Source organism: Arthrobacter sp. B2I5 (genome assembly GCF_030816735.1).
Lineage (GTDB): Bacteria > Actinomycetota > Actinomycetes > Actinomycetales > Micrococcaceae > Arthrobacter.
This window is the reverse complement of record NZ_JAUSYF010000001.1, coordinates 676,684-730,921: the sequence shown is the minus strand read 5'-3', so window position 1 is coordinate 730,921 and position 54,238 is coordinate 676,684. Positions and strand designations below refer to the sequence as shown.

The window sequence follows — 54,238 nt, the reverse complement described above, 5'->3', positions numbered from 1 at the left end:
CCATCGCGTAGCGCGGGATATCCTCCAGCAGGCTGGGACCGAGTAAGAGATTCACCGGAGGGTTGGCGAGCGCGAGCCGAGGCCCAAGACGCCCACGTTTTGTTGCCCACCATTCAAGGATAGGCTTATGTGCACATCTACGCACATTTGCACTTGGAGGGGTTCAGGCATGCTCTCAGTTCTTCGGGATACCACCTACCGGCGGTTGTTTGCCGCGCAGGTCGTGGCGCTGCTGGGTACGGGGCTGCTGACCGTGGCACTGGGGTTGCTGGCGTTCGACCTGGCCGGGAAGGATGCCGGGGCGGTCCTGGGCACCGCCCTGACCATCAAGATGTTCGCGTACGTCGGTTTCGCCCCGGTGATCAACGCCGTCGTGGCACGGCTGCCCAAGAAGCCGGTGCTGATCGGCTCAGACCTGATCCGGGCAGGGATGGCGCTGTGTCTGCCGTTCATCACCGAGACCTGGCAGATCTACGTGGTGATCTTCCTGCTGCAATCGGCTTCGGCCACGTTCACGCCCGCATTCCAGTCCCTGATCCCGGCGGTTCTCAAGGACGAGAAGGACTACACCCGGGCACTTTCCCTCTCCCGCCTGGCCTACGACATGGAAGCGCTGGTCAGCCCGGCCCTCGCCGCACTGCTGCTGACCGTCCTCAGCTACAACAACCTGTTCCTCGGAACAGTGGGCGGCTTCCTGTTCTCGGCGCTGATGGTGGTTATGACGGTCCTGCCGGCCACCGCCCCCGTCCAGCAGGGCGGGGCGTCCTCGCTCTGGCACCGCACCACCCTGGGCACCCGGATCTTCTGGCGGAACCGGAAGCTGCGCTCCTTGCTTGCGTTGAACCTGGTGGTCTCGGCCCCCACCGCGCTGGTGCTGGTGAACAGCGTGGTGGTGGTGAGGCAGATCCTCCACCGACCGGACGCTGACCTGGCCCTGGCACTTGCCTGCTTCGGCGTCGGGTCCATGGCGGTGGCCCTGTCCGCGCCGCGGATCCTGGAACGGCTGGGCGACCGGACGGTGATGCTCACCGGTGCCGCCGTGGTCCCGGTGGCCCTGGCCGGGGCTGCCGTGCTGCTGTTCCTGCCCGCCGGGGACTCGACGTGGTGGTGGCTGCTGGTGCTGTGGTTCGTGCTCGGCGCCGGCAACTCCACCATCCTGACCCCCTCCGCACGGCTGCTGCGGGAAGCGTCCACCGAGGAAACCCGGCCCTACGTTTTCACCGCCCAGTTCTCCCTCTCGCACGCCTGCTATATCATCAGCTACCCAGTGGCCGGCATCGCCGGGGCCGCGGCCGGTTTGGGCCCGGCTTCGCTGGCGCTGCTGATTCTTGCAATGATAGGAACGGCAGGAGCTTTCCTGTCATGGCCACGGCACACCGACCGGACGGCCGCACCGACCGAGAGCAGGGAGCAAGGGGATGGGCAGCGAACCACAGCACGCCACCAGCCCCGCGCCTGACGCGCCTTCGCTGGTCCACCAGGTAGCTCCAGGACCCCAGCTGCTGGAAACAGCCGCCGGGACCCTGCGGATGCTGGCCGAACCCACCCGGCTGCACCTGCTGTGGCAGCTCGCTGACGGGCCCAAGTCCGTTACCGAACTGGCGCAGGCCTCCACCGTGCCCCGGACCGTGGTCAGCCAGCACCTGGCCAAGCTGCGGCTCAGCGGCCTGGTGGATACCCACAGGAACGGCCGGCACATCATCTACTCCCTTCACGACGGGCACCTGGTCCGCCTGATCCGGGAAACGATCAACCACGCAGACCACCGCCTCACCGGCGAACCCACCCACGACTAACCCCTTATCCCAGACGCGCCAACAGCAGGAAGGCAGGACGATGCCCACACAGGCACCCCTGACCCTGCCGCGCGCCCTCACCGTCACCGGCCTGATCCTGGGAATCGCGGCTGCCGCGCACACCGCAGCCGGCGGGCTCCTGCCGGCTCCATCCGTGCTTGCGGTGCTGGCCGTCCTGGTCCTGCTCCCGGTCACGGTCCTGGCCCGGCGGCGGCTGGGTCCGGGCTCCATCACCGCGGCGCTGACTCTTGGGCAAGTGGCCCTGCATGAGGCGTTCAACACCCTTCCCCAAACCGCCGAACACTGCATGTCAGCAGGCATCGCAGCCTACGGACACCATCAAGCCCAAGCCATTCCGGGGTGCGCAACAGCAGGGACCGGGCTCGCGGCCCTGAACGTCCCGGCGCTCCCCGAACCGGCCATGACAGGGGCCCACATCCTCGCGGTGGCGCTCACCGCCCTGCTGCTTGCCCGCGGGGAATCGGCGCTGTGGCGGATGCTGGCCTGGTTCGCGCCTCTCGCCGTGACCCTGCGCGTCAAGGTCCTGCCGCTGTGGGTTCCCCCGGCGGTGCCCAGGGTTTCATTCATCCCGCGGCTGCACCCGTGCCTGCGGGTTCCTGCCCTCCGCGGCCCGCCGGTTTGCGCCCAGGGACTGCCGGCCTCCGCCACCCTGTGATGCCGCGGTCCCAACCGCTGCCAGTCATCCAGTCTTTCTTTGCCTGACCGCACCACGCCGGTGCTTCAGGCTGTCCCGAAAGGACACCCAGCACGTGAAATCTTCATTCCGCCGCGCCCGCACCGCCGGCGCCTTGGCCGCCCTCCTTGCCCTGTCCGCCGTTGCCGGCACGGCCCCGGCGCAGGCACACGATGCGCTTGCCTCGAGCAGCCCCGCCAACGGGCAAACCATCACCACCAACCCCGGCAAGGTCTCCATCACCCTGAGCAACGCCCCGGACACCCGGCTGCCGGGATCGAACACCATCAAGGTCACCGCCCCCGACGGACATGTGGTCAGCGCCGGCGAGCCCACCGTGGATGGCAACACCCTCAGCACGGACGCGGACATCGACCATCCCGGCAAGCACACCGTGGAATGGCGGGCGGTCTCGGCCGACGGGCATCCGATTGACGGGACCTTCAGCTTCACCTACACCCCTGAAGAAGCAGGCGCTTCGGAAGGAACCGGACACTCTGAAGGAGCCGGGACCCACCAGGAATCGTCGGCTCCCGCCACGGCGCCGGCAGCTGCTGCCGCAACGACACCGGCGCCGGAAACCCAGGCCGCAACACCCGCGTCCGCACAAAGCGCCGGCAATGCCGGACTGTTCATCGGGCTTGGAGCCGTCCTGCTGGTCCTCGTGGCCGTGGGCGCCTACCTGATCGGCCGCCGTACGAAAGCGGCAGCAAGCAAGACCGACTAGACATACAGAACCGCGGGGCCCGTCCGGAGCGTTAGCTTCCGGACGGGCCTTTGATGGTTCCCGGTCAAGACGCCCGGGCCGTGCCGGCGATCCAGGCGGCATCTATGCACGCCATATCGCCGGTGCAACACTGCATTGATGAACATACGTGAGTGGTGGCCTCTGATCCCTGCGGAAACACGCGGCTGGCTCATGGCCCACAACGGCGAACCGCTGCCGCCGCATGTCATCGCCGACATCAAGGCTGCTACCGGCGGAACGGCCGATGCTGATTGGGCTGTCCAGACATTGGATGGTCCCCAGCTGTCCGACGAGGACGTCGATTGGATCGAGGCTGTCGCCAACGATGAAGAGCCGACCACCGGCTGACAATTTTGCCGTGAGCAGCCGGGGCCAACTCCGGCCTATTCCGTGCCGGCCACCCCGCTGCGGCGTTCCAGGAGCAGGGTGTCCTGCCAGTGGCCTGCCTTGGGGCCATGGCTGATCCTGGCAATCCGTTCCCTGGTTCCCACCACCCGGAAACCCAGGCGCTGGTGCAGGGCAAGACTCGCCGTGTTCTCCGGGAAGATGCTGGACTGGATGGTCCAGATCCCTGCGGCTTCGGTGGAGTCGATCAGGGCGCTCAGGAGGAGCCGCCCCACGCCCCGTCCGTGCGTTTCCGGCGCAACGTAGATGGAGTGCTCCACGACGCCCCGGTAAACCTCCCGGGACGACACGGACGACACCGCGGCCCACCCCAACACCCTGCCCGCGTCCTCGGCGACGATCAGCCGGTGCCCGGGCAGCCGGCCGCCGTCGAACGCCTCCCAGGTAGGCGGCTCACTCTCGAAGGTGGCCTCCCCCGTGGCAATGCCCGCGGCGTAAATGGCGTGGACCGCATCCCAGTCCTCAGGGCGCATGGGGCGGATGGCGACGGGCTTTTGCATGGTCCCATTATGGTGCGACGGCGGCGCACCCTCCGGCCGCCCACAACGGTGGGGGGCGTAAAGAATCCGTCATTAAAACACCCCTGTCGCCCCGGCTGCGCCGTCACGGTCCTTTGATGGAGGCATACAGAGGTGTGTTAAGGCAGGGAGCGCAGATGCGATGGGATGAGCTGCCCGAGGACCGGGGCAGGGTCAAGTTCGCCGCGGCGGCCGGGGCGGTGGAGGGCTACGGCGGCCGTGGGCTGAACGGCCGGGCCCTGCATCCGGCCGCCGGTTATCTCTTCCCGGACGAGGACGGCGAGGGGTGGTGGGTCATTTTCCAGCCCTTGCCGTCACCCGGTCCACCCGGGCACAAAGTCCCCGGGGACGTCCTCGCCTGCAACGATTCCGTCGGTGACGTGGTGCATGTAGTGGTGCTGGCCGCGGGCGTTTGGGAGGACGACGCCGAGGCCGCCTTCCGCGCGCACCTCCCGTCGAGCCTCGCGGAGGCCGCCCGCGTTGCAGCCTCGGTTGCGCAGGTGGCGGGACGGGAGCACAGGGACCGGCCGACGCCGGAACCTCCCGTCAGCCCACGTGGACCCAGGGACGCTGGCTGACATCCGGCACGGCCTCGCGCAGCACCTCCCTGGTCACGGGTGCGATTTCGCCCTCGCCCAGGAACAGGAACCGGACGAGGTTGGTGATGGGGTTGCCCTCGGTCCAGCGGAAGTAGATGTGCGGCATCAGCCCGGTGACGTCCCTGATGTGCAGCAGCACCGAGGCGATGGTGTTGGGGACCACCGGCCCGTGGACTTCGAGGATGTGGTAGCCGTGGCGGGTCACCCCATTGACGTACAGTTCGGTTTCGAAGTCCGAGGAGTCGTCCACGACGACCTCGAGGAACAGGGCGTCACCGGCCAGCGGGAGGTGGCTGACCTCGATGGCTGATTCGAGTTTGTCCCGGTACGCCTCCGGCGACAGCCGCAGGGGCTCGTGCGCGATGATGGTGATGGGCCCGTCGAGGGTGCTGGACATGAACTCCAGGGCCTGCTGGTCCAGGTGCACCCGGGTGGCGTGCAGTTCAAAGGAACGCCGGACCCTGGACAGCAGTGAGATGACGATAATGCCCAGGATGAACACGGCGGCAATCCGGATGCCTTCCGGGCGTTCGAAGATGTTGGCCACCGTGGTGTAGGCGAACACCACCGAGATGGCGCCGAAACCCAGCGTGAGGTTCCGCTGCCCGCGCCGGCGCGCCGACAGCGTGACGGCCACGGCCGCGGAGGTCATCAGCACCAGGACGCCGGTGGCATACGCACCGCCCTGGGCGTCGACGTCGGCCTTGAAAATGAAGGTGATCAGGAAGCCGATCAGCGTGAAGACGAGCACCAGGGGCCGGACGGCCTTGGCCCAGGCCGGAGCCATGCCGTAGCGCGGCAGGTACCGGGGAACCAGGTTCAGCAGGCCGGCCATGGCAGACGCGCCGGCGAACCAGAGGATGCCGATGGTGCTGATGTCATAGACGCTGCCGAACCCTACGCCGAGATATTCGTGCGCCAGGTAGGCCAGGGCACGGCCGTTCGCCTGGCCGCCGGGCTGGAATTCCTGCTCCGGAATGAGGACAACGGTGATGAAGCTGGTGGTCAGCAGGAAGACGCTCATGATCACCGCGGCGGTGGTGAGCATGCGCCGCGCACCCCGGATGCGGCCCGCATGGTTTTCTTCCGTATCATCCGCCGCTCCCCGTACCTGCGGCATCACGGCGACGCCGGTTTCGAACCCCGACAGGCCCAGCGCCAGTTTGGGGAACACCAGCAGCGCGATGGCCACGGCCATCAACGGGTTTCCATGGGATACCCATAAGTTGGTCCACCAGTCCCCCATGGCCGCGGGGTGTGTGAGGACCTGGGCGAGGGTGACAACCACCACCACAGCGTTCAGGCCCAGGTAGAGGACCACCAGGACCACGGCGACGCCGATGGCTTCCTTGAATCCGCGCAGGAACACCGCAGCCAGAAGGGCCAGCAGGAAAAGCGTGACGGGGACGTTCTGGTTCTGAAGCCAGCCGGGAGCGACAGGATTGCCGATCAGGTGGGCGGTGGCGTCGGCTGCCGAGAGGGTCATGGTGATCATGAAGTCGGTGGCTGCGAACCCCAGGAGGACCAGCACCAGGAGCTTGCCTCCCCAGCGGGGCAGCAGCCGCTCAAGCATGGCAATGGAGCCTTCACCGCGGGGGCTTTCACCGGCGACCCTCCGGTACACGGGCAGGGCGCCCAAAAGGGTCACCGCCACCAGCACCAGGGTGGCCAGCGGGGAGATGACGCCGGCCGCCAGCGCCGCGATGGCCGGCTGGTATCCGAGGGTGGAGAAGTAGTCCACGCCGGTGAGGCACATGACCTGCCACCAGGAATGCTTCTTCTCATGCTGCGTGGGGACGCCTCCGGGGCCTTGGTGGGCACCCTTGCTGTCCTGCAGCCCAAACAGCAGCCAGTCCTGGAGCGCCCTCCTGCCGTGCGGATGGGGCGCGGAAGGATCCGCCGGGGGCCTGCTCAACGTGGTCATCTCTGCCTTTCCGTGCTGCCCGATGCAGCGCGACCATTGCGAAGCTAGCACCGGCGGAAACGGCTGGCGGGCGGGCAGGGGATTTTTTGATGAATCCTTTACGGCGTATTTACGACGGCGGCGCGGGCCTGCCCCGGCACGTCACGGTTCGAACCGGTACCCCATGCCCGCTTCCGTCAGCAGGTGCCGCGGCCGGGCCGGATCAGCCTCCAGTTTGCGGCGCAGTTGGCCCATGTAAACGCGCAGGTAGTGGGTCTCGGTGTCGTAGCCGGGACCCCATACCTTCCGGAGCATCTGCTGCTGCGTGATGAGCCGTCCGGGATTGCGGACCAGCAGTTCCAGGATGGCCCACTCGCGCGGGGTGAGGCGGACCTGTTCCCCCGCACGGGTCACCTTCCGCTTCGCCAGGTCCACCTCGAAATCCCCCACGTCCACCGCAGCCGGATTGTCCGCCGCCTCCGCTGTCCCGGCCCGCCGTCCGGCGACCCGCAGCCGCGCCAGGAGTTCGTCCAGGCCGAACGGTTTGGTCACGTAGTCATCCGCGCCGGCGTCCAGGGCCCGGACTTTGTCCACGGATCCGTGCCGTGCTGACAGCACGATGATGGGCATGCTGCTGGTGCGGCGGATCCTGGTGATCACGTCCAGGCCGTTGATGTCCGGCAGGCCCAGGTCCAGCACCATGGCGTCCGGGTGGCCGGCCTCCGCGTACGTCAGCGCGGTCATCCCGTCCAGGGCAGTGAGCACCCGGTAGCCCTCCGCTTCCAGGTTGACCTGGAGGGCGCGCAGGAGCTGCGGCTCATCGTCAACAATCAGTACGGTCCTCACGAGGTGCTGGTGCCTGCTTTCCCGGGAACGTTCGCCACAGCCGGTCCTGCCGAAAGGGGCAGGCGGATAATTACCGTCAATCCTCCGCCGGGGGTGGGCTCCGCCAGCAGCTGGCCGCCCATGGCCTCCGTGAAGCCTTTCGCGACGGCGAGGCCAAGCCCCATGCCGAGGCCAACCGGCGCGTCATCGAGGCGCTGGAAAGGCTGGAACATGCCCTCGACGGCGGCAGCGGGCACACCCTGCCCGTGATCGACGATGTGCAGCTCGCCGAAGGGGGTGCCGACGTCGTCCGCTGCGTGGGATCCGCCCGTGACACCCACGATGGCAACATCGGACGATGGCGCGTACTTCAGCGCGTTTTCAACGATATTGGCGATAACCCGCTCCAGCATCCCCAGATCGGCGTCCACCGCGGGAATATTGGGGGCCAGGTCAACCCGGACGCGGTCCGCCGGGAGGCCGCGCAGGGCGTCTTCGATCGCGTCATCCCACATGACCGGGGCGGTCAGCGGCGCCGCCGAACCGCTGGAGATCCGGGACATGTCCAGGAGGTTGGAGATCAGCGCGTCCAGGCGTTCAGTGTAGGACTCGATGGTTTCGAGCATCTCGGCCTGCACCTCTGCCGGCAGCCTCCGGCCTTGCCGCCGGAGCGCCGTTACGGCCAGCTTTATCCCCGCCAGCGGGGTGCGCAGGTCATGGCTGACGGCACGCAGGATGGCGGTGCGGACGCTGTTGCCCTCGGCCAGTTTTGCGGTGCTCTGCAGAGTCCGCTGAAGGGCATGGCGTTGGCGCAGCAGCAGCAGATGCGCCCCGTGGGCGGCCAGGAGGAGCCGGTCACCGGCCGTGAGGGTCCGCCCCGAGAGGACCAGCGCGGTCCCGGCATCGGGCAGTTCCACGCTGTCGGTCAAGGCTGCAGCATCCGGGGAGGGAGGCGGAGAGTCACCCGAAAAGGCTTGAAGCGCCCATGCAGCTTCCCCGTTCCCGGATGTAGTGAAGAGCCCCGCGGACCGGACCTGGAAGGTCTCCCGGACCTTGTCCATGAACGCGGCGACGGTGTCGTCGGCGAGCAGGGCATCATGGGCGAGGTCAGCGAGGGTGGCGGCTTCCGCGCGTGCACGTGCCGCCTCCCGGGCGCGCCTGGCTGACAGGCCCACCACGAGTGACACAGCCACAGCCGCGCTCAGGAAGACCAACAGTGCGAAGACGTTCTGGGGGTCGCTGATGTTGAATGTTCCCACCGGGTCCGTCTGGAAGTAGTTGAGCAGCAGCGAGTCCAGGACGGCTGCGAGCACTGCGGGCCACAGGCCGCCGATGAACGCCACCGCCATCACCCCGGTCAGATGGACCAGCGCATGCGTGGCCAGGTTCAGCTCCGGGCTGACGGACAGCATCGCTGTCAGCAGGACCGGAAGGAGTACGGCCAGGACGAAACCGGCCGCGGTGCGCCTGCGGCTGAGCGCGGCGTGCGCCGGCCCCGGCAACCCGGGGCCACCCTGCTGATGGGACACGATGTGCACGTCCACATCACCGGAACCCCGGACCACTTTTGCGCCTGTACCGGTGCCAAAAACCCGGCTCCAAAGCCGTCCGGGCGAGGTACCGATGACGATTTGCGTGGCGTTGACGCTCCGGGCAAATTCCAGGAGTGATGCTGCAGTTTCCTCGCCGGACACCGTGTGGGAGGTTCCGCCGAGGTCGGCAACGAGCTGCCGCTGCGCGTCCAGCAAGCGGCCCGGCCCTGCGCTGCGCCCCTCGGCCCGCCGCACATGGACAGCCAACAGGTCCCCGCCGCGGACACCGGACAGGATGCGGGACGCCCGCCGGATGAGCAGTTCACCTTCCGGGCCCCCGCTGAGTCCCACGACGATCCGCTCACGGGCGGGCCAGGTGGCGGTGATGCCTTGGCTGGCCCGATAATCCGCCAGGCCTTCATCCACCCGGCCTGCCAGCCAGATCAAGGCGATCTCTCGGAGGGCAATGAGGTTGCCCAGGCGGTAGCCGCCGGCCAGGGCGGCATCGATCCTGTCCTTCGGGAACACTTTCCCGTCGGCAACCCTCTGGCGCAGGAGTTCCGGTGATATGTCCACCAGCTCGATATGGTCTGCACGCCGCACCACGGCGTCCGGGACCGACGCCTCCCCCGGCTCGTCAGTGATGGCGGCGACAACATCCTTCAGCGAGGCCACGTGCTGCACGGTAAGGGTGGTGAGCACATCGGTCCCGGCGGCCAGAAGCTCCTCGATGTCCTGCCAACGGCGTTCGTTGCTGCTGCCTTCGGTGTTGACGTGTGCGTAGTCGTCGACGACGGCCACGTCCGGTTTCCGGGCCAGGACGGCCTCAACGTCGAGCCCGGGCACCTCCGTTCCGTGGGATGCCTGTGGCAGCCGCGGCGCCACGACGTCGAGCCCGTCAAGAAGCTGCCTGGTTTCCTGCCTGCCGTGGTCCGCTGCGATGCCGACGGCGACGTCCCTGCCGCAGCCCGCAAGGCGGTGCGCTTCACGCAGCATGGAGTACGTGGTGCCGGCCCCAGCCGCCGCACCCAGGAAAATCCGAAGCGTTCCCCGTGCCATATCCACAGTCTTATCCCCTCCGGCCGCGCGGACCAACTCGGTGCGTGCACCGGCCCAGCGGCAGGGCTACGATAAGTCCACCGCGGCCCGAACGTGGTGGGCCACGGTGAGCAGAGCGGCACACCGAAAGGAAACCCGGCACCATGGCAGACTCCCCCAACCCCATCCAGGTCCAGAAGTTCCTGGGTGGCATCGACTACCCCGCGAAGCGTGAGGACCTGCTGTCCCGTGCCAAGGACTCCGGGGCTGACAGCAACGTGATCCAGGCCCTCGAGGCACTCCCGGACCGGGAATATGACAGCCCGACGGCGGTAAGTTCAGCGATTTCGGACAGCAGCTCGTAGGCGGGTTCACAGGGCCCCGCTTCCGGCAGCCCCGCTAAGCTGGCGGCATGCCCGCCTTTTCCGCCCTGTTGCCCACCATCGTGGCCGTCGCCATCCTGGCGGCACTCACGGTGGGCATCCTCCGGGCGGCGCGGACGCCGTCGTACCTCTCCCCTGCCCTGGCCATCCTCCGCGGGGCGGCCCAGCTCGCTGCCATCAGCCTGGTGCTGGGCGGCGTCATCAGCAGCCCGCTCTGGGTGGCGGCGGCCCTGCTGGTCATGTTCAGCGTCGCTTCCGTGACGGCAACGCGGCGGCTCACCTGGTCCTGGCGGCGCTTTGCCCTGGTGGCCGCGACCATGGCCGCGGGCATCCTGGTGACCCTCGCGGTCGTCTTTGGAACGGGTGCCATCGAGTTCGCGCCGCGGTACCTGCTGGCCGTGGGCGGCATCGTGATCGGCAACTCGATGACCATCGCCACCCTGGCCGGCCGCCGCTTCTTTGAAGCCGTGGTGGAGCAGTGGGACCAGGTGGAGGGCTGGCTGGCGCTGGGCGCATCGCCGCGGCAGGCAACCCTGATCCAGGCCCGGCAGGCCGTTCATTCGGCCCTGATCCCGTCCACCGACCAGACCAAGACCACCGGGCTGGTCACCCTTCCCGGCGCGTTCGTGGGCGCGATCTTCGGCGGTGCCTCACCCCTGGAGGCCGGCCGGTTCCAGGTGGTGGTGCTGGCCTCGATCATGGCGGCCGGGTCCATCACCGCCGTCGCGCTGATCCGCTCGCTGGGCAATGTGAAGGTGCGGCCCGCGCCGCTGTAGGGGCCGGCAGGCGTGGGACCTTCAGCCCTAGCCCGGCCGGGTGTACTGGGGGAAGGTCGAAGTGGCTCCCCGGGTCTTGAAACGGCCCATCCTTATGCCACCCCCGCATGCCATGAACTCCCGCCGGATCACCCCAGCCACAGACCCCGCCGCGACTCACCCACGGGAACCCGGGCCGCGGCGCCGCGGTGTTGCCTGGAAGACAGCCCTGGCACTCCTGGCCGCCGTCGTGCTTCTCCTTCCCGTCATGCTGCTGCCGCTCACCACCGGAGTGCCGGTCTTCGCTTGGCTGCCCCTGCTCCTCGTGGGGCTGGCAGCCATGGTGTGGCTGGTGGTCCGGCGCCGGAAACCGCACGCACAGCTGGCCGGCGTGGGCGTCCTGGCACTCGTGGCCGCAGCGGCCGTGGTTGCGTCCCAGATCCTGTCCGGCACCCCGCCGATCACCGGTTCCGATGGCCAGCCCGTGCCGGGCAGCATCGCAGGCGCGGAGAAAGTGGAGCTGAACGGCAGCGAGCAGTGGATCCTGGTGCGGGGCCAGGATCCATCCAACCCTGTGCTGTTGAACCTGGGGATGGGCGGCCCAGGCGGCGGCGGCTTCTTCAACGCCCAGGAGTTCAGGCAGCTGGAGGACACGTTCACCGTGGTCAGCTGGGACGAGCCCGGCACCGGGAAGTGATACGGTTCGGTACCGGCCAAAGACCTCACCAAGGAACGGTACGTGAAGGACGCCGTTGCCCTCACCAACCTGCTGCGGGAGCGCTTCAAGCAGGAGAAGATCTTCATTTACGGCGTTTCATGGTCCAGCATCATCGGCCTCTGGCTGGTCCAGGAGCACCCGGAGCTGTACCACGCTTTCGCCAGCAGCGGCCAGATGGTGAACACCACAGAGAACGACCGCATGGGCTACGGGTTGGCGCTTCAGCACCTCGAGGAACAGGGCGATAAGGGGCGCGCCGAGGAACTCCGGCGGAATGGCCCTCCGCCCTACCGCGGCGACAACGTGGCGTCCCCCTACGTCGCCTTCCTGGACGTGCTGAACGAGATGATGGGATCGATGCGATTCTCGGTGGCCGTGCCGCTCATCCCGTTCTTCGTCCCCGAGTACGGCTACATCGACAAGGTCAACCACACGCGCGGGGTGATCGAATCATTCAACGCCGTCTACCCGCAACTCGAAAACCTCGACTCCCGTCAACAGGCCCTGGAGCTGGACGTTCCTGTCTACTTCTTCGTAGGCCGGAACGACATCAATGCCATGGCGTCACTGGTGGAGGACTACTACAACTCGCTCTCGGCACGGGACAAGAAACTGATTTGGCTGGAGGGAGGGCACGGGCTGGGCAGCGCCGAGAACCAGGACGTCTTTTTCGACGTGATGCGCAACCAGGTGCGGTTGCTCGCCGGATAACGTGAAGCTGCGGGCCGGGCCGGCATTGACCACACGGCGGGGCGTTCCGCGGTGGTACCGTGGCCGCTATGCACCTGAAGGCTTACCAGCGCGGCACCCCAACGCCACGCCGGAAGATTAAGCCGAGCCCGCCGTCAAGCGTCCGCAACGCCACGAACGACGCCGGCACCTGGCTGCGCGCCCTGCCACACCTGGTGCGCCGCGCAGCGCCCCGCCACCCCGCACAGCTGATTGTCCTGGGTTTCGCACTGGCCATCGCAGTAGGAACGGCACTGCTGATGCTGCCGGCGGCCAAGGCCGGAGCCGGCGCCGCTTCCTTCCTGGAAGCCCTGTTCACGGCCACCTCGGCGGTATGCGTCACCGGGCTGATCACTGTGGACACGCCCGTATTCTGGACCGGATTCGGGCAAGCCGTCATCCTTGTCCTGATCCAGATAGGCGGCTTTGGCGTGATGTCCTTCGGCACGCTCCTGGGTGTGTTCGCGGCAAGACGGCTGGGTCTGCGCTCACGGATGCTGGCGGCCGCCGAAACCAAAAGCGTGGGCTTCGGCGACGTCCGCCGCGTCCTGCTGGGCGTCTTCCTGATTACCCTCACCGTGGAGGGAACCCTGGCCGGGATCCTCACCCTGCGGTTCCTGGCGGGGTACGGCTATCCTCCCGGTGAGGCCATCTGGCACGGGGTTTTCCATGCGGTCTCCGCCTTCAACAATGCCGGATTTGCGCTCTACTCGGACAACCTCATGGGTTTCGCCCGCGACCCGTGGGTCCTCCTGCCCATCGCTGCCGGCGTGATCATTGGAGGCCTTGGCTTCCCCGTGCTGTTTGAGCTGCGGCGGCAGTACCGCCGGCCCGTCTTCTGGAGCATGAACACCAAACTGGTGCTGGTGGGCACGGCCCTGCTCCTGGCGCTCGGCACGGCCTTCCTGACGGCAGTCGAATGGACCAACAGCGCGGCCTTTGACGGACTGGCTCCCGGCGAACGGCTCCTGAACGGCTTCTTCCAGTCGGTCGTTACCCGCACCGCCGGCTTCAACACCGTGGACATCGGCCAGATGCACCCGGTGTCCTGGATGGGCATGGACATCCTGATGTTCATTGGCGCCGGGCCGGCCGGTACCGCCGGCGGCCTGAAGATCACCACCTTCGCCGTGCTGTTCTTCATCCTGTCCACCGAACTGCGCGGCGGCACCGCCGTCAACATCTTCGGCAAGCGACTTTCCCGGGCCGTGCACCGGCAGGCCATCACCGTGGTGCTGCTCGCCATCGCCGTGGTCACCGCCGCCACCATGTTCCTGATGCTGATCACTGATTTCGGGCAGGAACGGATCCTCTTCGAGGTGGTCTCCGCGTTCGCGACAGTGGGGATGTCCACGGGCATCACCGCAGCCATGCCGCCGGCCGGCCAGGTGGTCCTGATCCTGCTGATGTTCATCGGCCGCCTGGGCCCCGTCACGCTCGGCACCGCACTGGCGGTGCGCAGCAGGCCCATCATGTACGAATACCCCAAGGAAAGGCCCCTCATTGGCTAAGGACATGTTCATCAGGAAAGCCGGGCGCGTGGCACAGGCGGACTCCGTGGTGGTCATAGGCCTGGGCCGCTTCGGCGGCGCGCTGGCGCTGGAGCTTGAAGCCCAGGGCACCGAAGTGCTGGGCATCGACAGCGACGAGGACATTGTCCAGTCCTACAACGGGAGGCTGACCCACGTGGTGCGCGCCGACTCCACCAAGGAGGAGGTCCTGCGCCAGCTTTCCGTCCACGAATTCGACCGCGCCGTGGTGGGCATCGGCACCGATCTGGAGGCCAGCATCCTCACCACCTCCAGGCTGCTGACCTTCAAGCACCCACAGATCTGGGCCAAGGCCATCAGCGAACCCCATGCCGAAATCCTGGTCCAGCTGGGCGTCGAAAACGTGATCCGTCCCGAGCACGACATGGGCAAGCGGGTGGCGCACCTGGTGCGTGGTTCCATCCTTGACTACGTGGAATTCGAAGACGACTTTGTCATGATCCGCACCCAGCCCCCGTCCGAGGCGAGGAACCGTCCCCTCGGCGTGCTGGGCCTGCGGGACCAGTACGGGATTACCATCGTGGCCGTCAAGAGGCCCGGCTCAACCTGGCAGCACACCACTGCCCAGACCGTCCTTTACGACGACGACCAGATCATCGTGCAGGGCCCCAAGAACCTTGCGGAGCGGTTCAGCACGCTGCTGTAGGCCGGGCGTGGAGACGGGGGCCCATTGGGGCCTATAGTCCCCCGGGCCGGTGCACTACCCTGAGGGGGTGGCACAGCCTACGGTACTGATTTGCGGGGCAGGAATTGCCGGGCCCACCCTGGCATTCTGGCTGGCCCGGCGTGGATTCGCGCCGGCCCTGGTGGAACGGTCCGGCGGCCTGCGGTCCAGCGGCAACCCGGTGGACGTCCATGGAGACGCCACCGGCATCGCGCGGCGCATGGGTGTCCTCCCCCGCCTGCAGGCGGCCGCCACCCAAGCGCCGGGGCTGGCGTTCGTGACCCCGTCCGGGCACAGGATCGGCCCGCTCCGGCTTGGCCGTCCCCGCGGGGAGGACGTGGAGGTGCCGCGGGCAGACCTCGCCGCGGTCCTCTGCGAGGCAGCCGCGGACGGGACCGAGTTCCTGTTTGGGGATTCAGTCACTGCGCTGGAGCCGGACGACGGCGGCGTGGACGTTGCGTTCGAACGCTCACCGCCGCGGCGGTTCCACCTGGTGGTGGGCGCCGATGGGCTGCACTCCACCGTCCGCAGGCTGGCCTTTGGCCCGGAGGCAGGCTTTGTCCGCCCGCTTGGCCTGTACATTGCCACGCTGTCCCTCGGGCGGCCGGCGGCCGACCCCGCCACGGTCCTCATGTACAACGAGCCAGGCTTGTCGCTGACCATCCACCCCGTCCGCGGAACTGCCGGGGCCGGATTCATCTTCCGGGGACCAAAGCGTCCCGGCGCCGAGTACCGGGACCCGGAGGCCCAGCGCCGGATCGTCGCAAGTGCCTACAGCCGGCACCTTTGGCCTGTGCCGGAGCTGCCCGACCTGCACACCCAGGTACGCGACGCGCCGGACCTCTACTTTGATGCCGTCAGCCAGGTGCGGCTGCCGGCCTGGTCCCGCGGGCGGGTGGCCCTGCTGGGCGATGCGGCCTCCTGCGTGTCCCTGTTCGGGGACGGTTCCAGCATGGCCATGGTGGGCGCCAGCACGTTGGCTGAGGAGTTGTCAGCCACCCCCGCCAATCCCACAGCGGCGTTCCGCCGGTACGAGGCCCGCCACCGCAAGCTGGTGGCCTCACGCCAGCGCGGGTACCGTCTCGGAGCGGCCTTACTCGTTCCCGCTTCCCGTGCCGGCCTCACCGTCCGGAACCTCGCCGTCCGTCTGCTCCCGGGTTGATGGTGGCCATGGAAACAGCGCTGCTCCTGTCCTTCGCCGTCCTGCTGCTCATCGGGGTGCTCATCTCCGAGCGCGCCCACCGGACAGTGCTGTCCACGGCCGTGCTCTTCCTGGTGGGCGGGTTCCTGCTGGGACCCGGCGCCCTGGGCTTCATCAGGGTCTCGGCGGGCGACCCGATTGTGGGAGGCCTGGCGGAGCTGGCGTTGTTTTCGGTCCTCTTCACGGACGGGATGCGTGTTGGGTTCGGTGACCTGCGCTCCGCCTGGCGGCTGCCCGGCCGGGCCCTGCTGCTGGGACTGCCGCTGACCCTCGCCCTGACGGCAGTGTTTGCCCACGTCGTGGCCGGGCTGCCCTGGCTGGAATCCTTCCTCCTGGGCGCCATCCTGGCTCCGACGGATCCGGTGTTTGCGGCAGCGATCGTGGGCCGGGAAGAGGTCCCGGGCAGGCTCAGGCACCTCCTTAATGTTGAATCCGGCGTCAATGACGGCCTGGCCCTGCCGATCGTGTTGATCCTTTTGGCCGCTGCCGGTGGAAGTGATGCCCGCGGCGAGGAACTGCTGTTCGAGATTGTCCTGGGCATCCTTGTTGGTGTTGTGGTGCCCGTGGTCGTCCTTGCCCTGGAACGGCTGCCTTTCCTGCAGGCGACCAGGTCGCTCCAGCCCCTGCTGGCGGTATCCATCGGGCTCCTGGTGCTGGCCCTCTGCCAGGCGACCCACGCCAACCTGTTCCTGGGGGCGTTCGCGGCAGGCATCACAGTGGCCAGCCTTGGCCGGGGACTCCGCCACGAGTTTGAGCAGTTCGGCGAGCTTGTCACCGAACTACTGAAGCTGGCGGCCATCATGGTCTTCGGCGCCCTGATCACCCCGGCTTTCCTTTTCACGGAGATCCCCTTTGCCGGTTGGGTTTTCGCCCTCCTGGCACTGCTCATTGCCCGGCCCTTGGCCCTGCTGGTGTCCTTCCTCGGGGCCAAGTTGAGTATGCGCGAGCAGGCGGCGGCCATGTGGTTCGGGCCCAAGGGGTTCGCCTCGGTAGTGTACGGCCTGATCATCCTGGAATCCGGCATCGCACGTGCTGATGAGGTCTACCACCTGGTGGCCCTGGTGATCGTGCTCTCCATCCTGTCCCACTCCTCCACGGACGTGCTCATTGCCCGCCAATTTGGTGAGCGCGCCAAAAGCCCAGGGAAGCGAACCGAACATGCCTGACCCGCCACGGGATGGCCACACGATTGCGGCCGGCAAATCCTGGGCAGGACCGCGTCCCGGTGATTGGATGGGTCTGCATTACCCCCGTTGTCCTTCGAAGTGTTAAGGAGAGCCGTGCGTGCCGTGGACCTGAAAGTTTCCCTGCCCGTTGTCCGCCGGGAAACCACGGCGGCTGAAGCCGGACGGCTGATCGCGGACAGCGGCCTGGTGGGGCTGGTGATCGCGGACCGGCGGGGAGTTCCCACGGCCATCGTCTCCGCCGTCGACGTCCTGCGGCTCATGCTGCCCGGCTACCTGCTGGACGATGTCTCCCTCGCCGCAGTTTTCGACGAAGCCGCGGCCACCGAATTGTGGGACCACATCTCGGAGCGGACCGTGGGCGACATGCTCGACGACGAGGGCGTTGCCGTCCGCAAAATTCTTTCCATCGAGTCCGACGCCACCCTCGTGGAGATCGCGGCGCGGATGGTGGACGCCAGGACCCAGATCGCCCTGCTCCACGATTCACCCCCCGACGCCCCGATGTTCGTGACGCTTCCTGCCGTCATCAGCGCCGTCCTGGCAACAGCCGGCGGCGCCGGGACCGGAGCCGGGGACCAGTGACCATCCAGGTTGGCCTTGCGCTCACGGTCTTCCTGGCGGCCTATGTCCTGATCGCTACCGAAAAGCTGCCGCGGCTGACTACGGCGCTGGGCGGCGCCGCGGCGATGGTCCTGATCGGCGCTACGGACGACCAGGGGATGTTCTTCTCGCCGGAGAGCGGAATCGACTGGAACGTCATCTTCCTCCTGCTGGCCATGATGATCATCGTCGGCATCATCCGGCAAACCGGCCTGTTCGAGTTCCTGGCCATCTGGGCAGCGAAAAAGGCCAGGGGCTACCCCTTCCGGATCATGGTGATCCTGGTGCTGATTACTGCCGTGCTTTCGGCGTTCCTGGACAACGTCACCACCGTCCTGCTCACCGCTCCCGTGACGCTCCTGGTCTGCGAACGCCTGGCGGCGCCCCCTGTGCCGTTCCTGATCGCGGAAGTGATGGCCAGCAACATCGGCGGCGCGTCCACACTCATCGGCGACCCGCCCAACATCATCATCGCCAGCCGTGGAAACCTGACCTTCAACGACTTCATCATCAACCTGGCGCCCATTGTGGCAGTGCTCCTTCTGGTATTCATCGGACTGTGCCGGGTGATGTTCCGCACCGCCTTCCGCTTCCATCCGGAGCGCGCGGCGCGTGTCATGGCGCTGAACGAGAAGGAGGCCCTTGGCGAAAGGCCACTGCTGGTGAAGTGCCTGGTGGTGGTGGGGCTGGTGCTGGCCGGTTTCGTTGCCCGCCCGTTGCTGGGCCTTGCACCGTCCGTGGTGGCCATGCTCGGCGCCGGCCTCCTGGTGCTGCTTGCCCGCCTGGAGCCGAGGAAGGTGTTCGCCGACGTGGAGTGGGAGACCCTTCTGTTCTTCGCCGGCCTCTTCATCATGGTTGGTTCCCTGGTCAACCTGGGGGTGGTCCGCTCAGTGGGCGAGTCCATGGCGGGCCTGATTGGGGAGCAGTACGACGTCGCAGCCCTGGCTTTGCTCGGAGGTTCGGCGGTGCTGTCCGGCATCATCGATAACATCCCCTACGTAGCCACGCTGGCCCCCATCACGCAAAGCCTGGTGGAGGCAGGCGGCGATCCCGCCAGGCCCCTTTGGTGGGCGCTGGCCCTCGGAGCTGACCTGGGCGGCAACGCCACGGCCGTAGGGGCCAGCGCCAATGTGGTGGTCATCGGCATCGCGAAGCGCTACGACCACCCCATTTCGTTCTGGACCTTCACCAAGTACGGGCTGGTGGTCACTGCAGTGACCATCGGGCTTTGCCTGCCTTACCTGTACATCCGCTATTACCTGTTCGGATAACGACGGCCGCAGGGCTAATCACTTCGCTGAAAACCTTCGCGGCATCAACGGTTCTGCGGCGAGGATCTGCCATGATGGTCCGATGTGTGAGCACCCCATTCGGAGCCAGGACATCAACTTGGCTGGCAGCAGTTTCCCGGCGCGTTCAGGTCTACTGCGGTGACGGTGAAAGAGCTGGCCAGGGACGCCGTCCTGGCCAGGACCGGACTCCCCACACCCGGGCCGGGTGTGGACATCACCGTCCCGATTCCCTCCCAGCGCCTGCAGAATCTGGTGGAACTGGCCAGGACCCTGTGCGGGCAGCCGGTCACCGCGATCAACATCATCACGGAGAACCTGCAGTACCAGGTGGCGACGGCGGGAATGGAACCGTATCTGTGCTCCCGGGAAGATTCAATGTGCGCCGTGGGCTTCCTCAATGGGACCCCCACTGTCCTGGAGGATGCCTCGCTTGATCCCCGCTACAGCAACAACCCCTATGTTGACGGCCGCAGGGGCGAGGTCAGGTTTTACGCCTCCATCCCCCTGGTGGCCGAGGACGGCTTTGTCCTGGGCACGCTTTGTGCGGGCGCGCGGGAAACCGGGCAGCTGAGTGACCGGCAGCTCAAGGGCCTGGAAATCCTCGCCGCCGAAATCGTCGAGGCCCTGCAGCTTGAGCACCGAGCCCGCCAGCTTGCCGATGCGCTGGCCGAGGCCCAACGCAGCAACACGCTGCTGGCAGAGTTCGCCGGCCGGATCAGCCATGACCTCCGTAACCCGCTCACCTCCGTCCTGGGCTACGTTGAACTGGCCCGGGATGACGCCGAAGCGCTGGAGGACCGCCAAATCGCGGAGTACCTGGACGTGGTGGCCAATTCCGGCCAGCGCATGCTGTCCATGGTCAGTGATGTCCTGTCCTACGCGACCATCGGCGGGGACGTCCGGCCAACCTGCCTTTCCCTGCAGGACCTGGTCCGGGACGTGGTGCAGGACCTTGCGGCCAGCATCGAAGAGTACGGCGCCTCGATTGAATGCGGCGACCTGGCCTTCACGGCAGATCCCGTCCAGATGCGCGTGCTGCTGCAGAACCTGGTCCACAACGCCATCACCTACAGCCGGCCGGGCATTCCTCCCGTCATCCACGTCACCGGCCACCGGGCCGATGACGGAACAACGCTCCGGGTGATCGACAACGGCAAAGGCATCAGCGAAGGGGACCGGAAACGCGTCCTGGATCCCCTAGTCCGCCTGCACCGGGAGGACGATCCGCCGGGCACGGGGCTGGGCCTGGCCACCGCTGCCCGGATCGCCGCCGCGAGCGGAGGACGGCTTGAAATCGGACCCGTCCCCGGGGACGGAACCATGGTCACCATCCACCTGGGCGCCAACAGCTGACGGAATGCTTCAGGACTCCTTCAGGGCGCGGACCAAGGGCGCTTTTCCGAGGGCCGTCCGTTCAAGCCGTTCCACCACCTTTACCTCCAAAGAGGTATTCACCGCACCGGCGGTGACGAGGGCGTCGGCTACTGCCGCCCGGACTCCCTCCACGGACTGCCCGGATGTGAGTCCCGCCAGCAGAATCCGCAGCCCGGAGGGTTCCTGGACCACCTGCCAGCCTGCAATGGCGGCCTGGTCCAGGACACGGTGGAAAACGTTTGGGTGCACGTGGGCAGTGCCTGTCCTGCCGGGCAGCTGCAGGACGTCCTCGATGCGCCCCTCGATCCCCTCCAGAATGGTGAAGCTTCGCCCGCAGGGGCAACCCCGTCCGCCCAGCCTTACGGTGTCGGACATCTCATACCTGATCAGCGGCAGGGTGCGCGAGAACAGGACGGTGACCAGGAGCCTCGCCCCGGTGGTCCCGGCGGGGACCGGGTTGCCTGCCTGGTTCACGGGCTCGACGATGACCAGGTCCTCGTAAATGTGCCGGTTCCGGTAGGTGCAGGGGGATGCGATTCCGGCCGTTTCGGTGGCGGCGTAGACGTCGAACGGGGCACGACCCCACGCGGCTTCCAGTTCCGATGCGGCGTGGGGGCTGAGCACTTCGGAAGCTGACATGACCCCCTGCGGCGCAATGTGCAGCCGCCCGGCCTGCTGCTCTGCGGCAAGGGGTTTGAGTGCTGAGGCGTAACCGACGAGGATCCTGGGTTGGAACCGGTTCAGCGCGGCCACGTTCTCATCCATGGGAGCGGTGACGTCCAGGCGGAGGGTGCGGATCATCCTGGAGCGCACGGATGCACCGAGGACCGCTGACTGGTGGGTGGGCACGCGCGAGCTGACCAGGGCCACTTTCAGCGGGCGGGTCAGGCCGGCAGAGATCCCGGCCCAGTCATTCGCGCGGGCGTAGGAAGCCAGCACCGAAGCCCATTCCGCACGGTTCCAGACGAAGATTCCGCGGCGGCCGGTGGTCCCGGCCGTCGCCGCAGCCCACCACCGGCCCCGCCACGGCCGGCCGGGGTCCCCGCCGCTCCCGGCCAGGGACCGCAGATGCTCCTCCAGTTCCGCCAGCGTCAGGTCCGGGGTGGTGATGGCCTCGTCGAAGTGCTCCATCAGGTCGGCTTTGGTCACAGGCGGCAGCTGATCCAGCGGAGCGTCATGCAGGCCCGCGTGGTGCCGGCGGTAGAACTCCGAGCCGGCGTAGGCGGCCCTGCGCAGCTCCTTCAGGGCATGGTCCTGATGGGCTGCGATCCGGGCAGCGTCCCAGCGGTCCCGCTTCCGCAACGCGGCCCGCAGGAACAGCACATGGGAGACGAGGCGGAGGTCCACGGGTGCACCGCCTGACGGAAACGCCTGTCAGCCCTGCTTGACCAGCGCTGCCTCCAGGGTGATCTTCACCTTGTCGCTGACCAGCACACCGCCGGCTTCCAGGGCCGCGTTCCACGTCAGCCCGAATTCCTTGCGGCTGATTTCAGCTTCGGCGGAGAAGCCGGCCCGGGTGGCGCCGAAGGGGTCCACGGCCACACCGGTAAACTCCACCTCGAGCTCCACGGGACGGGTGACGCCCTTGATGGTCAGGTCCCCCGTCAGGGTGTACTCCTCCCCGTCCCCTTCAATGTGGGTGCCCCGGAACGTCATCTCCGGATACTGCTCGACGTCGAAGAAATCCGCACCCTTCACGTGCGCGTCGCGGTTGGCGTCGCCGGAGTCGAAGCTGGCCGTGGACACCGTGGCGTGGACCGAGGACTCCTCCAGGGAATGACCCACCCGGGCCTCGGCGCTGGCCTGCGTAAAGCGGCCGCGCACCTTGCTGATTCCGGCATGGCGGACGCTGAAGCCGATCTCGCTGTGTGACATGTCCAGGGTCCATGTTCCGGGCGTGAGTTCCTTGGGAAGGGTCATTGTCATTCTCCTTACTCGTAGGGCCGCAGGCTTCGCCGCCCGCTAAAGGCGCAAGATTACGGATGCCCCTAAATATTCCCCATAAAACCCGCAGATATAAGGGGGCCGGGTGAACCGGGAGGGAACTTCCGGCGTATACATAAGCGTGGCACTACGATTACTGACCGCACTGGCACTCTTCATCGATGCCGGCGTCCATCTCTTCCTGGCCCCGGGCCACCAGGACGCGCAGCCGGGCACCGTCAGCCAGGGCACCCTGTTCCTCCTCGAAGCGGCCGCAGCCGTGGTGGCCGGGGTCTGGGTGCTGGTGCGCGGAAGCCGCGCGGCTTATGCACTCGCGTTCGCTGTGGCACTCAGCGCGTTCGCCGCCGTCGTGCTCTACAGGTATGTGGACATCCCGGCGATCGGACCGATCCCGGCGATGTACGACCCCGTCTGGTTCTTCTCCAAGACCCTGAGCGCCGTTGCCGAGGGAGCCGGGGCGCTGCTGGCGCTCGCCGGCCTGGTCCGCGCCGGCCGCAGGGGAAGGTCCGACGCCGGCAGTAAATTCCCGGCCCGGCGTCGCCGGCCGTGACCATCACCGCAGCCGTTGCTACCATGCGGGTGGAGGTGGCAAATGAGCGCAGCTGAGCGGGCGATGCCGGACGCCGCAGCCACCCTTGCCGCCTACGTCCTGGCGGCCCTGTGGCTGTCGTCCCTGTCCGCCTCCGGACTCGTTCCCCAACTGGCAGGCTTGTGCGCCGGCGCCCTGGTGACCGCGGCCGCCGTCGGCTCTGTCATGCGGCGCATCCCGCGCTTCTGCACTCCGGCAGACCGCGTCACCCTGCTGCGCGCTGTCCTGGTGGCGCTCTGCGCCGTGGTGGCCGTTCCGCAGCTGGTTACCGGGCGCGGCCCGGACCTCCTGCTGCCGGTCCTGGGCGGCATTGCCTTCCTGCTGGACGGGGTGGACGGAGCGGTGGCGCGGCGGACGGGAACAGCGTCCACGGCGGGCGCACGTTTCGATGCCGCCACCGACGCCGCCCTGGTGCTCGTGTTGTCGGTTGCAGCCGCCGTGGTGGCGGGACCCTGGACGGTGGCGGTCGGGGGCATGTACTACGTCTTCGTGGCAGCCGGGTTCTTCCGGCCCCACCTTCGCGCTGCGCTCCCGCCCAGCTTTTCCCGCAAGGCAATCGGGGCCTTCCAGCCGCTGGCGCTGCTGGTGTCACTTCTCCCCGGCATGCCGCTGGCCGCCGCCTTCCCGGCCGTAGCGCTTGCCCTGCTCACGTTTTCCTTCACACGGGATGTGGTCCAGTTGGAGGCCCGGCACCGTTCGGGCCTGCTGGACGCCGGTCTGGCCCGGACCGGACCTACCGCCCGTTAGCCAGGTGGTCCAGCATGGCATCGGCCACGGCATCCGGTGAATCCTCGGTGGGGATGTGCTTGCCGTCCACCTCCACCAGGTCCGCGTTGGGGATCTCTTTCACGTAGCGGCGGGCGAACTCAATCTTTTGGAAGTCGTCGTCACGGCCCCAGACCAGGCGCGTGGGAATGGCGGCCTCCTTGAGGGCCGGCACCAGGTCCAGGGTGTAGCGGGCATCCGCGGCCGCTGCCATGGCCATCCAGGACCGCGCCCGCGCCGGAGACTGCCAGGGAGACAGGTAATCCTCCAGCTCGTCCTCGGTGAAGGTCCGCAGCGCGCAGGCCCGGGTGGACTTGCGGCGCGCGGCGAGGAGATCCTCCTCCGTGGTGTTCCGGCGGACCTCGGGGTCCCGGAAGCGTTCGACGGCGGGCACCGGCCAGGAGTCGAACATGACGGCGTTCATCAGCACCATTTTCCGGATTCGTCCGCTGGTGGCGGCAAGCTGCTGCGCCACACCGCCGCCGATGTCATGCGCGGCAATGTCGAACCGGGCGACGCCCAGGGCGTCCGCGGCCTGAAGCACTGTCTGCGCGAGGGCCGGGACGGTGGCGTGCTCAACGTCCAGTTCTCCCCCGCTGCGGCCGAACCCCGGAAAGTCCAGGGCGTAGCAGCGGCTTTGGGTGGCCAGTGTCGGCAGGACGGGCTGCCACACGCGGCTCCAGAAGGTGCCGTGCAGCAGGATCAGGGGCGGGGCTGATTCGTCTCCGGCGGTGAGGCAGGACAGCGGAACGCCGCCCACGTCAACGGTGCGGCGCTCGACGGGGGGTGCTGCCATGGGTGGTCTCCGTTTCCGATGGGCTGTGCGCTGTCAGTGGTGTGCCTACGCGGCGAGCACCGCGGGAAGTTCCGTCAGCGCGCTGATAGTGATGTCCGGGGCCTGGAAGTACGACGGGTAGCGGGCGCCGGTCCGGTTCAGCCAGGCCGTCCGGAGCCCGGCCCTGGCTGCCCCGTGGATGTCCCAAGGGTGCACGGCGACCAGCAGCATGTTTGACGGCTCCGCGTGGGCCGAAGCTGCAGCGTACTCATAGGCGGCCCGGGCCGGCTTCCAGGCCCGGGCATCGTCCACGGACAGGAGCAGCTCGAAGTGGTCCCTGATGCCGCCGGCAACAAACAGTTTGTTGGTGTTGGCCGCCGCCCCGTTGGTAAGGGTGACCAGCCGGTGCCCGGCGGCGGCCAGGGCACGCACGCCGGCCGGGACATCCGGGTGGAGTGAAAGGTTCTGCATGGCCGTCATGATCCGTTCGACGGCGGCGTCCAGGTCCCCTGAGATTCCTTCGGCTGCCAGCAGGGTGCGGAGGGCTTCGGCGCCGATGGCCGCGAAGGCTTCGTTGTCGCCGCTCGCGGTGAGGGCGAAGCCGTCCCGCAGCAGGGTGGCGAACCAGAGTTTTGCCAGCTCCCGGGGCGCCCCGGTCTGCGCGAATGCTTCGCCCAGCGGGGCCATGTCCGACAGGGTTTCGTTGACGTCGAAAACAATGACCAGCGGTGGGTTGGGCATGGGATTCCCTTCCTGCTTCCGGATGCGGACCTGGTGTGCGCTACTTGGCGGGGTACTGGCTGGAGCGCAGCAGCCGGGCCAGGTGCACGGCGTTGCGGGCCAGCCCGGCATTGGTGGAGGCCACCGGATCCGGCACCTGGTCAAGGTCCTTGAAGTCCACGGTCTGCATGGCCTCGCCCACCCAGTAGGTGCCGCCCTGCGCGGGCAGGCTGAATCCGACGTCGTTAAGGCCCTGCATCATGTCGGCGATCACCTTGTGTGCCCCGTCCTCGTTGCCCACGACGGCAACCGTGGCCACTTTCCCGTACATGACTGGCCGGCCGTCGTCGTCCGTTTCCGACAAATCGGCGTCCAGTCGCTCCATGACCTGCTGGGCCACGCTGCAGGGGTGGCCCATCCAGATGGGTGTGGAGAGGACCAGGATGTCTGCCGCCAGGATCCTCTCGCGGATCCCGGGCCACTGGTCGCCATTGCCCATGTCCACCTGCACGCCGCGCTTCACGTCATAGTCGACGATGCGCAAGGAATCCGTGGTGACGTCCTGGCCTTCAAGCTCGTCCAGGATGTGCTGGGCCATGAGCTCACTGCTGGAGGGCTTCGGGGAAGGCGTCAGGGTGCAAACGAGGGCAAGAGCGGACAGTTCGGACATCGGCGGAAGCTCCCTTGATTTTCTCGACGAAAATAGTCAGTCTACTTAGTAGTAGATCACAAAGGGTGCTGGCTGCACTATTGAAACTGTCATCACAGGTGCTGCGCAGAGAGGAGACGGCGACGAGGCCGGGGACGATCCACGGAACTGCAGTTCGCGTGCCTGCAGCACCGCGGACCGTTTTGACGTGGCTTCTCATGGCTGTCCTGCTGGTGGCCGCAGCCTCCTACTCGCAGGGCAGCAGGTACACCCTGGTGGCAGGGCAGGACTCGGTCCAGGCCCCAGCCCAGACCGCAGCAGCCGCCCATCCACAGGATGATTCGCAGCAGCATCATGCCTGCTGCCAGCGCTACCCGGCGTCACGCAGCGAACCGGCGCCGCTGAGGACAGCGGTGCCGGACCCGCCGGCCGTGACGCTCTCCGCGGGTACGCATGCCGTCCTTGCCAACGGGCCTCCGCACACCCAACCCAGGCGCCAGGCCCTCACACTGGATCAACTCTCCATCAGCCGGACGTAGACGGGACGCTGTTCCCCGCCCACACCCGTGACGACCGGAAATGAGAGAACATAATGACCCACATCCAGTCCATGCTGGACACGTACCCCAAGGACCTTGGCAACCTGGACAAGGGCAAGCTCGCCGAGTGCATCAAGGCCTGCTTCGAATGCGCCCAGACCTGCACAGCCTGCGCTGACGCCTGTCTCAGTGAAGACATGGTGGCCGAGCTGACCAAGTGCATCCGCACCAATCTGGACTGCGCGGATATCTGCGCAACAACCGGCAACATCCTGTCCCGCCACACGGGGTACGACGCCAACATCACCAGGGCCATGCTCGAGGCCTGCCGGGCCGCGTGCATGGCCTGCGGTGACGAATGCAGTGAGCACTCTTCCATGCACGAACACTGCCGCGTCTGTGCCGAGTCCTGCCGCCGCTGTGAGCAGGCGTGCGCGGACCTGCTCGCCTCCCTCGGCTGAGGCATCGCGGCACCAATTGGAAACCGCTGGAACGTCCCAACGCGGGGCCCGCTGACAGAGGGGCTCCGCGGTGGGGTTTCGGCATGTGCTGCAGCCATACTGCCCGAACGGTACTGCCGGGCAGCCGGCAAAGGCTGTTCCTAAGTCATTGAAAGGAAATTCCCATGAGTTCAGAAAAGTATCCGCCCCGGGAGAATCACCAGGATCAACGCCAGCATGAAACCCAGGACGGGACCGGGCAGCAGCGGGCCGGGGCGAACGGCGGGCACGGGTCATCCCGGATGTACTGGAAATTTGCCATCATCGTGCTGGTCAGCCTCGCCCTGATGTGGGTGCTGTCCATGTCGATGGTCCGCTCGATCGACCACTTCTATTTCAACCTCAGCAACTTCTGGATGGCCTTGCTGATGGTGTCGGCCATGGCCATGGTCATGATCGTGGGCATGTGGTCGATGTTCAAGAACCGGAAGGCGAATATCGCCATGCTTGCCGGCTTTGCGGTGCTGTTCGTGGCGGTCTTCGCCCTGGGAAGGACGGAGACGTTCGTGGGAAATGAGCAGTTCCTGAAGTCCATGGTCCCGCATCACTCACGCGCGCTCCTTGTCTGCCAGGAGTCGGATATCACCGACCCGGAAATCGTCAAGCTCTGCGATTCGATCGTGAAGTCCCAGCAGGAGGAGATTACCCAGATGAAGGCCATTCTCGACCGCTACTAGCCGGCTGGCGGCACTCATCTTGTAGCCCAGCCCAAACCGCCGCGGTTTGCCCTGTCCTGGCAGGCGTCAATTGCGGCTGTGCGCCTGAGCTGCCGAGCGGGCGAGTCGGCGGCCGACGTCAATTGGTGAATGGGGGTAGCCGCGCAGGAAAGCAGTCAGGGTTCCGGTGTAGGCCAGGAGTACCTCGTCAGCCAGGTCTTGAGCCTGCGGGCCGGCGAGGGGGCGCGAGAAATGCAGGAGGCGGGTGGCGAGCAGGGCGGTATCCGCGGCGAGGACGGCGCTGATCTCTTCTGCGGCTGCGGGAAGCTCGGTGGCGGCAGCAAGAAAGGCGCACCAGCGTGAAGGGTGGTTCTGGTCGCGCCGGTAGGAGGCAAGGGCGTCAAACACTGCCAATAACCGCGCCATATCGTTATCGGCCGCAACGATGTGCTGGTCCCAGACTCCCTGCCAGTCCGCCAGCCTGACCCTTAAGGCTTCAGCGACCAGTGCGTCCTTGCTGCCGAAATGCGCGTAAAGCGTGGCGGCAGATACCTCCGCCTGCTGCAGCAGCGCATCGACGGGAGTGGCTCGGATGCCCTGGTCGAACAGAACTTGATCGGCCGCCTTAAGCAGGCGTGCGCGTGCTGGAAGTCGCTGGCCGGTGGTCACAACCCCACTGTAACTGCCCCTATTGCAGAACACTAGTTCTGCTGTACTGTAACGATCGTTCTGGTCTTGGTCTTTGAGGAGGATCCCGTGCGCGCGATGGTGGCCAGCGGAATGGCATTGATAGCGGCGACCTATGGGCTGGCGCGCTTCGGTTACGGGCTTTTCCTGCCCCGGTTCAGCGAGACCTTTCAGATGGGATCGGCCACTGCAGGGTTCATCCAGGCCGGTAGCTTCCTCTCTTTCTGTCTGGCGGCAGTTCTCGCTTTGCGCCTTGCTGCCCGTCCAAGGCTCGTCGTCATGTGCGCGGGAATTACGGCTGCCCTGGGATCGACGGGTGTGGCGGTGGCGCCGAATGTCGACGTCCTCGGAATGAGTGTTGTCCTGGCCGGCGCCGGCGCAGGGTTCGCAACCCCGGGCCTGGTCACGTTCATCGAGCGCAACATCGCCCCGGCACGCCAGGAAAGCGCGCAGACGATTGTTAATGCCGGCACCGGGGCGGGCATCGTCGTCGCGGGCATCCTCATGCTCCTCACAACTGACCAATGGCGCCTGGGCTGGGTGGCAATCGCTGCCCTCGTCGCCATGGCAGCCATTGCCACCCTCCGTGCTGACCGGGCCGCCGGCCGGGACCGCGCGGTTGGCCCGCCATCACAGGTGCGGGCCCGCGAGCTGGCGCCACTGGCCTGGCCCATCGCCGCGGCAGTCCTGGCCGGCGCGTCCAGTGCCGCGATCTGGACTTTCGGCCGGACCGTCATGGCCGTTTCCCGTCCGGGTGAGGAGACATACTCCATCCTTGCGTGGATGGTCCTGGGCGCCTTTGGGGTACTCGGTGCAACAGCCGGAAAAATCGTTAAAGCCTGGAGTCTGCGGACGGCCTGGAATCTGACCTCATTGGCCATGGCAGGGGCAACCGTCGTGCTGGGCGTGGCACCAGGCAGCCCCTTCACCGCGTATACCTCCGTGGCGCTGTTCGCCGCCAGCTACACCGCCCTGTGCGGGGTTCTGATCATCTGGGCCGTCCGATTGGTTCCCGACCGCGCCGCCGAAGGCACTGCCGCACTGTTCATTGCCCTCGCTATTGGTCAGGCGCTTGGCTCGGCAACACTTGGAGTCCTGTTTGCCTACGTCTCACCCGTCCTGGCCTTCACCGTGGCCGGGATCCTCGGAATCCTCGCAGTACTGCCGGCAGCGAAATGCCGGCCTGACACGTCCTCCCGCAGCGCACAACGACAGCGCACCCCATGAGATTCAAGGGGTCCTGTACGCGAACGGCTCTATAGCCTGGTAGTTCCGCCCAGGTCGGCCAGGGCCTTCCGAAGCCGCGTGCCGGCGTCGTCCGCCACCTCTTTGACCGCGGCAGCGCTGCTGAGCTGCACCATAGCCTGCGGGTCGATGGCCTCGACGGTGGTCTCGTTGGCATCCGCCTTCCGGCGCACCACCACGTTGCAGGGAAGCAGCGCGCCCATTTCCGGTTCAGCGGCGAGGGCCCGGCTGGCAAGGGCCGGGTTGCAGGCACCGAGGATGATGTAATCCCCGACGGCGTCCGCGGCTTCAGGGCCAAGCTTGGCTTCGAAGGTGGAACGGACATTGATTTCCGTCAGGATCCCGAACCCCTGCGCCGCAAGGACCTCGCGCGTGCGGTCCACGGCCGCCGCCCAGGGCAGGGAGACGGTGGTGGCCAACGTGTACGTCATGGTGCTCCTCAAAGTTGCTCGATGGTCCGCTGTTTGCGCGGCTGATCAGGCGAGGGAGAGGAAAAGCTTCTCCAGGTCTTTCCGATCCATGCTTTGGTCCTTCTGGGTGATGCACTGCTCCAGCCCGGTGGCAATGATGGCAAAGCCGGCACGGTCAAGCGCCTTGGACACGGCCGCCAACTGGGTGACGACATCCTTGCAGTCGCGGCCCTCCTCAAGCATGCGGGTGACGGCGGCGAGTTGGCCCTGTGCTCGCTTGAGGCGGTTGATCACGGGCGTGAGTTCGGTTGGGTTCAGTTCCATAAGGGGTCTCCATCGATGGGGTTTCTGCAGTCAACTGTATACCCCCTTTGACTACCCCCGGGGGTATCTGTAATACTCTGGGGTATCCAGCCGCCCCCTTCCGAGAGGCCACCAATGACTCCCCCTTCCAAAGCACCCGCGGTCACCGCACTCGCCCCTGAAGCTCTCCAGTCCTGGATCAAAGAGCACCAGGACCTTGTGGTAATCGATGTGCGGTCCGCCGCTGAATTCGAATCCATGCACATCCGCGGCTCCTACAACGTGCCGCTTCCGCTGCTCTCCGAGCACACTGACGAGCTCGCCGCCCGGCTGGGCTCACGCGTTGTCCTGGTATGCCAGTCCGGCGTGCGCGCCGAGCAGGCCCGCCAGCGGATGGCCACCGTTGGCCTGGACACCGCATACGTGCTCACCGGCGGGGTTCCGGGCTTTGCTGCCGCCGGCGGCGACGTGGTCAAGGGCAAGGACCGCTGGGACCTGGAGCGCCAGGTCCGCCTGGCCGCGGGCTCCCTGGTGATGCTGGGCCTGGTAGGCGGCAAGTTCGTCTCGCCCAAGGTCCGCATGCTGGCCGGCGCCATCGGCACCGGGCTGACATTCTCGGCGGCCACCAACACCTGCGCCATGGGCAAGGCCCTCTCGGCCATGCCGTGGAACAAGGCGGCCCAGGAGCCCACCCGCGAAAGCGCCATCCTGCAGCTCCCTGTGCAGACGGCTGAAGAGGGCGCCGCGGCATGATTCCAGCCCTGGGTCTGGGGCTCGTCGTCGGCATCGTCCTGGGCGTGGTAGGCGGCGGCGGGTCCATCATCGCCGTTCCGGCCCTGGTGTACGGGGTAGGCATGAGTCCCGCCCAGGCCATTCCCACGTCGCTGCTGGTGGTGGGGATATCCTCCCTGGCCGCCCTACTCCCCCGGGTCCGGGAGGGCCTGAACTGGCCCGTGATCGCAATGGTGGGGGGCGCGGGCATTCCAGCGGCCTGGGCGGGTGCGGCGGTGGGAAAACTGCTGGACCCGAACATCCTGATGCTCGCCTTCGCCGTGATCATGGTGGCCGCCGGCATCCGGATGCTCATGAAGACCCGAGAAACTGAGGGGTCCTGCAGCACGGGGCCACACCGGGCGTTCCGGTCCTGCGCCCCGAAGGCCGTGGGCGTTGGCCTGCTCGTCGGGTTCCTCACCGGGCTCCTGGGCGTGGGCGGCGGCTTCCTCATCACCCCCGCGCTGACCATCTTCCTGGGCCTGCGCATGAAACAGGCCGTCGGAACGTCCCTGGCCATCATCGTCATCAACTCCGCAGCAGGCTTCAGCGCCCATGCCGCGGGATACACCATCGACTGGGCCACCACCCTGGCGTTCGCGGTCCCGGCCATCGTGGGATCGGTGGTTGCCGCACGGTTTGCCCGCCACCTGCACGACAAGCACATCCGCATCTCGTTCGCGGTACTCATCTTCGCCGTCGCGGCGTGGGTCACCGCCGGCACGGTCACCGCCTGACCCACCCATAGAGGAGAAAACCATGGGACTGATCGATTCCCTTAAGAAGGCCTTCAGCAAGCCCTACAAGACCATCTCCGTGGCGCAGGCCAAGGACCTCTTGGGTTCCGGAGCAACGCTCATCGACGTCAGGTCAGCCCAGGAGTGGCGGACCGGCCGGGCGCCGCAGGCCAAACATGTCCCCCTGGACAGGCTGCAGGGCAGCACCGCCGGCATCCAAGAAACCCGGCCCGTGATCGCCGTCTGCGCCTCCGGCGTCCGCTCCGCCTCGGCGGCCCGGCTCCTCGCAGCCAAGGGATACGACGCCTACTCGGTGCGCGGCGGCATGGCCGCCTGGCGCCAGGCCGGCGAACCAGTCCGCTGACCCAACTCCACCCCACCAGCCACAACCCATTTCGAAGGAGAACTCAAATGGCTGAAATCACCATCACCGAAACCGACCGGCGCCGCTCCACCGCCCGGATCCTGGATGTCCGCGAGGACTTCGAGGTCGCCGAGGGCATGATCCCCGGCGCCCTGCACATCCCCATGGGCCAGCTGCAGGCCCGCCTGTCCGAACTGGACCCGGCCGTGCCCGTGATCGCCGTCTGCCGCAGCGGCAACCGCAGCGCCGCCGTCGCGGACGCCCTGAACGGCGTTGGCTACAAGGCCGACACCATGGCCGGCGGCATGACCGCCTGGACCCGCGCGGGCCTCCCCACCACCTAATCCCTGCCGCACCAAGACCCGCCCGAAAGGACACGACAGACCATGGCAACCATCGACATCACCCAGCAATCCTTCGCCCAGACCCTGGAGGCCAACGACATCGTCTTCGTTGACTTCTGGGCAGCGTGGTGCGGCCCCTGCCGCATGTTCGCACCCACCTACGGCGCCGCCGCAGAACGGCACCCGGACATCACATTCGCCAAAGTGGACACCGAAGCCGAACAGGCCCTCGCCGCCGCCGCAAACATCACGTCCATCCCCACATTGATGGCCTTCAAAGACAAGACGCTGGTCTTCTCCCAGCCCGGAGCCCTCAACGCCGCCGGACTCGAGGAGGTCATCCAGGCCGTCAAGAACCTGGACATGGACAAACTCCGCGCCGAAGCCGGTCACCAGCACACCTGACCCCCGGGGTCCGAAGAAGGCGCATCCCCCTCATTGCGTTATACCCCCGGGGGTATCTATACTGGACTCAGGACAAACCTCCCACCCCCTTTCAATCGAAGGAGAGCACCAGATGCTTATCGATCGCATATACGACGAAGACCTCGCGCAGGCCAGCTACCTGATCGGCTGCCAGGCCAAGGGTGAAGCCATCGTGGTGGACGGCCGCCGCGACATCACGGTGTACCAGGACCTTGCAGCCAAGAACGGCATGAAGATCACTGCCGTCACCGAGACCCACATCCACGCCGACTACCTCTCCGGCACCCGCGAACTGGCCGCCGCCACCGGCGCCAAGATCTACGTCTCCGGTGAGGGCGGGCCGGACTGGCAGTACGAATTCGACGGCGAGCGGCTGTACGACGGCGACACCATCACCCTGGGCAACATCAGCATCAAGGCGGTCCACACCCCCGGCCACACCCCGGAGCACCTGTCCTTCCTGGTAACCGACGGCGCCTTCAGCGACCAGCCCGGCTACCTGCTCTCCGGAGACTTCGTCTTCTCCGGTGACCTGGGCCGGCCCGACCTGCTGGACGAAGCAGCCGGCGGCGTCGACACCCGTTTCGTGGGCGCCAAGCAGCTGTTCGCCAGCCTGCGGGACAAGTTCCTCACCCTGCCGGACTACGTCCAGGTCCACCCCGCCCACGGCGCTGGCAGCGCCTGCGGCAAGGCACTGGGCGCCATCCCCTCCTCCACCGTCGGCTACGAACGCCTCTACGCCTGGTGGGGCCCCTACCTCGCCGCCAATGACGAACAGGGCTTCATCGATGAACTCCTCGACGGCCAGCCGGACGCGCACGCCTACTTCGGCCGGATGAAGCGCGAAAACCGCCTTGGCCCGGACGTGATGGGCGAGCGTGAACCGCTGCAGGAACTGGACGCCGCCGTCGTGGCTGAGGGGCTGGCAGAAGACAGCCTGACCTTCATCGACACCCGCTCCAACAGCGCAGTCCACGAAGGCACCGTGGTCCGGTCCCTGAACGTTCCGGCCGGCAAGTCCGTGGCCAGCTACGGCGCCTGGGTGGTCAACCCGGAGACGGACAAGAACCCGCTGGTGCTGCTGGCCAAGGACCAGGAACAGGCGCAGGACATGTGGGACCATCTGGTCCGCGTGGGCATCGACAACGTGGCCGGGTACATCACAGGCATCGAGGGGCTGCCCACCTTCACGCCGAAGCTGATCCAGCCCGAGGACCTCGAGAAGTTCGACGCCGCCATGGTCCTGGACGTCCGCAACAAGACCGAGCACAAGGCAGGCCACGTCCCGGGCTCGTACCAGCTCAGCGGCGGCCGCCTCATGTGGCACCTGGATGAGCTGCCGGTTGGCGGAACCATCGTGTCCTACTGCCAGTCCGGCGTCCGGAACTCCGTCGCCGCCAGCGCCCTGCGCCGGGCCGGGTACGACGTCGTCGAACTCGATGGCAGCTACGCCGCCTGGAACGCCTGGCAGAACAGCGTCCCCGCCGCCTAACCAGGCCAACCCCAAGACCGCCCGGGCAGGACCCCCCTCCTGCCCGGGCTCCCGGCCCGGGCGTGACCCCACACGCCCGGGCCACCTTGGGTCCACCGAAAGAAGCACGGATTGCCGCCCATGGCCTGCGGCTCCGGTACCTCCGCTGGAGCGAAGCTAGCCCACAGGGGCAACGAACCGCCGGATCTCCTGCGCCATCCGCTGTGCCAGCGTCCAGTGCAGATAGTGCCCGCCTTCAAGCACCAGAACCTGGTGGCGGGCGACGTTCTTTAGCAGGGCCTCCGCTGCGGATGACTTGGCACCAGCCCGCCCATCCTTTTCATCGGCAACGAAAGCCAGGACCGGCAGGTCATCCGGATAGATGACGCCCCGGAGCGCCGCTGCGTTGTTGGCGATGCGGGCTGTTTCATCGTCCACTGCGGAATTGCCGAAGTTCCAGATCGCCATGGTGCGCATCTGCTGCAGCTCCTCGTCCGAATAGGCGTTGCCGTCCGGCTCCACCAGGCCAGGCGCCATGGTCGCCACCGCGCGGATCAAGCCGCTGGCGGCCACCAGCTTCCCCCAGTTGATGCCGGGCTGCGGCTCCGGCACCGGCTCGCTCCCGGGCTTGGGTATGGTCGCGTCGATGCCCACCACCGCAGAAACCTCCGGGCGGTACCGGTTGGCGTAGTCCAACAGGTAGAACCCGGCGATGGAGTGGCCGGCCAGGACGTACGGCTGCCGGACCTGGAGTTTGGCCAGCACCTCGTGAAGCTCATTGCTGATGTGCTCGTTGGTCCGCGCATTGGCCTCCATGTCGCTGTAGCCATAGCCGAACCCTTCCACCACGATCACGTCGAAGTCGCCGAGTTCGCGGATCAACGGTGCGAAGTCCAGTCCGGGGGCGGCCGTTCCCAGCCCACTGAGCAGGATGATCGGCGGGCGCTGGCCTGCGCTGGGCGCCCCCGCGCCGTTCCCGTTCCGCACCAAGTTCAACGATCCCCCGTTCACCGCAATCCGCTCTCCATAGGCGGGGGTGGTGGCTTTCTCCCGGGACTCCAGGGCCACGTTCGCCACCGCCGAGATCAGGACCAGCCCCACGATAACCAGCGCCACGATCCCCAGGCGGCGGGGCCAGCGCCGGAGCTTCTTCCGGGGGCTCACGCGTGCCCGGCGACGTACGTGACCAGTCCGCCCACGGTGGCCACGGCCGGATAGTCCGCCTCCGGGATATCCACTCCCGTGCCCTCCGCGATGACCTCCACCAGGCGGAGGAAATCCAGCGAGTCGAGTTCCAGGTCCTGGCGCAGGCGAGCGCCGTCTTCCAGGTCTTCGGGCTCGACGTCGGGCGCCACCTTGCCGATTGCCGCCTCCACCGCCTGGCGCGCGTCCTGTTCGTTCACGGCTCCTCCTCACTTGCAGGTTTCACAGGCTTTCCGGCGCCTGCAGCAGTTCGTCGATGCGTGCAAGGAAGCGTCCTCCGCGCAGCCCGTCGCTCACCCGGTGGTCCGCGGACAGCGTGGCGATGGCGGCGTGCCGGATGCCGAGCATCCCGTTGTGCGCCCACGGCTGCTCCAGCACCTTGCCGAAGCCCACCATGGCCACCTGCGGCGGGTAGATCACCCCGTACACGCTTTCCACCCCCAGGTCCCCAAGGTTGGTCACCGTGAGGGTGGGGTCAGCCATCTCGGCGCGCTGCAGCCGGCCCGCCCTGGCGCGGCTGACCAGGTCACGCAGCTGGTCCATGAGCTGGTCCAGGCTGAGCGTGTCGGCGTCGTGCAGGGCCGGCGCCACCAGGCCGCCGTGCCGCAGGGCCACCGCCACGCCCAGGTGCACACTGCTGCTGGGCTGGAACGCACCTTTGGTGAAGAAGCCGTTCATGTCCGGCACCTCCTTCGCCGCAATCGCGGTCGCCTTCAGCAGCAGGGCGGACGGAACCAGGCGCGATGACACGGGCCGCTGCTGGTTTGCTACCTGCATCCATGCCATCGCGGCCGCCAGGTCCAGCGTGGTGGACAGGTAATAGTGTGGAATCTCCTTCTTGGAGCGGGACATCAGCGCGCCGATCGCCTGCCGCAGGCTCTCCGCCTTGCCGCCGGCCGCCGTCGGCTGCTTCCGCCCGGACGCCTCCGCCATGGGTTCGGGCCGGGCTTCCGGCTGTGGGGTTTCCGACGGCGGTGCTTCCGCCGGCTTTTCCGCGCCGGGTTCCTTGGGTGACCGTTCCTTGGGTGCCCGTCCCCGGGGCGGCACCGCGGAGAGCACGTCATCCTCCGTCACCGCACCTCCCGGGCCTGTCCCCGTGACCTCATGGAGATCCACGCCGAGTTCTGCGGCCAGCCGCCGGGCCAGCGGGGACGACCGCACGCGGTGGGTTTCAGCCGCCGGCGCAGCGGGCGCTTCGGCCACCACTTCTAAAGCGGACGGTGCTTTGGTGACGGACGCTGCCGCGGCGCGTTCGACGTCGGCCCTCACCACCTCACCGCCGGGCCCGCTGCCGCTGATGCGTCCGACGTCGACCCCCAGCGTGTGCGCAAGGTGCCGCACCGGCGGCGGGACCTTTGCGCCGTGTTCCGCCGGCCCGGACCCGGCGCTGCGGTGAGCGGGCGTTGGTTCTTCGGCTGTCAAAGGTGAGCGGGCGTTGGGGGAAATGGTGCCAGAGGTGAGCGGGGGTGGGAGCTCGGCGGGGGTGGCGGTGATCCGGGCGATGGGGGTGCCCACGTCCACGGTGTCGCCGATGTCCACCAGGAACTCGGCCACCACGCCTTCCTGGAACGACTCGATGTCCATGACGGTCTTGTCCGTGTCCACGGCCGCCACCAGGTCGCCCTTGTGGATGTAGTCCCCGGGCTTGACCAGCCACTCCACCACCTTGCCGTGCTCCATGTCCGCGCCGAGGGACGGCATCCGGAGTTCAGGCATTGGCCCCCACGGCCCTTCGCGCCGCTGCCACCACCCGCTTCACGGACGGCAGCGCTGCCTCCTCCAGGTGCTTGGCGTAGGGGACGGGCACCTCAAGGCTGCAGACGCGTTCCACGGGGGCGTCGAGGTCGAAGAAGGCCTGCTCACAGATCCTGGCCGAGATCTCGGCGGAGATGCTGCCGCTGCGCCAGCCCTCGTCCACCACCACCGCGCGGTGCGTCCTGGCCACACTGTCCACGACGGTGTGCGCATCCAGCGGGCGGAGGGTGCGGAGGTCGATGACGTCGGCGTCAATGCCCTCCCCGGCCAGCTGCTCGGCGGCGTCCAGCACCATGGGCAGGGTGCCGCCGTAGGTGATGAGCGTCAGGGTGTCCCCGCTGTCCCCGTGGCCGTCCGCCCGGCGCAGGACCGCTGCCTTGTCGATGTCCACCGCCCCGGCGTCGTCGTCAAGTTCCCCTGCCATGTTGTACAGCGAGCCGTGTTCGAAAATCAGCACCGGGTCGGGGTCCTGGAGGGCGGTCCACAGCATGCCGCGGGCATCAGCCAGCGTGGCCGGCGCCAGGATCCGCAGCCCGGGAATGTGCGCGTACCAGCCCTCCAGGCTGTGCGAGTGCTGGGCGCCCAGCTGCCGTCCGGCGCCGGTGGTCATCCGGATGACGATGGGCACGTTGAACTGGCCGCCGGACATGTGCAGCAGGGTGGCGGCGTTGTTGATGATCTGGTCCAGCGCCAGCAGGCTGAAGTTGACGGTCATGATTTCGACGACGGGACGCATCCCGCCCAGCGCAGCCCCGATCCCGGCGCCCACGAACCCGGACTCCGACAGCGGGGTGTCACGGATCCGCTCCGGCCCGAACTCCTCCAGCAGTCCCAGGCTGACCGCAAAGCTTCCGCCGTACCGGCCCACGTCCTCGCCCATGAGGAACACCCGTTCGTCGCGCTGCATGGCGTCGCGGAGGCCCGCGCGCATGGCTTCCCGGTAGGTGGTTTTCATCGTGCCGCCCCGCCTTTCCCTGCCTGGCCGCCGCCGGTGGCCGCGGTGCCTGTACTGCTGTCATCGGTCCGGTCGCTATAGACGAACCGGGTGAGTTCGGACACCGGTTCCGGCGTCCCGTTCTCGGCGAATCCCACCGCCGTGCTGATCTCCGCGTCCACGTCCGCCGTGAGCGCAGCCCAGGTCTCCTCCGGCAGCTGCCCCGCCGCCTGCATGGTCCCCCGCAGCAGGCTGATGGGGTCCCGTTCCATCCACCGGGACACCTCGGATTTCTCCCGGTACAGCTCAGGGTCAAACATGGAATGGGCTCGGAACCGGTAGGTGCGCAGCTCCAGGAAGTGCGGGCCGCCGCCGGACCGGACGGCGTCCACCGCGCGCCGGGCGGCTTCCTCAACAGCGAGCACGTCCATGCCGTCCACGGCCCAGGCGGAAATCTCATACCCGGCGGCCTTGAGGGCGATGTCCGTCTGTGATTCGGAGCGGCCCAGCGCGGTTCCCATGGCGTACAGATTGTTTTCGCAGCAGAACAGCACGGGCAGCTGCCACAGTGCTGCCAGGTTCATGCTTTCGTGGAACTCGCCTTCGGCCACGGCCCCTTCGCCGAAGAAGCAGACGGTCACCCGCTGGCGTCCGGCCATCCGGTCCGCGAGCGCCAGGCCGACGGCGAGCGGCAGCCCGCCTGCCACGATGGCGTTTCCGCCGTAGAAGCGGGTGGCGGCGTCGAAGAGGTGCATGGAACCGCCGCGGCCGCGGCAGCAGCCCTCGGCGTGCCCGTACATTTCGGCGAGGATGGCTCCTGCCGAGACGCCGCGCAGGAGGGCATGGCCGTGTTCACGGTACGTGGCCACCACCGCGTCCTCCGGCGAAAGGGTTTCCATAATCCCGGCCGCCACGGCTTCCTCGCCGATGTACACGTGCAGGAAGCCGCGGATCTTGGCGGCGCTGTACAGCTCGATGCATTTTTCCTCGAGCCGGCGCACCCGCAGCATCTGCCGCAGGAGGTGCAGGGCGTGCTCCTGGTCGGGGACCGTCTGGCCCCTGAGGGTGCTCATGGCCGGTCCGTCAGTGTCACGGCGGGTCCTGCCGGGGATTCCAGTGTTGAGGTGTCGCCTTCGGGCAGCCCCAGTTCCCGCGATTTCAGGAGCCGCCGCAGGATCTTGCCGCTGCGCGTCTTGGGCAGGGTGGTGGTGAAGTCCAGCAGCCGGGGCGCCACGGCGGCGCCCAGCCGTTTCCGCGCGAACCCGATGATGTCCAGTTGCAGCTGCTCCGTGGGCTCGTTCCCGGGCTTGAGTTCCACGAACGCCTTGACCACTTCACCGGCCACGGGGTCCGGCACCCCGATCACGCCGGCTTCGGCCACCGCCGGGTGCTCCATGAGGCAGCTCTCCACTTCGAAGGGGCCGATCAGGTGGCCGGAGGACTTGATTACGTCGTCGCCGCGGCCCACGAACCAGAAGTAGCCGTCGCCGTCGCGCTTTGCCAGGTCCCCGGTGAGGTACCAGCCGCCGGCGAAGCAGCGCCGGTAGCGCTTCTCCTCGTTGAGGTAGCCGCGGAACATGGACGGCCAGCCCGGGCGCAGCGCCAGCTCCCCCATGGTGTCCGGCCCGGTGACCAGGACCGCCTGGCCGTCCTTGATGACGGGTTTGCCGTCGGCGTCGCGGGCCACCAGGGCCGCCTCGATGCCGGGCAACGGCCGGCCCATGGAGCCGGGGCGGATGTCCATGGCGGGATAGTTGGCGATCATGATGCCGCCGGTCTCGGTCTGCCACCAGTTGTCGTGCACCGGCAGGCCCAGGACGTCCTGGCCCCACACCACGGCCTCCGGATTCAGTGGCTCCCCCACGCTGGCGATGAAGCGCAGCGCTGAGAGGTCATGTCCGGCGGCTCTTTCCGCACCGGCCTTCATCAACATCCGCAGCGCGGTGGGGGCGGTGTACCAGACCGTGACGCGCTGCTCCGCGAGGATCCGGTACCACCGGTCCGCGTCCAGTTCCTCCTCATCCACAATGGCGGTGACCCCGTGCACCAGCGGCGCGATGATGCCGTAGGACATACCGGTCACCCATCCGGGGTCGGCGGTGCACCAGTAGATGTCGTCAGGGTGCAGGTCCAGGGCGAAGCGGCCCGTGGCGTAGTGGGCGGTGACGGCGTCCTGGACGTGGATGGCGCCCTTGGGCGTGCCCGTGGTGCCGCTGGTGAAGTGCAGCAGCGCCATGTCCCCGGGTTGGGTACCGGCAATCTCCCCGGTGGGATCCGCCTGGGCCAGGAGCTCTGCCAAGTCAAGGGTTTCCGGTTCCGGGCTGCCGTCCGCGTCCACCAGCAGGATGTGGCGGAGTCCGGGAAGGGAGTCCCGTACGGGCGCCACCTTTTTGCGGTAAAGGGCCCTGGTGGTCACCAGCACCCGGCCGTCGCCGAGGTGCAGCCGCTGCCGTACCGGTTCGGGGCCGAAGGCGGAGAAGAGCGGGCAAAAGACACTGCCGTTCCGGAAGGTGCCCAGCACGGCGGCATACAGTTCCGGGCTGCGGCCCAGGAGTGAGAAGACCCGCTCGCCGCGGCCCACCCCAAGGCCCTTGAGCATGCCCGCGAACCTGCCGGACCGCTCCGCAAGGCCGGCATAGCTCAGGGACCTTGTGCCGCCGTCGGCCCGGACGAAGCGCAGGGCTTCCTTGCCGCCGCGTCCTTCCGCCACGTGGCAGTCCACCGCCTCATAGGCGATGTTCAATCCCCGGCCGCCGGGCAGCCCTGCCAGCGCCTGCCGCGCCTGGTCCCAGGTGAAGCCGCGCCGGGCGGCGTCGTAATCGAGCATGTTGGGCCGGACCGGGAAGGCGGCCACGTCCTTGCTGATGGCCGGCCAGTGCGTGGATCCTTCCACCCGGGCGCCGGTGTTTGCCGTGTTCATCCCCTGGCCTCCGGCCTGGACCGTCCCACCGGGGACGGCAGGAGGTACTGCCGGAACCAGTCCGCAGCCAGGCTCGCTGCCATGGCCAGGGTGCCTGGTTCCTCGAAGAGGTGGGTGGCCCCGGGGATGATCTCGAGCCTGGTGGGGGCCTGCATGGCCGCCATGGCCTGGCGGTTCAGGGCCAGCACCTGGTCGTCGGCGCCGCCGACAATCAAGAGGGTGGGGGCTTTCACGGCCGCGAGCCGCGGCCCGGCCAGGTCCGGCCGGCCACCGCGGGAGACGACCGCGGCCACCTCGGCGCCGGGCTCGGCTGCGGCCCACAGCGCGGCCCCGGCCCCGGTACTGGCACCGAAGTAGCCGATCCGGCCGGCGGAACCGTCATGCCGCGCTTCGAGCCAGTGGGTTGCGGAGGAAAGCCGCTGCGCCAACAGGCCGATGTCGAACACGTTGGCCCGGCTGACCTCTTCTTCGGGCGTGAGCAGGTCGAGGAGCAGCGTGCCCAGGCCCGCAGCGTGCAGGACGGAGGCCACGAAGCGGTTGCGGGGGCTGTGGCGGCTGCTGCCGCTGCCGTGCGCGAAAAGGACGGTGCCGTCACACCTGGCCGGCAGGTAGAGGCTGCCGCGCAGGACAACACCGCCCGCCGGGATGTCGACGTCGTCCGCCAGACTGCCGTGCACGCGTTCCCCGCCGCTGTGGTGCGGAGCCGGTGCAGCCGCATCAAGCAGCTGCACCACCTCGCCATCGTCCGTGGGCGAGAAGTCGTGGTAGTAGTAGCCCACGGCTTTGAAGTCCTGGGGCGAGAGCAGGCACACGACGTCGTCCGGTTCCTTGAGTTCAATGATGGCGCGTGCGGGGGCCACAGGAACGGCAAGGACCACCTTCGCCGCACCGAGCTGCCGGGCCACCTGGCAGGCAACCTTTGCGGTGGAGCCGGTGGCGATGCCGTCGTCCACGATCACCACGGTGCGCCCGGTGAGGTCAAGCCGGCGGCGTCCCTGGCGGAACCGTTCCACCCTGCTTTCCAGCAGTGCCCGCTCCTGCTGTTCCACCTGTTCCAGGTCCTCCTGGGAAACCCGGGCCATGGAGATGGTGCGCGGATCCAGGACCCGGACGCCGCCCTCCCCGATGGCTCCCATGGCCACCTCGGGCTGGAACGGGACGCCTAGTTTCCGTACCACGATCACGTCAAGTGGCGCCTCGAGGGCCTTGGCCACCTCGAATGCCACGGGGACGCCGCCGCGGGGCAGGCCCAGCACCACCACGTCCCGGCCACGCAGGCCGGCGAGCCGCTTGCCCAGCCGCCGCCCGGCGTCGGACCTGTCATGAAAGGCAGCCATCACCGCCACCCGCCGGCGGTGGACCGGCCAGGCGGGAGTTCCGCCATGGCCTCCAGCGCTGCACGTGAGGCCGGACGGACGGCAACTTCAACAAGCACGGTTCCGTACCCTGCTTCATGGCGCAGCACCTCGGTCATGGCGGATGCCTCCGTTAATGCGACATGCGGAAATTGTGATGGGCGTCCGTGCTGGGCTTGATGGCCGCGGCCGTGACCACCAGCGCAACAGCGCCCGCAATCCAGGATGTCCACGCAGCGCCCATGGCGCCGGTGTAGGAGCCCATCCACGGCGAGAGGATCAGCAACGCGGCAAGCGCAGCCTGGGCGTATTCCATGACCGGTGTTCCGGGCATGGCCAGGTTGATGACGCCGCTGATGATCAGGAGTCCGCCGAAGAGGAGCATGAAGGTGGTGGACATATTCTGCTGCCGTGTCCACAGGACCGCGATGGCGGTGAAGAGACCGGCGGCAACCGTTACGTAGTCCTGCCACCGATACCACTTTTTCACTGGGTTTTCCTTTCTGATCCGGGCGGGCGGCCTTGCGCTGTCCATCCCGGGAGGGCGTTCACCGCCCGCAATTCCAGTCAACGCTTCCCGCACACCACCTTCTAGGGCAGAAAGACCTAGGGCCCAGGACCGCGGCCCGGCGGACGGATCCGTCCCCTTAATTCACCGCCAATTCACAGCGATTGCCCCTGCACAACGCGGCCCCGGTGTGCAAGAGTGGCGGCAGTGCTGGGGCGCCACTCCTGCCCGGCCCGGGCTGTTGTAAAGGCCGGGCCGGGCAACAGCTGCGACCAAAAGAGGCCGGACATGGAACACCGTTCAGCTCCCCGCATGAAGGCCCGCCGATGGCCGGCTCCCGCCCTGCTCCTGGTGGCGCCCCTGTTGGTATCTCTTCTGGCGGGCTGCCAGCCCGCCACCCCTGCTCCTTCACCGTCCCGCAGCATCCAGCCGAAGCCGGCGAGCCGGCCGGGCAGCCCCGGGCACGTGTTCGTCATCAACCTCGAAAACAAGGGCTATGACTCGGTGTGGGGTAGCAGCTCCCCTGCCCCGTATCTGTCCGAAACCCTCCGGGACCAGGGCGTACTGCTGGAGAACTACTACGGCATCGGCCACAACTCGCTGCCCAACTACCTGGCCCAGATTTCCGGCCAGCCGCCCAACAACAGCACCCGGCAGGACTGCCCCACCTACACCGCGTTCAAGGCCACCGGTACCGGTCCGGCCGGCACGCTCAAGGGCAACGGCTGCGTCTACCCGCAGGACACCCAGACCGTGGCCGGGCAGCTGACCGCCCAGGGCAAAACGTGGAAGGGCTACATGGAGGACATGCAGCAGCCCTGTGAGCACCCGGCCCTCGGGGAACCCGACAACCACATCCGGGCCACCCCGGACGAGGAATACTCCACGCACCACAATCCCTTTGTCTACTTCCGCTCCGTCATCTCGTCCGGGGACTGTGCCAGGAACGTGGTCAACCTGTCTGACCTTGCGGACGACCTGAAATCCGTGGCCACCACTCCGGACCTGGCTTACATCACGCCCAACCTGTGCCACGACGGACACGATGCCAGCTGCGCCGACGGCAGCCGGGGAGGCCTGGCGGCGGCGGACGGGTGGCTCAAGGACCAGGTGCCCGCCATCCTGTCGTCCCCCGCGTACAAGCAGGACGGCATGCTGGTGATCACCTTCGACGAGACTGACGGGGGCACCGCCGGACCTTCGGCGGGAGATGCGGGAAGCCCTGCCGGGGGTGCCGCCGGGGGCAAGGTGGGCGCCCTGGTCCTCTCCCCGTTCAGCGCAGAAGGCGCATCGTCGGAGCAGCCCTACAACCACTACAGCCTGCTGGCGACCATCGAGGATCTCTTCCACCTCCCGCGGCTGGGAATGGCCGCAGACCCCGGCGTGAAGGCCTTCGGCGGCGACGTCTTCGAGAGGGCCTCCTAAGGTGGGCTTTTTTCCAGGCACGGGACGACGGCGGACTATCCTGGCGGCTGCCGTGATGGTGGCGGTTTTGGTGATTCTCGCCGTCGTACTTTCCACCACGCTGCGTCCAGGCCCACCCGCCGCAAATGGAACCGATGCGGGGATCGCCAAGATCAAGCACGTGGTGATCATTACCCAGGAGAACAGGTCCTTCGACAGCTACTTCGGCACCTATCCGGGTGCCGACGGGATCCCCATGAAGGACGGCAAACCCGCCGTCTGCCTTCCGGACCCGGCACGGGGCGGCTGCGTGGCGCCCTTCTATGATTCGTCGGACAGCAACGACGGCGGCCCGCACAGCCCGGCTGACTCGGCGGCGGATGTCAACAACGGGGCCATGGACGGCTTCGTGGCCCAGGCGGAAAAGGGCATTGCCCACTGTGAGCCGGAGGCCACCGACTGCGCCTACAAGACCAGGAAAACTGATGTGATGGGCTACCACGACCGGAAACAGCTGCCCACCTACTGGACCTACGCGGACAACTTCGTGCTGCAGGACCACATGTTCACTTCCGTCGCAGCGGGAAGCCTCCAGGCGCACCTCTACATGGTCTCGGAATGGTCGGCCAAGTGCACCAAAACCGGGGACCCGGCGTCGTGCGTGGACGCACTGGAAGGCCTCGACAATGAACCTGAGAAGGAGAACTTCGACGAGAGCCTGATCGGCAAGTGCCAGGCGGGCTCCGCTGTTCAGCCCTGCCGCGAAGCCCTTGAGGCAGCCGGCGCCGATCCCGGCCTGGTGGTGCAAACCCAGCAGGTGGTCACCGCCAGCTGTAAACGCACCGATTCCTATCCCACCTGCAAGGCCGCGGTGGAGGCCGCCAACCTTCCGGCTGCCCTGAAGGAGAAGCTGGGAGGAGCAGCCAAAAACCTGAAACAGCCAAACTACGCCTGGACCGACCTGACCTACCTGCTGCACAAACACGCAGTGTCCTGGGCGTACTACGTGTTCAGCGGCACCGAGCCGGACTGCCGCAACGATGCCGCCACCTGCGACCCCATTGAACAGGACGCCGAGACGCCGGGCCGCTGGAACCCGCTCCCCTACTTCGACACTGTCAAGGAGAACGGCGAGCTAGGGAACATCAAACCGGTGGCCGGATTTTACGACGACGCCCGGCTGGGCAGGCTTCCCGCGGTCAGCTGGGTGGCGCCCAGCGATGAGGTCAGCGAACACCCTCCAGCGAAAGTCAGCACCGGCCAGCAGTATGTTGCCGGGCTGGTCAACGCCATCATGAGCGGCCCGGACTGGAACAGCACCGCCATCTTCCTGAACTGGGACGACTGGGGCGGGTTCTACGACCATGTCCAGCCGCCTGCAGTGGACAACGCCGGGTTTGGCCTTCGCGTGCCGGCCCTGGTGATCAGCCCCTACGCCAAAAAGGGCTACATCGACCACCAGGTCCTCAGCCAGGACGCCTACTTCAAGTTCATTGAGGATGATTTCCTGGGCGGCGAACGCCTCGACCCCGCCACCGACGGCCGGCCGGACAACCGCCCCGGGGTCCGCGAAAACAACCCGCAGCTGGGCGATCTCACCAGGTCCTTCGACTTCAACCAGGCTCCGCTCCGGCCGTTGATCCTGCCTGACGCCACCACGTACTGACGCTGGCCGCGCCCGGCTTCAGGACCTCCTGGCTTCAGGACACAGTGCAGTCGGCGGCGTCCCGGACCACGCTCTCCAGGTCCCCGGTGCGGTGCAGCACCTCGATCTGCCGTAACGCCCCGGTGCCGCCGGCAAGCACCCTGTCCACCAGGTCCTCCACCCGGTGCAGGTCGTCCATGTCCTCCAGCGCCCCCCGGATGTGGTTGAGCAGGGAATTTACGACGGCGAGCGCGGGCGCCGGGCGGTGCGTTTGGGGATCGAGCAGCTCGCCCCGCAGGCCCCAGCGGCTGGCTTTCCAGCCAGCCAGCCGGAGCAGCGCGGACGGCACGGCCACGGCTTCGATGCCCTCCCGCCATTCGCGCGCGGCCGTTTCCACCAGGCCCCGGGCGATGCCCGCCAGCAGCACGGTGTTCTCCGGCCGCAGGCACACGTCGGCCACGCGGATCTCCACCGTGGGGTAGTGCCGGGAGAGGCGGGCGTCAAAGTAGATCATGCCCTCGTCCAGGGCGACGCCGGTGCTCACCATGTCGTGCACCAGCTGGTGGTAGGCGTCCGGAGTGCCCAGGATGTCCAGCGGCCCGGCGGAGGGCCAGCGGTTCCACACCTGGGAGCGGTAGCTCGCGTAACCGCTGTCCCTGCCGTGCCAGAACGGGGAGTTGGCGCTGAGCGCGATGAGCACCGGGAGCCAGATGCGGATCCGGTCCAGCACGGCCACGGCTTCCTCCGGCGACTCCACGGAGACGTGGATGTGGCAGCCGCAGGTGAGCTGTTCCCTTGCGGTCAGCCCGTACTCCTCTGTCATTGCCTTGAACCTGCGCAGCTGCACCGGGTGGGGATCGGCCGGGAGCGGGGAGGTGCCCAGGGCAGCCACCCGGACGCCGACGTCCTCTGCCGCCTGGTGCGCGATGGCCCGTCCTGCCACGATGTCCTGCTCAAGCGATGCCAGGGTGGCGTGCGGCGGGGTGACCACCTCGATCATTTCCTGCTGGAACTCGGCGGTGAGGACCGGCCCGGCCCCGGCCTCCAGGGGGCGGACGTAGAGGTTCAGGAGCTCTCCTGCCATGGGCACGGCTTCCCCGTTCGCGGGGTCCACCAGGAGCAGCTCCTCCTCGATGCCGAACGTCCGCTTGCCCGCGCCGGCGCCGCCGGTGCCCTCATTGCCGTAGGTGTCCATCGTCGTCGCCCTTCTCCCGTTGCATGGTTGCAAGTTCGTCCCAGAAGCAGGCCAGCGTCAGGGCACCGTCCATCAGGACGTCAAGGCCGGCGCTCTCGTCGCTGTCATGCCAGTGGTCCTCCACCAGGCCGGTGCCAAAGAACAGTACGGGCGCCGCGAGGCTGCGTCCCAGCAGCTCTGCGGGTCCGCCGCCGGCGTTGCCCATCCGCCCCGCCCGTTCGGCGTTGAAGCCACGCGCCATGGCCTTTTCCAGGGCGGTGACGGCTGGATGGTCCGGGGTCACGTAGGGTTCCTGTGCCGTCTCCAGGTCCGGGACCAGGCTGAACCCGTACGCGTCGCCGACGGTGGCGGCCACCCACTCCTGCAGCTGCTCCGCGATCTTTTCCAGGCGCTGGCCCGGAACGGTCCGGAAGCTGAGGTCCGCCGAGGCAACAGCGGGAACGGCGGCGCGGGACACGCCCAGCGGGTCGCCGGCAAGGATGGAGGTGACCTCGACGGCGGGACGCAGCCACAGCCGTTCCAGCACGGTGTACCCCTTCTCGCCTGTGATTGCGCCGGTTTCGGAGCGTTCCAGCCAGTCCTCTTCACTGAAGGGCAGGTCCGCCAGCGCGTTCCGGAGGTTGCCGGGGTCTGGCTCCACGTCGTCGTAAAAGCCGGGAACAGCCACCCGGCCGTCCTGGTCATGCAGGAGCCCCAGCAGCCGGCCAAGCTCGAAGGCGGGATTGGGTGCGTTACCCGAGACGGCGCCGCTGTGCACGTCCCGCCCGGGCCCGTACACCTCCAGGTGCACGCTGAGCATTCCGCGCAGGCTGAGACAGACGGCCGGGTGCCGGGCGTGCCAGAGGAGGGTGTCGGAGAAGAGGACCAGGTCTGCGGCGAACCGTTCCGCGTTGTCCTCCAGCAGCTTGGCCAGGTGCAGTGAACCGCCTTCTTCCTCCCCTTCGATGAGGAACTTCAGGTTGATCTTCGGCGTGCCCGTCTCCCGCAGGTGGGCCCGGAGCCCCTCAAGATGCGCCAGGATCTGGCCCTTGGCATCGGAGCTTCCCCGGCCGTACAGCCGGCCTTCGCGGAGTACCGGTTCAAAGGGCGCTGTCATTGCCCAGTTCTCCGGCTTCACCTCGCGGACGTCATGGTGGCTGTAGACCAGGACCGTGGGCGCTCCGGCGGCATTGCACCACTCCGCGTACACAGCGTGGGACTCCCCCGTGGGCAGCACCTCCACCACGGGGAAGCCCACTTCGCGGAATTCGGCGGCGAGCCAGTTGGCCGAGTGGAGCAGGTCCTGGGAGTGTTCGGGAACTCCCAGGACGCCCGGGACGCGCACCCACTCCGCCAGCCGCCGCTCCAGCTCCGGCTGACGCGACCGGACGTAGGCACGCAGCCGCCCCACGTCGTCGTGCTCTTCACCCGCCATCTCCGCGCCCCCGTTCTACGGTCCGGTTAACGCGGCTGCGCAGGGTTGGTCGGTACGCCCTGGGACGGTGGGTTGACGGGCGGGCCCGGCACGCTGGCAGGCTGCTGCGAACCCTGGCCGCCGGACACCTCGGGCGTGGGCGGAGTCTGGGTGCCGCTTGGCTCCGCCCCGTTCTGCAGGGCCTGAAGGCGGTGCTCCAGGACCTGCAGGACGGGCAGGCGGTTCCCGTGCGCCTTCTCGTAGCTGATGAGCTGGTGCACGTCCGCTTCCGTCAGGCCCGTGATCCGCGTGGGCAGCGTTCCTACCGGCAGATGGTCGTAATCCGGAAGGGGCAGGTCGCTGTGGCGGGGAGCGCTGTTGTCCTGGGATGGGTTGTTCATGGTTCCTCCCTTGCTGTTTTGGGTCCTTCTTGGAACTTAGTAAGTACGCTTACTTGTTTCAAGGTACCCAAAGGTTTGGCGTTGGTACAGAGCTGCGCCTGCCCGGCTGTACATCCCCCGACTGCTCAGGTAAATTCGAATTTGTGACGGGAATCATGCCCCGTCCTCCCCCGGCCCCCTGCACAGGCCGGCGTGGAGTAGCTGCTGTAGTGCAACGGCGGCGCAGGATGCAGAAGCGAAAGAGCCTTGAGATGGCATTATCGCAATTCCAGCAGTTCCTTGACGAAGCCACGCACCCGGACCCCTTCGACGAATTTCCCCTGGGTCCCGACTGCCTCTACGGCCTTTACGTGAGCTGGGCGGCCCTGTACGGCCGGGCGCCAAAATCCGACCAGGCATTCCGGGCAGGCATGCTGCGCTGCGGCGTGGACGTCCGGAACAGCCACCTGCGGATGACCGGCCCCGCCGCCGCCGACTACATCGTCTGCAGCTACCCGGCCGTGGCCTGATGTCCACCCAGTTCGACGTGCGGTATCTCAACGGGCACTATATGCACTGCGGAGAACCGATGGGCGCTGCCGGCGCGGAGATGCGTACCATCCACGGCAGCTACGTGAGCGAGCGGCTGCCGGAAGCCTTGGGCGTATACCTGGCCACCAGGGTGCTGCGCTGCGCCTGCGGGTTCCAGATGGAGATCCCGGACCAGGATGACGCGGTGCCGGGATGACACAGCTGCCGCTGGACGATCTGACCGCTGCCGTGGCCCGCATCCGCGGGCTCCTGCTGACGGAGGAGAAGGTGGACCGCGCGGTCTCACTCCTGGCCAAGGCCATCAAGGAGTCACTGCCGGGCAGTCCCGGTGCCGGGGTGTCCTTGCTCGATGCCGAGGGCAAGCGCACGAGCAGCGCGGCCACCGACTCCCTGGTGGAGAAGCTGGACGCTGCCCAGTACGAGCTGGGTGAGGGCCCCTGCCTTACGGCCTGGGCGGCCGGAAAAGTGGTCATCATCGAGGACCTCCAAACCGATACCCGGTGGCCGCGGTGGCAATCCGCAGTGGCGTCACTCCCGGTCCGGTCAGTGGTGAGCGCGCCGCTGGTGACCGGAAAGGAAGCGCTGGGTGCCTTCAAGATCTATTCAGCCCTGCCAGGCCAATACGACGAATCAACGGGGCGCGCCCTGGCCCTTTTTGCCGAAACTGCAGCCACCCTGCTGGCCCATATCCAGGGAACCGAGGCCCCGCTCCGGATGGCAGAAAGCCTCAAAGCAAGCCTGGCCAGCCGTGACACCATCAATCGTGCCTGCGGGATGTTGATGGAGCGGCAGGGCATCAGCCATGAACGGGCCCTGCAGCAATTGATCCAAAACGCGCGCGTGTCAGGTGCCACCTTGGTTGAGGTCAGCGAGCAACTGGCCACCAAGGTGCCGCCTGCAGGATCGTAGGGGGGCAACGGTGGGTTTTGATCCGCATGAACCGGAGCAGCGTGGCCAGCTTTGGGACGCCCTGACCGCCGCTGACATCACGGTGGGCGAACTGTGGCTGCGCTACTTCAGCATGACCGGTTCCGCAGGCGAGTACGAGGTCCAGGCCTACCTGCAGGGCCTCATCTCCCTGCCCGTCATCCAGCGTGACCTGCTGGCCTTGGCATGCAACGAAATCATCGCAGAGAAGCCGCCACTGCATGCACCGTACGCGGACCAGATGAAGGGCACGGGATCCAGCGGCCCGTCGTCCGGCCGGTAAACCTGGGGCGGCAGGTGCACGCCCCGGGTTCAGGGCAGGGCCCCGTGTAGCTGTGCCTGGCAAGGGTACGTCACGGTTATCCTCCCGAGAGCAAGGCAGGCACCATGAGTCCGCTACCCCAGGCCGGCATCCGCGACACAGTGTTGTTTATGCTGGACGTTTTCCTTCCGACGGCGGCCAAAGGTCCCCTGATCCGGCGGCCCCGGGCAGAGGCCGTTGCGGACCGCCTGGACCTTGACCGGCGGGCGGTGGCCCGGATGCAGAAGCTGGACAGCGAGTATCCGGCTGGACCGGTGCTGCTCCGGCTCCCCTTCCGGAAGCAGGCGCTGGTCCTGCGGCCGGACCAGCTCCACCGGGTCCTGGCCGAAACACCGGAACCTTTCTCCTCTGCGAGCAGCGAAAAACGGGGCGCGCTGGCGCACTTCGAGCCCCGCAACGTCCTGGTTTCCACCGGGGCCGACAGGAGTGCCCGCCGTGCGCTGCAGGAGCAGGCGCTGGATACTTCAAGCCCGGTCCACCGGATGGCGGACTCCTTCCTGCCGGTCATCGATGAGGAAGCCGATGCGTTGCTCGCCGCGGCAGGTGCCGGTACCAGCATCCTTGACTGGCCGTTGTTCACTGCCGCCTGGCACCGTGCCGTCCGGCGGGTGGTGTTCGGAGATGCGGCCAGGGACGACGCTGAATTGACTGACATGCTGGCCCGGCTGCGGAAGGACGCCAACTGGTCCGGCCTGAAGCCACGCAGGGACAATGTCCGTGCAGAGTTCCGCCGGCGGGTGCGCGCAGGGATCGACGCCGCCGCCCCGGGCAGCCTGGCATCAGTGATGCGCGGCAAACCTGACGCGGACCCTTCAGCACCAACCGACCAGGTCCCGCAATGGCTGTTCGCCTTCGACGCGGCCGGAATAGCAGCCTTCCGGGCCCTGGCGCTGCTGGCCGCCCATCCTGACCAGGCGGCGAAGGCCAGGCAGGAGATGGCCGGCGATACGTCCGGTGGCCGGAACCTGCCGTTCCTGCGCGCCTGCGTGCTGGAGTCCGTACGCCTGTGGCCAACGACGCCCATGGTCCTGCGCCAGACCTCGCGCCCGGTCGAGTGGGACAACGGGACCATGCCGGCCCGTTGCGGGGTGCTGGTCTATGTCCCCTACTTCCACCGTGACGGCCGGCGGCTCCCCCAGGCCGATTCCTTCGATCCAGGACTGTGGCTGCAGCAGGATGCGATGCCCGGGGACCCCGAAAGCTGGGGCGTGGTCCCCTTCAGCGACGGCCCCGCGCGGTGTCCCGGCCGCCAACTGGTGCTGCTGATGACCAGCGCCCTGCTCGCCCGCCTGCTCCGGAAAAACACCTTCGCCCTTGAATCCGCCCGGCTGTCCCCGGACCGGCCGCTGCCCGGCACGCTGAACCACTTTGCGCTGCGGTTCCGGGTGTCCCCGCTGTGAAGTGGGCGGCCACACTTGTTGCCGTTGCCAGGGAGTGCAGTCACGGGATGCGGTTAGGGGATGCAAACCTTCGTGGCACCGGGACCGGGGCAGTGCTTTACTGCCAGCATGTCTGAAACCCTCAAGCTGAGCCACAACGAACCGCACGACAGCAGCGTGGCAGCCCGCCTGAACTGGCTGCGCGCCGGCGTCCTCGGCGCGAACGACGGCATCGTCTCCGTGGCGGCCACGGTGGTGGGCGTGGCCGGCGTGACCAATGACCTGGCACCCATCCTGGTGGCGGGCACCGCCGCCGTGGTGGGCGGAGCGGTGTCCATGGCCCTGGGCGAATATGTTTCCGTCAGCAGCCAGAGTGACAGCCAGCGTGCCCTGATCGAAAAGGAACGCCAGGAACTCCGGGACGATCCCGACGGCGAACTGGCAGAACTCGCCCACATTTACCAGGCCAAGGGACTCAGTGAAGCCACGGCCCGGACCGTTGCCGAGGAACTGACGGCAAAGGATGCCCTGAAGGCCCACCTCTCCGCCGAGCTGAACATTGACGAAGAGGAAGTGGTCAGCCCCTGGCACGCAGCCTTCGCCTCCGCCATCGCGTTCACCGTCGGGGCCGTGCTGCCCATGCTGGCCATCATCTTCCCGCCTCAAGAGGCGCGCATCCCGGTCACGTTTGTTGCCGTCATCCTGGCGCTCGCACTGACCGGCACCATCAGCGCCAAAATCGGCGGGAGCTCCAAACGCAAGGCGACCATCCGGCTGGTGGTGGGCGGGGCGCTGGCCATGGCCTTCACGTTCGCGGTGGGAAGCCTGCTGGGCACCACCGGCATCGCATAGTCTTTTCCACACACCCGCTACCGATCAGGAGTTCCCGTGCTGGAGATCGCAGGCCTTCCGGCCCATATTCTGCTGATTCACGGCGTGGTGGTCCTGGCCCCGCTGGCGGGGCTTGCGGCAGTGGTGTTCGCGCTGCTGCGGCGGAGCAGGCGGTACCTGGCCTGGCCGCTGGGGGTCCTGGCCCTGCTGCTGGTTCCGTTGTCCATCGTCACGGCCGAGGCGGGGGAACAGCTGGAGAAGGCCAGGGGGCTGTCGCAACTGGTTGAGGAGCACGCTGACCAGGGAAGCTTCCTCCGCTACGTTACCGTGCTGTTCCTGGTGGCCGTGGCTGCCCAGATTGCCGCGGCTTTCCCGTCGGTCCTGACGCGCCGGCCCGCCTTCCGGGGCCTTCGCGGGCTCCTGGAATCCCGCTGGCTGCTCCCTGCCACGTCGGCGCTGGGCATCCTGGCGGGACTATTCCTGGTGTACCAAAGCATCGTGACCGGACACTCCGGGGCTGTGTCCGTCTGGGCCGGGACGCGCTAGCCGCGCGACCCGGGTCTCAGCGGCGCGGCCTCGAGCGTGAAGCAGGCTCCGGAAGAGGTACGACGGCGTATCGGCGGTTGGCGAGTACCGGCACCCGCCTGCACACCTGCTCCAGCCGGTCCCGGCTGAGGCGGGCCAGGATCAGGCCGGGTTCCTCACCCGCGTTGGCCACCACCACTCCGGCCGGATCCACTGCCATGGAGAAGCCGGTGGCAAGGGGGCCGCACTGGTTGGCCGCCAGGACGTAGGCCGTGTTCTCGATGGCCCGCGCCTTGGCCAGCGTGGACCAGTGGTCCTCCTTGCCCGGTCCGCGGATCCACATGGAGGGCACCAGCAGGACGTCCGCTCCCGCGTCGACGGCTGCCCGCGCACTCTCCGGAAATCGCAGGTCATAGCAGGTGAACGCGCCAAACCGGAAGCCGCCAAGGCTGAACACCAACGGTTCCTCCGCGCTGCCCGCCGAGATGCCATCGCTTTCCCGGTACCCAAACGCATCATAGAGGTGGGTCTTCCGGTAGCAGCCCCGGATGTTCCCCTGGCTGTCCAAAGCCACCAGGGTGTTGTACGGAAGACCGGTTTCCGC

64 protein-coding genes (2 of these 64 running past the window's edge) are annotated in these 54,238 nt (G+C 67.5%); 39 read left to right on the top strand and 25 right to left on the bottom strand.

Annotated features, from left to right (window positions below; all coding sequences use genetic code 11):
* The 6 genes from QFZ60_RS03490 to QFZ60_RS03465 form a co-directional block, all read left to right on the top strand.
* A protein-coding gene (locus tag QFZ60_RS03490; RefSeq protein ID WP_307088180.1) for a GAF and ANTAR domain-containing protein crosses the window boundary here: on the top strand, positions 1-46 show its final stretch. 674 nt of this gene lie to the left of the window's left edge; 46 of the gene's 720 nt are visible here — the last part of the coding sequence; the start codon falls outside the window, past its left edge; it ends in the stop codon at positions 44-46.
* Between the two features lie 123 nt (positions 47-169).
* On the top strand, positions 170-1,459 hold the full coding sequence (locus QFZ60_RS03485) for an MFS transporter (protein ID WP_307088178.1): 1,290 nt from the start codon (positions 170-172) through the stop codon (positions 1,457-1,459).
* Positions 1,419-1,796, top strand: coding sequence for a helix-turn-helix transcriptional regulator (locus tag QFZ60_RS03480; protein ID WP_056329065.1), 378 nt, complete (start codon positions 1,419-1,421; stop codon positions 1,794-1,796). Before QFZ60_RS03485 ends, QFZ60_RS03480 begins: the two co-directional genes overlap by 41 nt.
* A gap of 40 nt (positions 1,797-1,836) precedes the next feature.
* Entirely contained in the window at positions 1,837-2,472 is a 636-nt protein-coding gene (locus tag QFZ60_RS03475; protein ID WP_307088175.1) for a hypothetical protein, read from the top strand.
* A 94-nt stretch (positions 2,473-2,566) separates the two neighbouring features.
* Positions 2,567-3,217, top strand: coding sequence for a copper resistance CopC family protein (locus tag QFZ60_RS03470; RefSeq protein ID WP_307088172.1), 651 nt, complete (start codon positions 2,567-2,569; stop codon positions 3,215-3,217).
* A 138-nt stretch (positions 3,218-3,355) separates the two neighbouring features.
* Complete coding sequence (locus tag QFZ60_RS03465) at positions 3,356-3,586, top strand: hypothetical protein (protein WP_307088169.1); 231 nt, start codon at positions 3,356-3,358, stop codon at positions 3,584-3,586.
* A gap of 35 nt (positions 3,587-3,621) precedes the next feature.
* Here QFZ60_RS03465 and QFZ60_RS03460 read toward each other — a convergent pair whose 3' ends face one another.
* Positions 3,622-4,143, bottom strand: coding sequence for a GNAT family N-acetyltransferase (locus QFZ60_RS03460; RefSeq protein ID WP_307088167.1), 522 nt, complete (start codon positions 4,141-4,143; stop codon positions 3,622-3,624).
* 155 nt (positions 4,144-4,298) lie between these two features.
* Between QFZ60_RS03460 and QFZ60_RS03455 the strand changes: the two genes are divergently transcribed.
* Entirely contained in the window at positions 4,299-4,739 is a 441-nt protein-coding gene (locus QFZ60_RS03455) for a hypothetical protein (RefSeq protein ID WP_307088165.1), read from the top strand.
* On the opposite strand, the gene QFZ60_RS03450 is transcribed toward QFZ60_RS03455, so the two are convergent.
* The 3 genes from QFZ60_RS03450 to QFZ60_RS03440 all read right to left on the bottom strand — a co-directional run bounded on the left by QFZ60_RS03450 (position 4,708) and on the right by QFZ60_RS03440 (position 10,079).
* Positions 4,708-6,684: an amino acid transporter gene (locus QFZ60_RS03450; protein WP_307088162.1), complete on the bottom strand. Its 1,977-nt coding sequence runs from the start codon at positions 6,682-6,684 to the stop codon at positions 4,708-4,710. The two genes, QFZ60_RS03455 and QFZ60_RS03450, sit on opposite strands and share 32 nt — an antisense overlap.
* Before the next feature lie 141 nt (positions 6,685-6,825).
* On the bottom strand, positions 6,826-7,509 hold the full coding sequence (locus QFZ60_RS03445) for a response regulator (protein WP_307088160.1): 684 nt from the start codon (positions 7,507-7,509) through the stop codon (positions 6,826-6,828).
* Complete coding sequence (locus tag QFZ60_RS03440; protein WP_307088158.1) at positions 7,506-10,079, bottom strand: DUF4118 domain-containing protein; 2,574 nt, start codon at positions 10,077-10,079, stop codon at positions 7,506-7,508. The genes QFZ60_RS03445 and QFZ60_RS03440 overlap by 4 nt, the downstream gene beginning before the upstream one ends.
* 143 nt (positions 10,080-10,222) lie before the next feature.
* On the opposite strand from QFZ60_RS03440, the gene QFZ60_RS03435 reads away from it, so the two are divergent.
* From QFZ60_RS03435 to QFZ60_RS03385, 11 genes are all read left to right on the top strand, one after another.
* A complete protein-coding gene (locus QFZ60_RS03435) occupies positions 10,223-10,423 on the top strand; it encodes a DUF2795 domain-containing protein (RefSeq protein ID WP_307088156.1) in 201 nt (66 codons plus the stop codon).
* Positions 10,424-10,470: 47 nt separating this feature from the next.
* Entirely contained in the window at positions 10,471-11,217 is a 747-nt protein-coding gene (locus tag QFZ60_RS03430) for an ABC transporter permease (RefSeq protein WP_307088154.1), read from the top strand.
* Positions 11,218-11,311: 94 nt separating this feature from the next.
* On the top strand, positions 11,312-11,893 hold the full coding sequence (locus QFZ60_RS03425; protein WP_307088151.1) for a hypothetical protein: 582 nt from the start codon (positions 11,312-11,314) through the stop codon (positions 11,891-11,893).
* A gap of 42 nt (positions 11,894-11,935) precedes the next feature.
* On the top strand, positions 11,936-12,625 hold the full coding sequence (locus QFZ60_RS03420; RefSeq protein WP_307088149.1) for an alpha/beta hydrolase: 690 nt from the start codon (positions 11,936-11,938) through the stop codon (positions 12,623-12,625).
* Between the two features lie 68 nt (positions 12,626-12,693).
* The gene (locus tag QFZ60_RS03415) at positions 12,694-14,154 is read left to right on the top strand and encodes a TrkH family potassium uptake protein (RefSeq protein WP_307088147.1); all 1,461 of its coding nucleotides are present in this window, start codon (positions 12,694-12,696) and stop codon (positions 14,152-14,154) included.
* Positions 14,147-14,839: a TrkA family potassium uptake protein gene (locus QFZ60_RS03410; RefSeq protein WP_200830433.1), complete on the top strand. Its 693-nt coding sequence runs from the start codon at positions 14,147-14,149 to the stop codon at positions 14,837-14,839. The genes QFZ60_RS03415 and QFZ60_RS03410 overlap by 8 nt, the downstream gene beginning before the upstream one ends.
* A 67-nt stretch (positions 14,840-14,906) precedes the next feature.
* On the top strand, positions 14,907-16,019 hold the full coding sequence (locus tag QFZ60_RS03405) for an FAD-dependent monooxygenase (protein ID WP_307088145.1): 1,113 nt from the start codon (positions 14,907-14,909) through the stop codon (positions 16,017-16,019).
* Between the two features lie 8 nt (positions 16,020-16,027).
* Positions 16,028-17,224, top strand: a complete 1,197-nt coding sequence (locus QFZ60_RS03400; protein ID WP_307088144.1) for a cation:proton antiporter — start codon at positions 16,028-16,030, stop codon at positions 17,222-17,224.
* Positions 17,225-17,347: 123 nt separating this feature from the next.
* The gene (locus tag QFZ60_RS03395; protein WP_307088143.1) at positions 17,348-17,827 is read left to right on the top strand and encodes a hypothetical protein; all 480 of its coding nucleotides are present in this window, start codon (positions 17,348-17,350) and stop codon (positions 17,825-17,827) included.
* Positions 17,824-19,116 (top strand): ArsB/NhaD family transporter, encoded by a 1,293-nt coding sequence (locus QFZ60_RS03390; RefSeq protein WP_235008717.1) that lies wholly within the window; start codon positions 17,824-17,826, stop codon positions 19,114-19,116. Before QFZ60_RS03395 ends, QFZ60_RS03390 begins: the two co-directional genes overlap by 4 nt.
* Before the next feature lie 159 nt (positions 19,117-19,275).
* On the top strand, positions 19,276-20,490 hold the full coding sequence (locus tag QFZ60_RS03385) for a GAF domain-containing sensor histidine kinase (RefSeq protein ID WP_307088141.1): 1,215 nt from the start codon (positions 19,276-19,278) through the stop codon (positions 20,488-20,490).
* Between the two features lie 9 nt (positions 20,491-20,499).
* Here the strand turns inward: QFZ60_RS03385 and QFZ60_RS03380 are convergent, their stop codons facing one another.
* Complete coding sequence (locus QFZ60_RS03380; protein WP_307088140.1) at positions 20,500-21,858, bottom strand: phenylacetate--CoA ligase family protein; 1,359 nt, start codon at positions 21,856-21,858, stop codon at positions 20,500-20,502.
* 27 nt (positions 21,859-21,885) lie between these two features.
* A complete protein-coding gene (locus QFZ60_RS03375) occupies positions 21,886-22,431 on the bottom strand; it encodes a YceI family protein (RefSeq protein ID WP_307088138.1) in 546 nt (181 codons plus the stop codon).
* Between the two features lie 145 nt (positions 22,432-22,576).
* Here QFZ60_RS03375 and QFZ60_RS03370 point away from each other — a divergent pair, with 145 nt between their 5' ends.
* Together QFZ60_RS03370 and QFZ60_RS03365 are read left to right on the top strand one after the other, a co-directional pair.
* Positions 22,577-23,005, top strand: coding sequence for a hypothetical protein (locus QFZ60_RS03370; protein ID WP_307088136.1), 429 nt, complete (start codon positions 22,577-22,579; stop codon positions 23,003-23,005).
* Positions 23,006-23,047: 42 nt separating this feature from the next.
* Positions 23,048-23,791 (top strand): CDP-alcohol phosphatidyltransferase family protein, encoded by a 744-nt coding sequence (locus tag QFZ60_RS03365; protein ID WP_307088134.1) that lies wholly within the window; start codon positions 23,048-23,050, stop codon positions 23,789-23,791.
* Here the strand turns inward: QFZ60_RS03365 and QFZ60_RS03360 are convergent.
* The 3 genes from QFZ60_RS03360 to QFZ60_RS03350 are packed head-to-tail and all read right to left on the bottom strand — an operon-like array spanning position 23,778 to position 25,974.
* Complete coding sequence (locus QFZ60_RS03360) at positions 23,778-24,605, bottom strand: alpha/beta fold hydrolase (protein WP_307088132.1); 828 nt, start codon at positions 24,603-24,605, stop codon at positions 23,778-23,780. The genes QFZ60_RS03365 and QFZ60_RS03360 overlap by 14 nt on opposite strands.
* A 45-nt stretch (positions 24,606-24,650) precedes the next feature.
* Complete coding sequence (locus QFZ60_RS03355; RefSeq protein ID WP_307088128.1) at positions 24,651-25,325, bottom strand: haloacid dehalogenase type II; 675 nt, start codon at positions 25,323-25,325, stop codon at positions 24,651-24,653.
* 40 nt (positions 25,326-25,365) lie between these two features.
* Entirely contained in the window at positions 25,366-25,974 is a 609-nt protein-coding gene (locus QFZ60_RS03350; protein WP_307088126.1) for a flavodoxin family protein, read from the bottom strand.
* Positions 25,975-26,132: 158 nt separating this feature from the next.
* Here QFZ60_RS03350 and QFZ60_RS03345 point away from each other — a divergent pair, with 158 nt between their 5' ends.
* From QFZ60_RS03345 to QFZ60_RS03335, 3 genes are all read left to right on the top strand, one after another.
* Positions 26,133-26,492 (top strand): hypothetical protein, encoded by a 360-nt coding sequence (locus QFZ60_RS03345; protein ID WP_307088125.1) that lies wholly within the window; start codon positions 26,133-26,135, stop codon positions 26,490-26,492.
* 53 nt (positions 26,493-26,545) lie between these two features.
* Positions 26,546-26,953, top strand: a complete 408-nt coding sequence (locus tag QFZ60_RS03340; protein ID WP_307088123.1) for a four-helix bundle copper-binding protein — start codon at positions 26,546-26,548, stop codon at positions 26,951-26,953.
* Between the two features lie 164 nt (positions 26,954-27,117).
* Complete coding sequence (locus tag QFZ60_RS03335) at positions 27,118-27,669, top strand: DUF305 domain-containing protein (RefSeq protein ID WP_307088120.1); 552 nt, start codon at positions 27,118-27,120, stop codon at positions 27,667-27,669.
* Positions 27,670-27,735: 66 nt separating this feature from the next.
* Here the strand turns inward: QFZ60_RS03335 and QFZ60_RS03330 are convergent, their stop codons facing one another.
* Positions 27,736-28,317: a TetR/AcrR family transcriptional regulator gene (locus QFZ60_RS03330; protein ID WP_307088119.1), complete on the bottom strand. Its 582-nt coding sequence runs from the start codon at positions 28,315-28,317 to the stop codon at positions 27,736-27,738.
* 96 nt (positions 28,318-28,413) lie between these two features.
* On the opposite strand from QFZ60_RS03330, the gene QFZ60_RS03325 reads away from it, so the two are divergent.
* Positions 28,414-29,562, top strand: coding sequence for an MFS transporter (locus QFZ60_RS03325; protein WP_307093190.1), 1,149 nt, complete (start codon positions 28,414-28,416; stop codon positions 29,560-29,562).
* Between the two features lie 29 nt (positions 29,563-29,591).
* Here the strand turns inward: QFZ60_RS03325 and QFZ60_RS03320 are convergent, their stop codons facing one another.
* On the bottom strand, positions 29,592-30,011 hold the full coding sequence (locus tag QFZ60_RS03320) for a DUF302 domain-containing protein (protein ID WP_307088117.1): 420 nt from the start codon (positions 30,009-30,011) through the stop codon (positions 29,592-29,594).
* Positions 30,012-30,056: 45 nt separating this feature from the next.
* Positions 30,057-30,314, bottom strand: coding sequence for a metal-sensitive transcriptional regulator (locus QFZ60_RS03315; protein WP_306630159.1), 258 nt, complete (start codon positions 30,312-30,314; stop codon positions 30,057-30,059).
* A gap of 114 nt (positions 30,315-30,428) precedes the next feature.
* Between QFZ60_RS03315 and QFZ60_RS03310 the strand changes: the two genes are divergently transcribed.
* From QFZ60_RS03310 to QFZ60_RS03285, 6 genes are all read left to right on the top strand, one after another.
* Positions 30,429-31,046: a rhodanese-like domain-containing protein gene (locus tag QFZ60_RS03310; RefSeq protein ID WP_307088115.1), complete on the top strand. Its 618-nt coding sequence runs from the start codon at positions 30,429-30,431 to the stop codon at positions 31,044-31,046.
* Positions 31,043-31,801: a sulfite exporter TauE/SafE family protein gene (locus QFZ60_RS03305; protein WP_307088113.1), complete on the top strand. Its 759-nt coding sequence runs from the start codon at positions 31,043-31,045 to the stop codon at positions 31,799-31,801. The genes QFZ60_RS03310 and QFZ60_RS03305 overlap by 4 nt, the downstream gene beginning before the upstream one ends.
* 22 nt (positions 31,802-31,823) lie before the next feature.
* Positions 31,824-32,165, top strand: coding sequence for a rhodanese-like domain-containing protein (locus tag QFZ60_RS03300; RefSeq protein ID WP_307088111.1), 342 nt, complete (start codon positions 31,824-31,826; stop codon positions 32,163-32,165).
* Between the two features lie 47 nt (positions 32,166-32,212).
* On the top strand, positions 32,213-32,509 hold the full coding sequence (locus QFZ60_RS03295; RefSeq protein WP_307088109.1) for a rhodanese-like domain-containing protein: 297 nt from the start codon (positions 32,213-32,215) through the stop codon (positions 32,507-32,509).
* Positions 32,510-32,551: 42 nt separating this feature from the next.
* Entirely contained in the window at positions 32,552-32,914 is a 363-nt protein-coding gene (gene trxA / locus QFZ60_RS03290; RefSeq protein ID WP_307088107.1) for a thioredoxin, read from the top strand.
* Between the two features lie 112 nt (positions 32,915-33,026).
* On the top strand, positions 33,027-34,427 hold the full coding sequence (locus QFZ60_RS03285; RefSeq protein WP_307088105.1) for a rhodanese-like domain-containing protein: 1,401 nt from the start codon (positions 33,027-33,029) through the stop codon (positions 34,425-34,427).
* Between the two features lie 156 nt (positions 34,428-34,583).
* Here the strand turns inward: QFZ60_RS03285 and QFZ60_RS03280 are convergent, their stop codons facing one another.
* Genes QFZ60_RS03280 through QFZ60_RS03240 form a run of 9 tightly spaced genes read right to left on the bottom strand, consistent with a single transcriptional unit; the run spans position 34,584 to position 43,063 of the window.
* Positions 34,584-35,570, bottom strand: coding sequence for an alpha/beta fold hydrolase (locus QFZ60_RS03280; RefSeq protein ID WP_307088104.1), 987 nt, complete (start codon positions 35,568-35,570; stop codon positions 34,584-34,586).
* On the bottom strand, positions 35,567-35,809 hold the full coding sequence (locus QFZ60_RS03275; protein ID WP_307088102.1) for an acyl carrier protein: 243 nt from the start codon (positions 35,807-35,809) through the stop codon (positions 35,567-35,569). Before QFZ60_RS03275 ends, QFZ60_RS03280 begins: the two co-directional genes overlap by 4 nt.
* Before the next feature lie 22 nt (positions 35,810-35,831).
* Entirely contained in the window at positions 35,832-37,325 is a 1,494-nt protein-coding gene (locus QFZ60_RS03270) for a 2-oxo acid dehydrogenase subunit E2 (protein WP_307088100.1), read from the bottom strand.
* Positions 37,318-38,319: an alpha-ketoacid dehydrogenase subunit beta gene (locus tag QFZ60_RS03265; RefSeq protein ID WP_307088098.1), complete on the bottom strand. Its 1,002-nt coding sequence runs from the start codon at positions 38,317-38,319 to the stop codon at positions 37,318-37,320. Before QFZ60_RS03265 ends, QFZ60_RS03270 begins: the two co-directional genes overlap by 8 nt.
* Entirely contained in the window at positions 38,316-39,371 is a 1,056-nt protein-coding gene (gene pdhA, locus QFZ60_RS03260; protein WP_307088096.1) for a pyruvate dehydrogenase (acetyl-transferring) E1 component subunit alpha, read from the bottom strand. The genes QFZ60_RS03265 and pdhA overlap by 4 nt, the downstream gene beginning before the upstream one ends.
* Complete coding sequence (acsA, locus tag QFZ60_RS03255; protein ID WP_307088094.1) at positions 39,368-41,218, bottom strand: acetate--CoA ligase; 1,851 nt, start codon at positions 41,216-41,218, stop codon at positions 39,368-39,370. Before acsA ends, pdhA begins: the two co-directional genes overlap by 4 nt.
* On the bottom strand, positions 41,215-42,555 hold the full coding sequence (locus QFZ60_RS03250) for a phosphoribosyltransferase family protein (RefSeq protein ID WP_307088091.1): 1,341 nt from the start codon (positions 42,553-42,555) through the stop codon (positions 41,215-41,217). The genes acsA and QFZ60_RS03250 overlap by 4 nt, the downstream gene beginning before the upstream one ends.
* Entirely contained in the window at positions 42,555-42,692 is a 138-nt protein-coding gene (locus QFZ60_RS03245) for a hypothetical protein (RefSeq protein WP_307088089.1), read from the bottom strand. Before QFZ60_RS03245 ends, QFZ60_RS03250 begins: the two co-directional genes overlap by 1 nt.
* 14 nt (positions 42,693-42,706) lie before the next feature.
* A complete protein-coding gene (locus QFZ60_RS03240) occupies positions 42,707-43,063 on the bottom strand; it encodes an SPW repeat protein (protein ID WP_307088087.1) in 357 nt (118 codons plus the stop codon).
* Positions 43,064-43,369: 306 nt separating this feature from the next.
* Here QFZ60_RS03240 and QFZ60_RS03235 point away from each other — a divergent pair, with 306 nt between their 5' ends.
* Together QFZ60_RS03235 and QFZ60_RS03230 are read left to right on the top strand one after the other, a co-directional pair.
* Entirely contained in the window at positions 43,370-44,506 is a 1,137-nt protein-coding gene (locus QFZ60_RS03235) for an alkaline phosphatase family protein (RefSeq protein WP_307088085.1), read from the top strand.
* A gap of 1 nt (position 44,507) precedes the next feature.
* Entirely contained in the window at positions 44,508-46,151 is a 1,644-nt protein-coding gene (locus QFZ60_RS03230; protein ID WP_307088084.1) for an alkaline phosphatase family protein, read from the top strand.
* A 34-nt stretch (positions 46,152-46,185) separates the two neighbouring features.
* Here the strand turns inward: QFZ60_RS03230 and QFZ60_RS03225 are convergent, their stop codons facing one another.
* The 3 genes from QFZ60_RS03225 to QFZ60_RS03215 are packed head-to-tail and all read right to left on the bottom strand — an operon-like array spanning position 46,186 to position 49,119.
* A complete protein-coding gene (locus tag QFZ60_RS03225; protein ID WP_307088082.1) occupies positions 46,186-47,325 on the bottom strand; it encodes a glutamate--cysteine ligase in 1,140 nt (379 codons plus the stop codon).
* The gene (locus QFZ60_RS03220; protein ID WP_307088080.1) at positions 47,306-48,739 is read right to left on the bottom strand and encodes a M20/M25/M40 family metallo-hydrolase; all 1,434 of its coding nucleotides are present in this window, start codon (positions 48,737-48,739) and stop codon (positions 47,306-47,308) included. Before QFZ60_RS03220 ends, QFZ60_RS03225 begins: the two co-directional genes overlap by 20 nt.
* A 26-nt stretch (positions 48,740-48,765) precedes the next feature.
* On the bottom strand, positions 48,766-49,119 hold the full coding sequence (locus QFZ60_RS03215; RefSeq protein ID WP_142117533.1) for a hypothetical protein: 354 nt from the start codon (positions 49,117-49,119) through the stop codon (positions 48,766-48,768).
* Between the two features lie 251 nt (positions 49,120-49,370).
* Here QFZ60_RS03215 and QFZ60_RS03210 point away from each other — a divergent pair, with 251 nt between their 5' ends.
* From QFZ60_RS03210 to QFZ60_RS03180, 7 genes are all read left to right on the top strand, one after another.
* Positions 49,371-49,628: a hypothetical protein gene (locus QFZ60_RS03210; protein WP_307088078.1), complete on the top strand. Its 258-nt coding sequence runs from the start codon at positions 49,371-49,373 to the stop codon at positions 49,626-49,628.
* Positions 49,628-49,846 carry a hypothetical protein gene (locus tag QFZ60_RS03205; protein ID WP_307088076.1) on the top strand — a complete coding sequence of 73 codons (219 nt, stop codon included), beginning with the start codon at positions 49,628-49,630 and terminating at the stop codon, positions 49,844-49,846. Before QFZ60_RS03210 ends, QFZ60_RS03205 begins: the two co-directional genes overlap by 1 nt.
* Positions 49,843-50,559 (top strand): GAF and ANTAR domain-containing protein, encoded by a 717-nt coding sequence (locus tag QFZ60_RS03200; protein ID WP_307088075.1) that lies wholly within the window; start codon positions 49,843-49,845, stop codon positions 50,557-50,559. The genes QFZ60_RS03205 and QFZ60_RS03200 overlap by 4 nt, the downstream gene beginning before the upstream one ends.
* Before the next feature lie 10 nt (positions 50,560-50,569).
* Positions 50,570-50,860 (top strand): hypothetical protein, encoded by a 291-nt coding sequence (locus tag QFZ60_RS03195; protein WP_307088074.1) that lies wholly within the window; start codon positions 50,570-50,572, stop codon positions 50,858-50,860.
* Between the two features lie 104 nt (positions 50,861-50,964).
* Positions 50,965-52,299: a cytochrome P450 gene (locus QFZ60_RS03190; protein ID WP_307088072.1), complete on the top strand. Its 1,335-nt coding sequence runs from the start codon at positions 50,965-50,967 to the stop codon at positions 52,297-52,299.
* Positions 52,300-52,407: 108 nt separating this feature from the next.
* Positions 52,408-53,130: a VIT family protein gene (locus QFZ60_RS03185; protein ID WP_307088070.1), complete on the top strand. Its 723-nt coding sequence runs from the start codon at positions 52,408-52,410 to the stop codon at positions 53,128-53,130.
* A 36-nt stretch (positions 53,131-53,166) separates the two neighbouring features.
* Positions 53,167-53,655 (top strand): hypothetical protein, encoded by a 489-nt coding sequence (locus QFZ60_RS03180; protein ID WP_307088068.1) that lies wholly within the window; start codon positions 53,167-53,169, stop codon positions 53,653-53,655.
* A 16-nt stretch (positions 53,656-53,671) separates the two neighbouring features.
* Here QFZ60_RS03180 and QFZ60_RS03175 read toward each other — a convergent pair whose 3' ends face one another.
* Positions 53,672-54,238: the 3' portion of a carbon-nitrogen hydrolase family protein gene (locus QFZ60_RS03175; RefSeq protein WP_307088066.1), read on the bottom strand. The gene runs 273 nt beyond the window's last position; only the last 567 of its 840 coding nucleotides appear in the window; its start codon lies off the right edge, out of view; the stop codon is at positions 53,672-53,674.

Bases quoted from the DNA above. Each gene is read 5' to 3' on its own strand.
- QFZ60_RS03485 (WP_307088178.1), top strand. From the start codon at position 170: ATGCTCTCAGTTCTTCGGGATACCACCTACCGGCGGTTGTTTGCCGCG.
- QFZ60_RS03480 (WP_056329065.1), top strand. From the start codon at position 1,419: ATGGGCAGCGAACCACAGCACGCCACCAGCCCCGCGCCTGACGCGCCT.
- QFZ60_RS03475 (WP_307088175.1), top strand. From the start codon at position 1,837: ATGCCCACACAGGCACCCCTGACCCTGCCGCGCGCCCTCACCGTCACC.
- QFZ60_RS03465 (WP_307088169.1), top strand. From the start codon at position 3,356: ATGAACATACGTGAGTGGTGGCCTCTGATCCCTGCGGAAACACGCGGC.
- QFZ60_RS03460 (WP_307088167.1), bottom strand. From the start codon at position 4,143: ATGCAAAAGCCCGTCGCCATCCGCCCCATGCGCCCTGAGGACTGGGAT.
- QFZ60_RS03455 (WP_307088165.1), top strand. From the start codon at position 4,299: ATGCGATGGGATGAGCTGCCCGAGGACCGGGGCAGGGTCAAGTTCGCC.
- QFZ60_RS03450 (WP_307088162.1), bottom strand. From the start codon at position 6,684: ATGACCACGTTGAGCAGGCCCCCGGCGGATCCTTCCGCGCCCCATCCG.
- QFZ60_RS03440 (WP_307088158.1), bottom strand. From the start codon at position 10,079: ATGGCACGGGGAACGCTTCGGATTTTCCTGGGTGCGGCGGCTGGGGCC.
- QFZ60_RS03435 (WP_307088156.1), top strand. From the start codon at position 10,223: ATGGCAGACTCCCCCAACCCCATCCAGGTCCAGAAGTTCCTGGGTGGC.
- QFZ60_RS03430 (WP_307088154.1), top strand. From the start codon at position 10,471: ATGCCCGCCTTTTCCGCCCTGTTGCCCACCATCGTGGCCGTCGCCATC.
- QFZ60_RS03425 (WP_307088151.1), top strand. From the start codon at position 11,312: ATGCCACCCCCGCATGCCATGAACTCCCGCCGGATCACCCCAGCCACA.
- QFZ60_RS03415 (WP_307088147.1), top strand. From the start codon at position 12,694: ATGCACCTGAAGGCTTACCAGCGCGGCACCCCAACGCCACGCCGGAAG.
- QFZ60_RS03400 (WP_307088144.1), top strand. From the start codon at position 16,028: ATGGAAACAGCGCTGCTCCTGTCCTTCGCCGTCCTGCTGCTCATCGGG.
- QFZ60_RS03375 (WP_307088138.1), bottom strand. From the start codon at position 22,431: ATGACCCTTCCCAAGGAACTCACGCCCGGAACATGGACCCTGGACATG.
- QFZ60_RS03365 (WP_307088134.1), top strand. From the start codon at position 23,048: ATGAGCGCAGCTGAGCGGGCGATGCCGGACGCCGCAGCCACCCTTGCC.
- QFZ60_RS03360 (WP_307088132.1), bottom strand. From the start codon at position 24,605: ATGGCAGCACCCCCCGTCGAGCGCCGCACCGTTGACGTGGGCGGCGTT.
- QFZ60_RS03355 (WP_307088128.1), bottom strand. From the start codon at position 25,325: ATGCCCAACCCACCGCTGGTCATTGTTTTCGACGTCAACGAAACCCTG.
- QFZ60_RS03350 (WP_307088126.1), bottom strand. From the start codon at position 25,974: ATGTCCGAACTGTCCGCTCTTGCCCTCGTTTGCACCCTGACGCCTTCC.
- QFZ60_RS03340 (WP_307088123.1), top strand. From the start codon at position 26,546: ATGACCCACATCCAGTCCATGCTGGACACGTACCCCAAGGACCTTGGC.
- QFZ60_RS03335 (WP_307088120.1), top strand. From the start codon at position 27,118: ATGAGTTCAGAAAAGTATCCGCCCCGGGAGAATCACCAGGATCAACGC.
- QFZ60_RS03325 (WP_307093190.1), top strand. From the start codon at position 28,414: ATGGTGGCCAGCGGAATGGCATTGATAGCGGCGACCTATGGGCTGGCG.
- QFZ60_RS03320 (WP_307088117.1), bottom strand. From the start codon at position 30,011: ATGACGTACACGTTGGCCACCACCGTCTCCCTGCCCTGGGCGGCGGCC.
- QFZ60_RS03315 (WP_306630159.1), bottom strand. From the start codon at position 30,314: ATGGAACTGAACCCAACCGAACTCACGCCCGTGATCAACCGCCTCAAG.
- QFZ60_RS03310 (WP_307088115.1), top strand. From the start codon at position 30,429: ATGACTCCCCCTTCCAAAGCACCCGCGGTCACCGCACTCGCCCCTGAA.
- QFZ60_RS03305 (WP_307088113.1), top strand. From the start codon at position 31,043: ATGATTCCAGCCCTGGGTCTGGGGCTCGTCGTCGGCATCGTCCTGGGC.
- QFZ60_RS03300 (WP_307088111.1), top strand. From the start codon at position 31,824: ATGGGACTGATCGATTCCCTTAAGAAGGCCTTCAGCAAGCCCTACAAG.
- QFZ60_RS03295 (WP_307088109.1), top strand. From the start codon at position 32,213: ATGGCTGAAATCACCATCACCGAAACCGACCGGCGCCGCTCCACCGCC.
- trxA (WP_307088107.1), top strand. From the start codon at position 32,552: ATGGCAACCATCGACATCACCCAGCAATCCTTCGCCCAGACCCTGGAG.
- QFZ60_RS03285 (WP_307088105.1), top strand. From the start codon at position 33,027: ATGCTTATCGATCGCATATACGACGAAGACCTCGCGCAGGCCAGCTAC.
- QFZ60_RS03270 (WP_307088100.1), bottom strand. From the start codon at position 37,325: ATGCCTGAACTCCGGATGCCGTCCCTCGGCGCGGACATGGAGCACGGC.
- QFZ60_RS03265 (WP_307088098.1), bottom strand. From the start codon at position 38,319: ATGAAAACCACCTACCGGGAAGCCATGCGCGCGGGCCTCCGCGACGCC.
- pdhA (WP_307088096.1), bottom strand. From the start codon at position 39,371: ATGAGCACCCTCAGGGGCCAGACGGTCCCCGACCAGGAGCACGCCCTG.
- acsA (WP_307088094.1), bottom strand. From the start codon at position 41,218: ATGAACACGGCAAACACCGGCGCCCGGGTGGAAGGATCCACGCACTGG.
- QFZ60_RS03250 (WP_307088091.1), bottom strand. From the start codon at position 42,555: ATGGCTGCCTTTCATGACAGGTCCGACGCCGGGCGGCGGCTGGGCAAG.
- QFZ60_RS03245 (WP_307088089.1), bottom strand. From the start codon at position 42,692: ATGACCGAGGTGCTGCGCCATGAAGCAGGGTACGGAACCGTGCTTGTT.
- QFZ60_RS03235 (WP_307088085.1), top strand. From the start codon at position 43,370: ATGGAACACCGTTCAGCTCCCCGCATGAAGGCCCGCCGATGGCCGGCT.
- QFZ60_RS03225 (WP_307088082.1), bottom strand. From the start codon at position 47,325: ATGGACACCTACGGCAATGAGGGCACCGGCGGCGCCGGCGCGGGCAAG.
- QFZ60_RS03220 (WP_307088080.1), bottom strand. From the start codon at position 48,739: ATGGCGGGTGAAGAGCACGACGACGTGGGGCGGCTGCGTGCCTACGTC.
- QFZ60_RS03215 (WP_142117533.1), bottom strand. From the start codon at position 49,119: ATGAACAACCCATCCCAGGACAACAGCGCTCCCCGCCACAGCGACCTG.
- QFZ60_RS03210 (WP_307088078.1), top strand. From the start codon at position 49,371: ATGGCATTATCGCAATTCCAGCAGTTCCTTGACGAAGCCACGCACCCG.
- QFZ60_RS03205 (WP_307088076.1), top strand. From the start codon at position 49,628: ATGTCCACCCAGTTCGACGTGCGGTATCTCAACGGGCACTATATGCAC.
- QFZ60_RS03200 (WP_307088075.1), top strand. From the start codon at position 49,843: ATGACACAGCTGCCGCTGGACGATCTGACCGCTGCCGTGGCCCGCATC.
- QFZ60_RS03190 (WP_307088072.1), top strand. From the start codon at position 50,965: ATGAGTCCGCTACCCCAGGCCGGCATCCGCGACACAGTGTTGTTTATG.
- QFZ60_RS03185 (WP_307088070.1), top strand. From the start codon at position 52,408: ATGTCTGAAACCCTCAAGCTGAGCCACAACGAACCGCACGACAGCAGC.